Origin of the sequence: Variovorax sp. KBW07 (assembly GCF_003852515.1) — a bacterium.
In the GTDB taxonomy this organism is placed as follows: domain Bacteria; phylum Pseudomonadota; class Gammaproteobacteria; order Burkholderiales; family Burkholderiaceae_C; genus Variovorax.
Genome location: NZ_QAJK01000015.1, coordinates 365 through 51,011 on the forward strand (window position 1 = coordinate 365; position 50,647 = coordinate 51,011).

37 protein-coding genes are annotated in these 50,647 nt (G+C 68.4%); 20 read left to right on the forward strand and 17 right to left on the reverse strand.

From position 1 onward, the window contains the following. The coding region (locus DBV14_RS33735) for a redoxin family protein (RefSeq protein WP_260396784.1) at positions 1-294 on the reverse strand (294 nt) is incomplete at its 3' end. Between the two features lie 481 nt (positions 295-775). On the opposite strand from DBV14_RS33735, the gene DBV14_RS02840 reads away from it, so the two are divergent. The 9 genes from DBV14_RS02840 to DBV14_RS02880 all read left to right on the forward strand — a co-directional run bounded on the left by DBV14_RS02840 (position 776) and on the right by DBV14_RS02880 (position 9,976). Continuing rightward, on the forward strand, positions 776-2,458 hold the full coding sequence (locus DBV14_RS02840; protein WP_260396785.1) for a ShlB/FhaC/HecB family hemolysin secretion/activation protein: 1,683 nt from the start codon (positions 776-778) through the stop codon (positions 2,456-2,458). Positions 2,459-2,526: 68 nt separating this feature from the next. Beyond that, positions 2,527-4,329, forward strand: coding sequence for a DUF2341 domain-containing protein (locus tag DBV14_RS02845; RefSeq protein WP_124457687.1), 1,803 nt, complete (start codon positions 2,527-2,529; stop codon positions 4,327-4,329). 13 nt (positions 4,330-4,342) lie between these two features. Continuing rightward, a complete protein-coding gene (locus tag DBV14_RS02850) occupies positions 4,343-4,753 on the forward strand; it encodes a biopolymer transporter ExbD (protein WP_124457688.1) in 411 nt (136 codons plus the stop codon). A gap of 10 nt (positions 4,754-4,763) precedes the next feature. Further along, a complete protein-coding gene (locus DBV14_RS02855) occupies positions 4,764-5,483 on the forward strand; it encodes a hypothetical protein (RefSeq protein ID WP_260396786.1) in 720 nt (239 codons plus the stop codon). Positions 5,484-5,574: 91 nt separating this feature from the next. After that, positions 5,575-7,362 (forward strand): putative porin, encoded by a 1,788-nt coding sequence (locus DBV14_RS02860; RefSeq protein WP_124457689.1) that lies wholly within the window; start codon positions 5,575-5,577, stop codon positions 7,360-7,362. A gap of 10 nt (positions 7,363-7,372) precedes the next feature. Next, a complete protein-coding gene (locus tag DBV14_RS02865; RefSeq protein WP_185545903.1) occupies positions 7,373-8,143 on the forward strand; it encodes a hypothetical protein in 771 nt (256 codons plus the stop codon). Further along, complete coding sequence (locus DBV14_RS02870; protein WP_124457690.1) at positions 8,140-9,090, forward strand: peptidylprolyl isomerase; 951 nt, start codon at positions 8,140-8,142, stop codon at positions 9,088-9,090. Before DBV14_RS02865 ends, DBV14_RS02870 begins: the two co-directional genes overlap by 4 nt. A gap of 38 nt (positions 9,091-9,128) precedes the next feature. Next, positions 9,129-9,695 carry a YbjN domain-containing protein gene (locus tag DBV14_RS02875; RefSeq protein WP_124457691.1) on the forward strand — a complete coding sequence of 189 codons (567 nt, stop codon included), beginning with the start codon at positions 9,129-9,131 and terminating at the stop codon, positions 9,693-9,695. A 38-nt stretch (positions 9,696-9,733) separates the two neighbouring features. After that, positions 9,734-9,976, forward strand: a complete 243-nt coding sequence (locus DBV14_RS02880) for a hypothetical protein (RefSeq protein ID WP_124457692.1) — start codon at positions 9,734-9,736, stop codon at positions 9,974-9,976. Here DBV14_RS02880 and DBV14_RS02885 read toward each other — a convergent pair. From DBV14_RS02885 to arr, 3 genes are all read right to left on the reverse strand, one after another. Further along, positions 9,952-11,448, reverse strand: coding sequence for a beta-propeller fold lactonase family protein (locus DBV14_RS02885; protein ID WP_185545904.1), 1,497 nt, complete (start codon positions 11,446-11,448; stop codon positions 9,952-9,954). The two genes, DBV14_RS02880 and DBV14_RS02885, sit on opposite strands and share 25 nt — an antisense overlap. A gap of 124 nt (positions 11,449-11,572) precedes the next feature. After that, entirely contained in the window at positions 11,573-11,977 is a 405-nt protein-coding gene (locus tag DBV14_RS02890) for a hypothetical protein (RefSeq protein WP_124457694.1), read from the reverse strand. A gap of 150 nt (positions 11,978-12,127) precedes the next feature. Beyond that, positions 12,128-12,526: an NAD(+)--rifampin ADP-ribosyltransferase gene (gene arr, locus DBV14_RS02895; RefSeq protein ID WP_124457695.1), complete on the reverse strand. Its 399-nt coding sequence runs from the start codon at positions 12,524-12,526 to the stop codon at positions 12,128-12,130. A gap of 293 nt (positions 12,527-12,819) precedes the next feature. Here arr and DBV14_RS02900 point away from each other — a divergent pair, with 293 nt between their 5' ends. The 6 genes from DBV14_RS02900 to DBV14_RS02925 all read left to right on the forward strand — a co-directional run bounded on the left by DBV14_RS02900 (position 12,820) and on the right by DBV14_RS02925 (position 30,683). After that, positions 12,820-13,557 carry a TonB family protein gene (locus DBV14_RS02900; RefSeq protein ID WP_148092427.1) on the forward strand — a complete coding sequence of 246 codons (738 nt, stop codon included), beginning with the start codon at positions 12,820-12,822 and terminating at the stop codon, positions 13,555-13,557. Between the two features lie 2 nt (positions 13,558-13,559). Beyond that, on the forward strand, positions 13,560-14,075 hold the full coding sequence (locus DBV14_RS02905) for an RNA polymerase sigma factor (RefSeq protein ID WP_124457697.1): 516 nt from the start codon (positions 13,560-13,562) through the stop codon (positions 14,073-14,075). Positions 14,076-14,133: 58 nt separating this feature from the next. After that, positions 14,134-15,150, forward strand: coding sequence for a FecR domain-containing protein (locus tag DBV14_RS02910; protein WP_124457698.1), 1,017 nt, complete (start codon positions 14,134-14,136; stop codon positions 15,148-15,150). A 184-nt stretch (positions 15,151-15,334) separates the two neighbouring features. Beyond that, complete coding sequence (locus DBV14_RS02915; RefSeq protein WP_185545905.1) at positions 15,335-29,029, forward strand: filamentous haemagglutinin family protein; 13,695 nt, start codon at positions 15,335-15,337, stop codon at positions 29,027-29,029. Positions 29,030-29,038: 9 nt separating this feature from the next. After that, complete coding sequence (locus DBV14_RS02920) at positions 29,039-29,677, forward strand: RNA polymerase sigma factor (RefSeq protein ID WP_124457700.1); 639 nt, start codon at positions 29,039-29,041, stop codon at positions 29,675-29,677. Between the two features lie 121 nt (positions 29,678-29,798). After that, complete coding sequence (locus DBV14_RS02925) at positions 29,799-30,683, forward strand: DUF3883 domain-containing protein (RefSeq protein ID WP_260396787.1); 885 nt, start codon at positions 29,799-29,801, stop codon at positions 30,681-30,683. A gap of 60 nt (positions 30,684-30,743) precedes the next feature. On the opposite strand, the gene DBV14_RS02930 is transcribed toward DBV14_RS02925, so the two are convergent. Further along, positions 30,744-31,580: an alpha/beta fold hydrolase gene (locus DBV14_RS02930; RefSeq protein ID WP_124457702.1), complete on the reverse strand. Its 837-nt coding sequence runs from the start codon at positions 31,578-31,580 to the stop codon at positions 30,744-30,746. 246 nt (positions 31,581-31,826) lie between these two features. Between DBV14_RS02930 and DBV14_RS02935 the strand changes: the two genes are divergently transcribed. Both DBV14_RS02935 and DBV14_RS02940 read left to right on the forward strand, forming a co-directional pair. Continuing rightward, positions 31,827-33,131, forward strand: coding sequence for an MFS transporter (locus tag DBV14_RS02935; RefSeq protein WP_185545906.1), 1,305 nt, complete (start codon positions 31,827-31,829; stop codon positions 33,129-33,131). Positions 33,132-33,204: 73 nt separating this feature from the next. Beyond that, a complete protein-coding gene (locus DBV14_RS02940) occupies positions 33,205-33,591 on the forward strand; it encodes a DUF1090 domain-containing protein (RefSeq protein ID WP_124457704.1) in 387 nt (128 codons plus the stop codon). 21 nt (positions 33,592-33,612) lie between these two features. Here the strand turns inward: DBV14_RS02940 and DBV14_RS02945 are convergent, their stop codons facing one another. Beyond that, positions 33,613-35,802 (reverse strand): hypothetical protein, encoded by a 2,190-nt coding sequence (locus DBV14_RS02945; RefSeq protein WP_311732682.1) that lies wholly within the window; start codon positions 35,800-35,802, stop codon positions 33,613-33,615. A 318-nt stretch (positions 35,803-36,120) separates the two neighbouring features. On the opposite strand from DBV14_RS02945, the gene DBV14_RS02950 reads away from it, so the two are divergent. Further along, a complete protein-coding gene (locus DBV14_RS02950) occupies positions 36,121-36,309 on the forward strand; it encodes a hypothetical protein (RefSeq protein ID WP_260396788.1) in 189 nt (62 codons plus the stop codon). A 27-nt stretch (positions 36,310-36,336) separates the two neighbouring features. On the opposite strand, the gene DBV14_RS02955 is transcribed toward DBV14_RS02950, so the two are convergent. From DBV14_RS02955 to DBV14_RS02985, 8 genes are all read right to left on the reverse strand, one after another. Then, on the reverse strand, positions 36,337-37,965 hold the full coding sequence (locus DBV14_RS02955) for a hypothetical protein (protein ID WP_185545909.1): 1,629 nt from the start codon (positions 37,963-37,965) through the stop codon (positions 36,337-36,339). 224 nt (positions 37,966-38,189) lie between these two features. Then, positions 38,190-38,408, reverse strand: a complete 219-nt coding sequence (locus DBV14_RS02960; protein ID WP_124457706.1) for a hypothetical protein — start codon at positions 38,406-38,408, stop codon at positions 38,190-38,192. Between the two features lie 89 nt (positions 38,409-38,497). Next, entirely contained in the window at positions 38,498-39,865 is a 1,368-nt protein-coding gene (locus tag DBV14_RS02965; RefSeq protein WP_260396789.1) for an ABC transporter ATP-binding protein, read from the reverse strand. 78 nt (positions 39,866-39,943) lie between these two features. Beyond that, positions 39,944-40,354: a hypothetical protein gene (locus DBV14_RS33740; RefSeq protein ID WP_260396790.1), complete on the reverse strand. Its 411-nt coding sequence runs from the start codon at positions 40,352-40,354 to the stop codon at positions 39,944-39,946. 11 nt (positions 40,355-40,365) lie between these two features. Continuing rightward, complete coding sequence (gene alkB, locus DBV14_RS02970) at positions 40,366-41,022, reverse strand: DNA oxidative demethylase AlkB (protein WP_124457707.1); 657 nt, start codon at positions 41,020-41,022, stop codon at positions 40,366-40,368. A gap of 60 nt (positions 41,023-41,082) precedes the next feature. After that, positions 41,083-43,419, reverse strand: a complete 2,337-nt coding sequence (locus DBV14_RS02975) for a TonB-dependent receptor (protein WP_124457708.1) — start codon at positions 43,417-43,419, stop codon at positions 41,083-41,085. Between the two features lie 118 nt (positions 43,420-43,537). Next, positions 43,538-44,791, reverse strand: coding sequence for a FecR domain-containing protein (locus tag DBV14_RS02980; RefSeq protein WP_260396791.1), 1,254 nt, complete (start codon positions 44,789-44,791; stop codon positions 43,538-43,540). An 85-nt stretch (positions 44,792-44,876) separates the two neighbouring features. After that, complete coding sequence (locus tag DBV14_RS02985) at positions 44,877-45,395, reverse strand: sigma-70 family RNA polymerase sigma factor (RefSeq protein ID WP_124457709.1); 519 nt, start codon at positions 45,393-45,395, stop codon at positions 44,877-44,879. A gap of 201 nt (positions 45,396-45,596) precedes the next feature. On the opposite strand from DBV14_RS02985, the gene DBV14_RS02990 reads away from it, so the two are divergent. Continuing rightward, positions 45,597-46,250: a hypothetical protein gene (locus tag DBV14_RS02990; protein ID WP_124457710.1), complete on the forward strand. Its 654-nt coding sequence runs from the start codon at positions 45,597-45,599 to the stop codon at positions 46,248-46,250. A 42-nt stretch (positions 46,251-46,292) separates the two neighbouring features. Here the strand turns inward: DBV14_RS02990 and DBV14_RS02995 are convergent, their stop codons facing one another. Beyond that, positions 46,293-47,735, reverse strand: coding sequence for a beta-propeller fold lactonase family protein (locus DBV14_RS02995; RefSeq protein ID WP_124457711.1), 1,443 nt, complete (start codon positions 47,733-47,735; stop codon positions 46,293-46,295). 127 nt (positions 47,736-47,862) lie between these two features. After that, positions 47,863-49,155, reverse strand: coding sequence for an acyl-CoA thioesterase/bile acid-CoA:amino acid N-acyltransferase family protein (locus tag DBV14_RS03000; protein WP_124457712.1), 1,293 nt, complete (start codon positions 49,153-49,155; stop codon positions 47,863-47,865). A 102-nt stretch (positions 49,156-49,257) separates the two neighbouring features. Here DBV14_RS03000 and DBV14_RS03005 point away from each other — a divergent pair, with 102 nt between their 5' ends. Next, positions 49,258-49,626, forward strand: coding sequence for a FlxA-like family protein (locus DBV14_RS03005; protein WP_124457713.1), 369 nt, complete (start codon positions 49,258-49,260; stop codon positions 49,624-49,626). A 2-nt stretch (positions 49,627-49,628) separates the two neighbouring features. Here the strand turns inward: DBV14_RS03005 and DBV14_RS03010 are convergent, their stop codons facing one another. Continuing rightward, the gene (locus DBV14_RS03010; RefSeq protein WP_124457714.1) at positions 49,629-50,516 is read right to left on the reverse strand and encodes an alpha/beta fold hydrolase; all 888 of its coding nucleotides are present in this window, start codon (positions 50,514-50,516) and stop codon (positions 49,629-49,631) included. Positions 50,517-50,647: the final 131 nt, after the last annotated feature.

Here is a 50,647-nt window from a genome sequence, read left to right on the forward strand (position 1 = left end):
GCCCTGGTCCTTGTACTTCTCGTTCCAGTCTTTCACGTATGGCAGGTGGTTCAGGCAATTGATGCATGTGTAGGTCCAGAAATCGACCAGCACCACCTTGCCGCGCAACTCGCCCAGTTTCAGCGGTTGCGAGTTGAGCCATGTGTCGATGTTCTGGAACTCGGGAGCGGGCGACGCCTGGGCGGCGGGTATGTCGCCGCCGGACAGCGGCGGCGCGGCAAAGGTCAGCGTGAGGGCCGCGGCGGAGGCTGCGGCGACCACGGCGAGGAAGGCGGCGGGGGAGCGGAAGCGCATGGGATTCCTTTGTGAGCAAGAAAGAGAAGAGGGCGTGAGCGGCGGATGAATCGGTGAACGGAGCCGATTCTTCGTCGCCGTCGACCCCGTCGGCGCGGAAGGCGTATGCCTCTGTATCTGTCGCGGGCGATCAACACACTACGTTTCACGACCGCGCGGCAAAGCAACCGCTCGTCCGCGTGCAAATGGCGCGCGCTCGCGCATGAGTGGACCGCGTTCACATCGAACGCAAGAAGCCGCCAATTTCATCGCCGTGTCACAAAGAAGAGCCTCTTACATCGAGGCCCTTCTTCTTACGCGCACGAAAACCCGTCGCGGCGGACCGAGTGCCAATTTCTTGATGAAGTTTTCGTGACAAACGACAGTCGCCGCGCACGCCGCGCGTCTAGATATCCGTACGCAACAGCGACATGAAGGCTCTCCCTCATGAGCCGTTGCCAAGCGAGCTTCATCTTTGAGAACCGAGCTGTAAATGCATGACATGAAGAAGAACGCCCCACCGACATGCTGGAGAGCGGTGTGGCTGGCAGTGATGGCGATGGGCGCCCAAGGGGCGGCCTTCGCCCAGGCGTCCGAGCCCGCCACACCATCCGCAAACCCACCCGCCGCGGCGGCCAATAGTCCATCGACTCCCACGCCGGCCGCCGCGCCGGTGGCCACGCCCGAATCGACCCGCAAGGTCGACATTGCCGAATACATCGTGCGCGGCAACACCGTGCTCGACGCCCGCGCGATCGAGAAGGCGGTCACGCCTTTCCTCGGCCCGGACCGCACGCTGAAAGACGTGGAGGGCGCGCGCGACGCGCTGCTCGCGGCCTACCAGGCAGCCGGCTACCAGTCGGTGTATGTCGACCTGCCCGAACAGCAGGTCACGCAGGGCATCGTGTTCCTGCAGGTCAACGAAACACGCGTGGGCCGCGTGCGCGTGGTGGGTGCCGAATACAACTCGCCGGTCGACGTGCGCGACCAGGTGCCCGCGCTGAAAGAAGGCGGCGTGCCCGACTTCAACAAGGCGCAGGCCGAGCTGACCGCGCTCAACCGCAGCCCCAAGCGCCAGGTGATGCCGCTGGTGCGCCAGGGCGCGATGCCCGGCACCATGGACGTGGACCTGAAGGTCGACGACAGCAGCCCGTGGCGCGCCAGCGCCGGCCTGAACAACGACTACAGCGCCGACACGCGCAAGCTGCGCAGCACGCTCTCGCTGGGGCACGACAACCTCTGGCAACTGGGCCACAGCGCATCGATCAGCTTCTTCGGCGCGCCGCAGGACCTGAGCCAGACCAAGGTGTTCTCGGCCTCCTACACGGCGCCGCTGCAGGGCACCAACTGGAGCCTGGAAGCCAGCGCCTACAAGTCGGACAGCAACGTGGCCACGGTCGGCGGCACCAGCGTGCTGGGCAAGGGCCACTCCTTCGGCCTGAAGGCGACCTACACCGTGCCCAATGCGGGCAACTGGTGGCACGCGTTCAGCGTGGGCGTCGATTTCAAGAACAACAAGGAAGCGCTGCGCCTGAAGGACACCGGCGACACGGTGCCGCTGAAGTACGCGCCCATCACGCTGTCGTACTCGGGCTTCCGCCAGTCGGACAAGAGCCAGTACGGCGTGGGCATCTCGCTGGTGGTGGGCACCAGCAGCTCCTTCGGCTACACCAGCGACTGGGCCGCGTTCGACTACAAGCGCTACAAGTCTTCGCCCAGCTTCATGGTGCTGAAGACCGACCTGAACGGCACGCACACCTTCGACGGCGGCCAGCAGCTGGCCTTCCGCTTCAACGGGCAAATGACCGATGCGCCGCTGGTGTCCAGCGAGCAGATTGCCGGCGGCGGCATGAACTCGGTGCGCGGCTACCTGTCGGCGGAAGCCACCGGCGACTACGGCGTGGTCGGCTCGGTCGAAGTGCGCAGCCAGCCGCTGACCTTCCTGGGGCCGCTGGTCGAGAACTGGCGCGTGTATGCCTTCGCCGATGCGGCGCGGCTGCGCCTGAAGAGCCCGCTGCCCGAACAGAACGACCGCTTCTCGCTGTACTCGGTCGGCCTGGGCACCACTTTCAAGATCGGCCAGTACCTCTCGGGCCGTGTCGATTTCGGCTACCCGCTCACGGACGGTGCGCGCACCAAGAAGCACGACCCGCGCGTGAACTTCAGTCTCACCGCGAACTACTGATCCGCGCGGACGCCACTTTTTCTTCTTTCAATTTTTTTCTCTCTACGAGTTTTCCGGAGAACCCTGTCATGCGACGAATTCTTTTTATCGTGCTCACGCTGCTGAGCACGCTCTTGCCCGGCATGGCCCACGCCTGGTGGCAAGCCGAGTGGTCCTACCGCAAGCCCGTCACCATCGACGGCGGCCCGCAAGCCGGTGCCATCGGCAGCGATGCCGGCCGCGTGCCGGTGCTGGTGCGCCTGCACACCGGCAACTTCAAGTTCGAAGGCGTGAGCGAGACCGGCGCCGACCTGCGCTTCGTCGCGGCCGATGACAAGACGGTGCTGAACCACCAGATCGAACAGTTCGATCCGCTGCTGGGCATCGCGCTGGTGTGGGTCGACGTGCCCAACGTGTCGGCCGGCACGCCGCAAAAGCTGTGGATGTACTACGGCAACCCGAAGGCCCCGGCCTCGGGCAACGGCCAGCGCAGCTTCGACCCCGACTACACGCTGGTCTACCACTTCGCCGAAGGCGGCGTGCCGCCGCGCGACACCACGGCCTACGCCAACAACGGCCAGACCTCGGCCGTGCCGGTCGAAGGCACCGTCATCGGCAAGGGCGCCCAGCTCGGCAACGGCCCGCTGATGCTGCCCGCCACGCCTTCGCTGGCCGTGCAGGCCGGCGGCGCGCTGACGTTCTCCGCCTGGGTCAAGCCCGACCAGCTCGGTGCGCGCCAGGCCATCTATGCCCGCCGCGACGGCGCCGGCGAACTGGTGGTCGGCATCGACCAGGGCGTGCCTTTCGTGCAGGTCAATGGCCAGCGCAGCACGCCCGGCCAGCCGATCCAGGCCGGCCAGTGGTCGCACCTTGCCGTGAAGGCCGAGGGCGACAGCGTGGCGCTGTACGTGGGTGGCCGTCCCACCGTGTCGCTGGCGGCCAAGCTGCCCGCGCTGAACACCGCGGCCGCCATCGGCGCCGACGCACCGGGCAGCCTGCCCGCAGCTCAAGGTGCTCAGCCCGCCGCCGCCTTCGCCGCATTCACCGGCGCCATCGACGAAGTGCGCCTGTCGAAGGTGGCTCGCGCCGACGCGCTGCTGCTGGCCGATGCCGTGTCGCAAGGTGCTGAATCGCGCCTCACCGTGTTCGGTGCCGACGAGCAGCAGGCCGGCAAGAGCCACTTCGGCTTCATCCTGGCCGCGATGCCGCTGGACGCATGGATCGTGGTCGGCCTGCTGGGCCTGATGATGGCCGTCTCGTGGGCCATCATGATCGCCAAGGGCCGCCACTATGGCGCCACCTCGCGCGCCAACAGCACCTTCATCGAGCACTTCCGCGAAGCCGCCGGCGCGCCGCTCGACCGCCTGGCCGTGAACAACACCGTGCCGCAAGACGTGCGTACCGATTCGTCGCTGTGGCGCCTGTATGAAGTGGCCGTGGACGAAATGCGTCGCCGCCATGACCGCGGCTACGACCTGAGCGCGGTGTCCAGCGCCACCATCGGCGCCATCCGTGCCGCGATGGACGGCGTGATGGTGCGCGAGATCGAGCGCATGTCCAAGCGCATGAACTGGCTCTCGACCACCATCGAAGGCGCGCCTTACGTGGGCCTGTTCGGCACCGTGATCGGCATCATGCTGGTGTTCGTCGTGGCGGCCATGGCCGGCGCGGTGGACATCAACTCGGTGGCGCCGGGCATGGCGGCCGCGCTGCTGTGTACCGCCGCAGGCCTGGGCGTCGCGATTCCCGCGCTGTTCGGCTACAACTGGCTCGCCTCGCGCTCCGACGCCATCACCGCCGACATGGCCGTGTTCGTCGACGAGTTCGTCACGCGCCTGGCCGAAGAGCAGGGCGAAGGCCGCTCGGTTCCCGTGGCATCGGCACGGGCCTGAGGAGCGCACGACCATGGCAACCCCAGCCAAGTTCGCGCCGCGCAGGCGCACGGGCGGCATCAACATCACGCCCTTCGTCGACGTGCTGCTGGTGGTGCTTGTGATCTTCATCCTGACCAGCAATGCCAGCATTCCCGGCATCAAGGTCGACCTGCCGAAGGCCAGCGCCTCGGTGGCGCTGGAGAAGCCCAAGACCAAGGCCATCACGATCGACAACGCGGGCAACGTGTTCCTCGATGCCTACCCGGTCACGCTGCCGGAGCTCGAAGAGCGCCTGCGCACCGAGAAGGCCCTGTCGCCCGACTTCCCCGTGATCGTGCGCGGCGACTCCAGCGTGCAATACGCCAAGGTGGTCGACGTGCTCGACCTGCTGCGCCGCATCGAGCTGAACCAGATCGGCCTCGTGACCGGCAAGCAGAAGTGAGGAACGCAGAGTGAAACCTCGCGATCCGACGTCTCCTCCCGCGCGCCGAGCCGGCGGGCTGTGGCGCCGCTGGGGTGGTGCGGTCATCGGCGCGGTGATCGTCGCCGCGCTGGTGGCCCTGGTGTGGCACCTGCTGTCCGACACCGCGAGCAAGAAGCGCGTGGTGGCCGATGCGCCGATGCTGATGCTGCCACCCCCTCCGCCGCCACCGCCCGAGCCCGAGAAGCTGCCCGAGCCCGAGCCGGAAAAGGTCAAGCCCGAAGTGGTCGAGAAAGAGCCCAAGCCGGTCGAGCCGCTGGAGCCGCCCAAGGACGACTCGCCGCCCAGCCCGTCGAAAGACCTGGGCGACCCGGTGACCATGGACAGCGCCGGCCAGGCCGGCAACGACGCCTTCGGCATCCAGGCCGGCAGCGGCGGCGGCATGAGCGGCACCGGTGCCGGCGGCGGCCTGGGCAGCGGCTCGTATGCGCGCTATGTGTCGAGCATGCTGCAGCAGGCGCTCTCGCGCGACCCGCGCACCCGCCAGCTGGTGTTCGACGACATCCAGATCGACCTGTGGCTCGGTGCCGACGGCAAGACCGCGCGGGCCCAGCTGGTGCGCAGCACCGGCACGCCCGAGTCCGACGAAGCCGTGCTCGCCATGGTGCGCGGCCTCGACCGCATCGACGAAAAGCCACCGGCCTCGCTGCGCTTTCCGATGCGCGTGTCCATGAAGGGGCGCCGGCCATGAAACCAGTGACCCCAGTGACCCGAGTGACCACCACCGCGGCCACCACCGCCGACGCCCCCAGCCTGTCCCATTCAATCCTGTGAACGAAGCGATGAACCATCTCAACAACATCCATAGCCGGGGCGCCTTGCCGACCCTGCGCAAATGCGCGCTCGCGGCGGCCGTGGCCTCCGTGTTCGTCTTCGCGGCCGGCAGCGCCACCGCGCAAACCGCCGCGGCACCCGCCGAATCGGCCATGGTCAAGCTGATCCGCGGCCTGATCCAGAGCGGCACGCTCGCCAAGGACGTGGGCGAAGCGCTGCTGGCCCAGGCCCAGACCGAAGCCATGGCCGCGCAGCAGGCGCAGCGCATGTCGGCCGCCACCACCGCCGCATCGGCCAGCGTGGCCGGCGGCGTGCGGCTCGAAGCCGGCGACGTGCGCGTGCCTTACATCTCGCAGACCGTGCGCGACCAGATCCGCGACGAGATCAAGAGCCAGGTCATGGCCCAGGCCCAGACCGAAGGCTGGGCCTCGCCCAACGAAACGCCCGAGTGGAGCAAGCGCATCCGCCTCGAAGGCGACGTGCGCGTGCGCAACGAGTCGCGCAACTACGCGGGCAACAACAGCAACATCGAGATCAACTGGTCCGACCTGAACAAGGGCAGCGGCTACGACGTCAACCCGAACACCAACCTGTCGTTGCCGTCGATCCTGAACACTCGCCAGGACCGCAAGAACCTGTTCCGCGCGCGCGCACGGCTGGGCGTGTATGCCGACCTGACCGAGAACACCAAGGCCGGCGTTCGCCTGGCTTCGGGCAGCGACGAGAGCCCGGTGTCGACCACCCAGACGCTGGGTGGCGGCCTGAGCAAGAAGAGCGTGTGGCTCGACCAGATGTGGATTTCGCACAAGCCGGTCGACTGGCTCACCGTGACGGCGGGCCGCTTCGGCAACCCCTTCATGTCGAGCGACGTGGTGTATTCGAGCGACCTGAACTTCGACGGCATTGCCGCGCAGTTCGAGAAAAAGCTCGCCTCCAACCGCGACCTCACGCTGTTCGGCACGCTGGGCCTGATTCCGCTGGAATATTCGTCGGACAGCTCGCCCAGCCGCAGCCAGACCAAGATGAAGAGCGAGAACAAGTGGCTCTTCGGTGCGCAGGCCGGCGCCGAGTGGAAGATCAACGACGAGAACCGCCTGCGCGGCGCATTGGCGTACTACAACTTCAACAACATCAGCGGCAAGGTCTCGCAGCCCTGCGCGCTGTATGCCGGCGCCGATGGCTGCAGCACCGACTGGTCGCGCCCGGCCTTCATGCAGAAGGGCAACACGCTCATGCTGCTGCGCGACATCTCGCTCGACCCGCTCAACCCGGCCGGCACGCCGCAGCCGCAGTACGTGGGCCTGGCCTCGAAGTTCCGCCTGATCGACCTGAACCTTCGCTGGGACACGGCCGTTGCGGGCAACAACCTGCGCCTGGATGCCAACTTCGTGAAGAACACCGCGTTCGACGCCAACGACATCTGGAACCGTGCCGGCACGCGCGGCGCCATCGTCAACAACTTCGGCGCCACCGGCGGCACCTCGAAGGCCGACTACAAGAGCGGCGGCAACGCCTACCAGCTGCAGGCCACCTATGGCAAGCCGTCGCCGTCGGCGCGCGGCGACTGGAACGTGCTGGCGGGCTACAAGCGCATCGAACCCGATGCCGTGCCAGATGGCTACAACGACTCGACCTTCCATGGCGGCGGCACCAATGCGCGCGGCTACTTCCTGGGCGGCTCCTACGCGATCGACAAGAACATGTGGTTCACCGGCCGCTGGATCTCGACCAAGGAAGTCTATGGACCGCCGCTGTCCATCGACACCCTGCAGATCGAATTCAATGCGCGTTTCTAAGGAGCTTGCAGTGTCCAGAAAAATCTTCCCGGCGCTGGTGCTGGCAACGCTTGCCGCCACGGCGGGCGTGGCCCACGCACAGCAACAGCCGCAGGGCCAGAGCATGGAAGAGCGGCTTCGCGCGCAGTTGCGCGTGACGACCTCGCAACTCCAGCAGGCGCAGAACGAGCTGGCCGCGCTCAAGGCGGGGCAGCCCGCGGGCGCGCCTGTCGCGAGCGGTGCATCTGGCGCCGCACCGGCCGCCAAGTCCGACATCGAGGCGCTCAGGAAAGAGCTTGCGCAGAGCCAGTCGCAACTGGCGGCCGAGCGCCACGCCCGCGAGCAGGCGAGTGCCGGCAGCCAGCAGTTGCGCCAGCAGGCGCAGGCCACCACCGACAAAGCCACTGCGCAGATCGCGCAGTACCGCGGCGCCTACGACGACCTGCTGAAGATGGCGCGCGCCTCCGAGGCCGAGCGCCAGCGCCTGGCTGGCGAGGCCGCGACGCACCGCACCGCCATCACGCAGTGCGAGGCCAAGAACACGCAGCTCTATGCCGTGGGGCAAGAGATTCTGCGGGCCTACGAAACCGTGGACCTGGGCAGCGTGCTGGCATCGCGCCAGCCCTTTGCCGCGCAGAGCCGCGTCAAGTTCGAGCAGATCGCGCAGCAGTACGGCGACAAGCTGTACGAAGGCAAGTTCGACGCGCGCGCCGTCAACGCGCCCGCACCGGCTGCCGCTGCCTCGCCCGCTGCCGCCACCCCGGCGGCGGCCCCCGCAGCCACAGGAGAGACCAAGCAATGAAGCGGAACATCAAGACATCGCCAGCCGCCACGCTGGCCAAGCGACTGCGCGCCGCCGCCGGCGTGCTGCTGGTGTCGTCGGTCGGCATGGCCGGCGCGCAGACGCCGGCACCTTCCAGCGGTGCCGTGGTGGCCCGCCTGGGCGAAGTCACCGTGGGCCAGGACGAGGTCGAGAAGCTGCTGCAGAACCTGCCCGAAGCCGAACGCGCGGCCGTCAAGGCCGACCGCGCCCCGCTCGACGGCTGGCTGCGCCAGCGCCTGCTGAGCGAAGCCGTGCTGCGCGACGCGCGCGCCAAGGGCTGGGCCGACCGGCCCGACGTGAAGGCGAAGATCGATGCGGCCACCCGCGAGATCAGCGCGCGCATCGTCAGCACCAGCTACCTTGAATCGGTGAGCCAGGTGCCCGCGGGCTTTCCGTCGGACGCCGAAGTCAAGGCCGCCTACGACCAGGGCAAGACCAACTTCAACCTGCCCGCCGCCTACCGCGTGGCGCAGATCTTCTTGGCCACGCCCGACCGCGAAGCGGCTGCCGTCGCCAAGGTGCGCGAGGAGGCGGGCAAGCTCGCGCGCCAGGCCCGTGCCGGCGACTTCGCCGCCGTGGCGCGCGCCAGCTCGCAAGACAAGCGCAGCGCCGAACGCGGTGGCGAGGTCGACACCTTGCCGCTGGCGCGCATGCTGCCCGAACTGCGCGACACCATCGCCAAGCTCAAGCCTGGCCAGGTCAGCGAACCCGTGCAGGCCGAGGCCGGCTTTCATGTCGTGAAGCTGCTCGACATCCAGCCCGCGCGCACCGCCACGCTCGACGAAATGAAGCCGCAGCTGCAGGCCGCCTTGCGCCAGCAGCGCCAGCAGCAACTGGTGCAGGCTTACCTGGCACAGGTGGCGCCCGCCACCAACCTGAGCATCGATGCCGCCGCGCTCGACGCCGCCATCAAGAAAACAAACTGACCGAATCAATCATTCAATCAATCCAACAGGGATCGCACATGAACACCACAAACACCACCCATAACGCCGACGCCGCCGCCGACATCGCTGCCGCTGCTGCAGTTCCCGCCCTCGACCTGCTCGACGCCGTCACGCCCGAACAGGTGTCCGACGCCATCAAGGCCGCCGGCGGCGCCGTCACCAGCATCGAGCAAGACGGCGTGGTCCGCCTGCACAGCGCCAGCCACGGCATCGGCTTCCAGGTGATGTGGGGCAACCCCGTCACCACCACCCAGTACACCGACTTCACCCTGAGCTGCCCGCTGCATGTGCAGGGCGGCACGCTGCCCGAGGCCGTGCTGGCTTCGTGGCACCGCACCAAGCGCTTTGCGCGCGTGGCGCAGCACGGCGACTTCGTCGTGCTCGAGATGGACGTCGTGGTGGCCGGCGGCGTGAGCCACGCCTACCTGGCGTTCGCCGTGCGCCTGTGGATGCAGATGATGGGCGAGTTCTTCCTGCACCTGCGCAACTACGGCCCGGCCGCGGAAACCCGTGGCGACGCCGCGAACGCGGAAGCCGGCGGTGCTGCCGGTGCGCTCGCCCAGGGTGTGTCCGCCGCTGCGTGATCCAGGTGATGCCAGCCAGCGCCGCATCCAGTCCGTCGGTGGACCTTCACGATTCGCCGACGAGCCGCGCCATCCAGGCCGCCGCGCGACAGGCGCAGCGCGCGCGCCGCGCCGAGACCGTGCGCCTGCGCCAGCGCGCCGCGCTGCTGGAGCTGCTTGCGCAGACCATGGCGGAGCTGCATATCTCGATGGCGGAGTTGAATGCGGCGCGGCGGGCGTTGGCGTCTTCTCCTGCCGCTGCTGCTGCCACGGACGACTACCTGGACAAGACCAGGGACTGATTCAGGGTCCCCGCCGCCACCGGCAGTGTGGCCATCAGACTCAAGACACCGGTACTGGCATCAATGGTGCAGGCCGACACGTCTCTGGTGCCGCCATTCATCACGTAGGCAACCCGGCCTGTGGGGTCCACTGTGACGTAACCGGGGTTACCCCCCGCCGTAAACGTCGGCGTGGCCATCGGGCTCAAGGCGCCGGTTCTGGCATCGATGGTGTAGGTCGACACGTTGTCGGAGACGTAGTTCGTCACGTAGGCAAACCGGCCTGTGGGGTCCACCGAGATGGAGGTGGGCAAGCTCCCTGCAGGCACCGTCGGCTTGGCCATCGGGATCAAGGCGCCGGTGATGGCATCGATGGTGTAGCCCGACACGTTGTCGGAGGCCCAGTTCGTCACGTAGGCAAACCGGCCTGTGGGGTCTACTGTGATGAAGGCGGGGTAGTCTCCCGACGCCACCGTCGGCGTGGCCATCGGGCTCAAGGCGCCGGTTTTGGCATCGATGGTGTAGGCCGACACGTTGTTGTCGCCGCTGTTCGCCACGTAGGCAAACCGGCCCGTGGGGTCCACCGCGATGGAGAAGGGAGAGTTCCCTGTAGCCACCGTCGGCGTGGTCATCGGGCTCAAGGCGCCGGTTCTGGCATCGATGTTGTAGGCCGACACGTTGTTGTCGTCGCCATTCGCCACGTAGGCAAACCGGCCTGTGGGGTCCACCGCGATGGAGGTGGGCAATTTCCCTGTAGACACCGTCAGAACGGCCATTGGACTCAAAGCGCCGGTGCTGGCGTCGATGGTGTAGCCCGACACATTGTTGGCGCCGGTATGGGCCACGTAGACAAACCGGCCTGAGGGGTCCACCGTGATGAAGGTGGGGGTAATCGCCATCGCTACCGTCGGAATGGCCATCGGGCTGAAGGCGCCGGTCTTGGCATCGATGGTGTAGCCCGACAGGCTGTTGCCGAAGTCATTTGCCGCATAGGCAAAGCGGGCCGCGGGCGCTGCGCAAGTCACCGCCACGTTGGTGACGGCGGCATCGGCGACAGTGCCTGCGCCGTTGCTGATGGTGCAGACCCGGGTCAGGATCTTGGACTGGCTCTTGACGGTGACCGCGTAGTTCGCGCCGCTGGGGAGCGCGGCGCCGAAGCTGAAGCTGCCGTTGGCCGCGATGGCCAAGTCGTCACCGGCGTTGTTCTGCAGCACCAGCCCGGTGCCGATCAGGCCGGTGACGCTGCCGCCCACGGTGTAGGTGGGGGCGGGAGGCGGGGGTGCTGCTGGGACCGCTGGCAGGGGAGAAAAAAAGCCGTCGCTGCCGCCCCCGCCGCAGGCTGCAATCGCAAGCGTCGCGCTGGCGATAAGAGACCAGCCGATGCGTCTTGGACGCCCAGACGAAAGAAGCGCGACAGCGGCGCGGTGCCTGAAAAGCTTGGGCATGAGATTCGGCACCGGGGAGCAGGCGCAACAAGATGTGGACTTGTCCAAGCCTAGTCTCCTCATGACGAGGCGTCACTCACCGAAACGTGTGAGTGCGCACTGGGAACCTCGGAGCCCGACCCGCAGGGATTCGCATGCGCCTCAATTGCGTCGTGTCCCAATCCGAATAGAGCTAGCGCGTTACTGGAGTACGCGACGAGTACCAGGCTCCAGCCCTGTCGCCGAATAGCAGGACCAATGCCAAAAGCTCCATGACGACCAGCGTGCCCGTCAACAACCATCCCCAGCCAGCGTAGGCATCGAATCGCTGGGGGTAAATGAACCAGAGCATCCAAGAGGCAACAGTCCAAAGCAGCAGAGCGATGCGCGCCCAGTGTCGGCGTTGAGACAGTTGGAAGATGAAGAATGCCGTGAGCGCGTTGACTCCAAGCGTCACAACAATCCAAACGATAGCGAATGTCATGTTTTCGCGAACCTCGCTGTCTGTTGCTATGCGCCAGAAGCTCGCCGAAGCTTCGGCCAGAAGCACTGCCAGCGACAGAAAAACCGCAATCTGAACTTCCTTCGGAGCTTTCATGGTGGGGCGTGACCAGGAGGTTTTTGTGGAGGGCTCATTGGCCGAATTTGCCCGTCGGCGCAAACGGTTGTTTGTGGCCATCATGAGCCCAAGGCGTTCGACAACCCAGTCCCTTTCCGCCCCCCCCCGATGCGGCATTGCAGGCGAGCTTCAGTTGATGATCTCTCCCATCCCAACGCGCACGCGCTCCCTCAACTGCCGTATGTACTCCGCATCAAATAGCTCCCAGGTCTCCAACTCACCGACGATCCGAAGCGGCTCCCGGCTGCGGTACGAGCGTGTGGGATTGCCCGGAAATTTCTTGTCGGTGACGTTGGGATCATCCTCGAAAACACCCGTGGGTTCGACGATGTAGACGCGGCCACGGCCGTCGCCCTTCGCCATTTCGGCAGCCAGGCCGGCGCCCTTGGGCCATGCGGTGAAGTAGATGTGGTTCATGACGACGCGGCCGTCGTAGTTCGAGCGGAAGCCCGCGATGAGCAGGTCGCCCACCTGAAGGTCCGCCCGCGTGCCGTGGAAGTAGGGGCCGGTGTCCAGGACAGTCGTCATCGCGCATCGCTCCTCTGCGGAAAGGAAAGGCCGCGGAGTCTACCCGTGTCGATCTTCGCGGAAGCATCTCGCGTACGCACGCACGCATGCACCCCCGTGTGTAACGAAGGGGTCACGCGGCACTGCGACCATCCCGTGCTTCAAACCAGTGCTTAAGTTTTGCTACGCCGCTCCAGTCTTTTGCGATTCGCCCTCCGGCATGTCCGCGGGAGCGATGCCGTCCATGGCGATGCCGGCCAGACAGATGGCGATAGCGTTGGGGGTGGCTCCGGGTGCGCCTGCAAGCCGTCCTCTTGAGCCGGCACGGCGTGGTGCTGTTGAGCGCGTGCATGTTGTTTGCGGCCTCGGCGTGGGCCGCGAACGGTGCGGCCATGCCGCCGTCGGGCAACGCACAGCACCAGGCGCCCGCACCGGAAACGACGGGCCGGTTTTTCGGCTTCGACATCCCGGCGCAGCCTCTGTCGGCCGCGCTCAATCACTACGCTTCCATCACCGAGCGCGCCGCGTTGTTCCGCAGTGAAGTCGTTGCCGGGCGCACGTCGTCAGCGGTTCGAGGTCGCTACACGCCGGAAGCGGCCCTGGCGATGCTCCTGGAAGGCACTGGCCTGGTGGCGGAGCGGACGCGGACCGGACCGGTGGAGGCTTTCGCATTGAAGGTGATCGAGCAGTCGGCACCGTCCACGCCGGCCGCATGGGCCAGTGCGGGTGACTATCCCGGCCTGGTGCAAGCCCGCCTTTGGCAGGCGCTGTGCAGTGGTGGCGTCCGTACGGCACCAGGTCGCTATCGCGCCTTGCTGCGCTTTCGGGTGGATGCGGTGGGCGGGGTTCAGCGGGTCCAACTGCTTGGATCGACCGGTGACGCAGGCCGCGACACGGCCATGCTCGAAGCCCTGGGCCATGTGCGCATGGATGCGCCCCCGCCCACGGGAATGCCCCAGCCAATGACGATGCTCATCCTGCCGAGCGAGCGCGACGGCCCCGATGCCGCATCGGGCAGCGCTTGCGCGGCACGCAATGGCGCGGTGTCCTGAGCATGTCGGACAAGGCACAGCCGGTCCTGCTGGACTACCTGACCCGAGGCTACGGCGAGCTGAAGCGACGGCTCACGCGGGTGCTCGGCAACTCCGACCTGGCGGGCGATGCGCTGCAAGACACCTGGCTGCGCCTGAAGAGCCGGGAGGACGAGGAAGGCCCCATACAGAGCCCGCGTGCGTACCTGATGCGCATGGCCGCCAATGCCGCGGTGGACATCCAGCGCAGGCACGGCCAGTCTTTGCCCCACGACGACGTTGCCGCATTGCTCGATCTGGCCGACACGGCACCGGGGCCGGCGCAGGTGGCAGAGGCGCGCTCCAACCTCGGCGCGTTGATGCGGCACCTCGACCGCCTGCCCAAGCGCCAGCGCGAGGTGATCGTGCTGGTGCGATGGGAGGGCATGGCGCAGAAAGAAGTGGCCAGGCAGTTGGGCGTGTCGCTTCGCACGGTGGAGCTGGACCTGAAGCGCGCCCATGACTATCTCGACACGCGGATGGCAGATGAAAAAAATTGATTGCGGTTTTGGGGTGCGTCAAAACGTCATGACCCATGGACCTCGCTGAACCGCGCCGATGAACATGCAGAAATCTCCCGACGACCGTGACGCCGCATCCGACCTGTCGCGCAGGCAGGCGCGGGTGTGGCTGCGCACGCTCTCCTCGGGCGACGTGAAGCCATGGGACGCGGAGGCGTTCAAGCGCTGGCTCGACGCCAGTCCAGCGCACAAGGAGGCCTTTCGCGAAGTGAAGGCACGGTGGACCGCGCTGAAGCCCGCGGTGGGCGAAATGCTGCGCACCAACCCGCAGGCCGCCGAGTTCCATGCGCGCACGCTGGAGGGGCCGGGGCTGATGAAGCGCCGTGCCTTCCTGGGTGCAACACTGGGCACGGCAGCCGCCGTGGCCGGCGTCGCGGTGTTCCAGCCGCCGGCGCGGCTGCTGTACTCGCCCGGCGAATGGCGAGCGGATTTCCGCACGGCGGTGGGTGAGCAACAGGCCCTGACGCTGGCCGGCAGCGTCGGCATTACCCTGAACACGCAGACCAGCATTCGCCGCCAGGTGGTGGACGGCAACACCGTGGGCATCGACCTGCTCGCGGGCGAGGCGGCAGTCGACATGCCGCCAGCGCGGCGCGCGGGGAGCCCTGCGTTCAGCGTGGTGGCCGGCGTGGGCCGCAGCCTGGCCGAGGCCGGGCGCTTCGAGGTGCGGCACCTGGCGGGCAAGGTCTGCGTGACCTGCATCGAGGGCTCGGTGCGGGTGGAGCATCCGGCCGGCGCGCACGCGCTCGGGGCCGGGCAGCAGGCGGTGTACGACGCCGCCGCGCTGAGCGGCATCGGCCGCGTCGACGTGGCCGATGCGGCGGCATGGCGCCGGGGCGAACTGGTGTTCAGCAACACACGGCTGGCCGAGGTGATCGACGAGATCAACCGCTACCGCGCCGGCCGCGTGGTGCTGATGAACACGCGTGTGCAAGACAACCGCGTGAGCGGCCGTTTCGTCATCAAGGCACTGGACTCGGCGCTCGCGCAGCTCCAGCACAACTTCGACCTGAGCGCGCGCACGCTGCCCGGCGGGCTGCTCATCCTCGCCTGACGCGTCGGTCCAAAAAAAGTTTGCGGTTTTGCAGAGGCTGGCTCCGTCTTAGCGCATCGGGGGCGGGACAGGCATGGCAGGCGACGGGTTCGCGGGCCATGCACGCCACCCCACGGACGTGGCTGTGCCGGCATGTGCCGGGCAGCCGGATGGCATCGCTCAAAACCTATCGGCAAGACCTCACATGAACACACGCGCACGCAGCCATCAAGGGCAAGCGACAACGACCCACGGCGGTCTCTTCAGGATGGCGCCGGTCGCACGCGCCGTCGCGCTGACCCTGGTGGCCAGCGGCGTGGTCGGCACGGCGCAGGCGCAGCAGCGCGCTTTCAGTCCGGCCTGGTTCAACGACAAGGGCGCGATCCAGAACATGGCCGTGGCCACGGGCCGGCTGCCCAACGGCATGCCCGCGTCGATGCTCACCAGCCCGCAGGCGCAGCAGCAGCGCGCGGCCGAACAATTGCAGCGCTCCATCGGCAACCTGAACCTGGCCGCGCGCGGCATTGCAGCGCAGCAGGCGGCGCAAGAAGCGGCGCGGCGCGCGGCACTCGAGAGCGGGCAGGGCGTGCCCGACGGCCTGGCCGAAGGCGGCCTGAAGGTCGACACCGCGAGCCTCACCGCCGGCTGGGCCAACGCCAATGCGCCGGTGCAAACACAGGGCGGCAGCCAGACCCAGGTCACCATTGCGCAGACCGGCGCGCAGGCGACGCTGAACTGGGAGACCTTCAACGTCGGCAAGAACACCACGGTGAAGTTCGAGCAGCAGCCGAGCTGGGCCGTGCTCAACCGTGTGAACGACCCGAAGGCGCGGCCCTCGCAGATCCAGGGGCAGATCCAGGCCGATGGCACGGTGCTGGTGGTCAACCGCAACGGCATCGTGTTCAGCGGCAGCAGCCAGGTGAACACGCGCAACCTCGTGGCCTCCGCCGTCGGCCTCAGCGACGCGCAGTTCAAGAAAGGCCTGTACAGCGACCCGCAGGCCGCGGCCTTCATTCCGACGCTGGCCAACGACCTTGCGACGACGGCCACCGGCTTCACCCACGGCGCGGCCACGGCCGACGTGACGGTCGAGGCGGGGGCGCGCATTGCCACGCACAAGCCCACCAGCGTGACGGAGGGCGGTGGCTACGTGCTGCTTGCGGGCCGCGAGGCGGTCAACCGCGGGCGCATCGAAACGCCTTCGGGCCAGGCCGTGCTGGCCGCCGGCGATGCCTTCGTGATCCGCAAGGGCATGGGCACCGACGCCAACCAGACCTCCAGCACGCGCGGCAACGTGGTCACGCCGCTCTACCTGGCCGACTCGGCCGCCGGCCGCGTGGTCAACAGCGGTCTGGTGCAGGCGCCCACCGGCGACATCACGCTGGTTGGCCGACAGGTGCGGCAAGAGGGCGTGCTGGAAGCTACCACCTCCGTGCACACGCGCGGCACCATTCACCTGGTGGCCGACGAGAAGCAGGCCGCGGCCACGGTCACGCTCGCGCCCGGCAGCGTCACCGCGATCCGGCTCGACACCGACCCCGCCACCGCACTCGACGTGCAGCGCGAGTCGCTCCTGATGGACAGCGACAAGACCGGCGGCGACGGGTTCAACCGCCGCGACCAGTCGCTGGTGCGCATCGCGAGCGGCGGTAATGTCGACTTCCAGGGCGAATCGCTCACGCTCGCCACCGGCGGGCAGGTGATGGTCGACGCGGTGCGTCGCAGCCATGTGGCCAGCGGCGCGCGCATCGACGTGTCGGGGGCGGTGGGCGTCAACGTGGCCATGGAAGCCAACAACGTGCAGGTCGACGTGCAGGGCAACGAGCAGCGCGACGCACCGGGCAACCGCGACAGCAAGCGGCTGAACAACAGCAAGCTGTGGATCGACCGGCGCACGCTGGTGCGCGTGCCCAAGGGCACGCAGGGCAACGACAGCGACCGCTGGTACACGGCCGGCGGCCTGCTCGAAGTGGGCGGCTACCTGGGCACCAGTGGCCACGGCATCGGCGAATGGGCGGCGCAGGGCGGCACGGTGCAGTTCGGCGGCGGCGAGCTGGTGACGCAGGGTGGCTCGAACATCAACCTCTCGGGCGGCACGATCGACGTGCAGACCGGCAACATCCGCCAGAGCTACCTGAAGGGCCGCGACGGCCGCCTCTACGAAACATCGAGGGCACCGGGCGACCTGCTGTACGACGGCGTGTACAAGGGCTTCGAGTCGGCGCACAAGCGCTGGGGCGACTCGGCCATCGACTTCTTCTACAACCCGCTGATCGCGCCGCAGCAGCGGCTCGAAAGCGGCTACACCGTGGGCCGCGACGCCGGCCGGCTGGTGGTGTCTACCCGCGCCGCGGTGCTCGAAGGCGAACTCACGACCACCGCCTTCCAGGGCCCGCGCCAGCAACGCGCACGCGACGCCGGCATCGACGGCTACCTGCAGGCGCAGACCGCCGTGGCAAAGCAGGGCCAGCTCGTCATCGGCGCGCTGACGCCGTACTACGACAAGGCCCTGCAGAACCTGCGCAACAGCCCCGACGCGGTGGCCGAGAAGGTCGAGATCGGCACGCACGCGCGCCATCAGGCTGACGACTTGGCACTCGCGCAGCCGCTGCCCGAAGCAGCCACGAAGAGCCTGCTGCTCGACGCCGGCTGGCTCAGCAGCCTGGGGCTGGGCGAACTGCGCGTGTACGCGGCGGGCGGCATCCAGGTGGACGGCGCGGTGAGCATCTCGCACGGCGGCACGCTCGCGCTGCATGCGACCGAGGTGAAGGTCAATGCCGACCTCACGGCGCGCGGCGGCAGCATCCTGCTGGGCAACATGATCGAGCGCCACACGACTTCGGCCCAGCCCTGGCTGGAGTTGCCGATCGAGAAGATGCCACCTGGCGGCTACGTCAACCGGACGCTGGTGGCCGACGGCGTGACGCTCGACGCGCGCGGCCTCTGGACCAACCTGAAGCTCGACCGCAGCGACATTGCCGGCCTGCCTTACGTGGACGGCGGCAGCGTGTCGGTGCGCAGCACCGGCAGCGTGGCGCTGGGCAAGGGCAGCCTGGTCGACGTGTCTTCGGGCGCGGCGCTGATGGAAGACGGTTCGCTGCGCGGCGGCAAGGGCGGCAACGTCACGCTGGGCGCCAGCCAGAACCTGGGCACCGGTGCGTTGGCGCTGGACGGCGAGCTGCGCGGCTATGGCGTGCGCGGCGGCGGCAAGCTGAGCGTGGAGCACGGCACCACCATCCGCATCGGCGGTGTTCTGACCGATGCCGACAAGGTGCTGCAGGGCGGGCTGGCCAGCACGCAGCCGCTGCGCCTGGCGAATGACTACCTGATTGGCGCGGGCGCGCTGATCCCGATGGATTTCTCCGTCACCAGCGACAGGCTGGCGCCGGGACAGGTGGTGCGGCAAGACGCGCAGCCGCGGCTGAGCGACCAGAATCCCGTGGTCACTGCCGCCCCGTGGGTGAGCACATCGACCGTGCAACTGGCTTCGGGCAAGCTCATCGGCGCCAACCAGCTGGTGCCGGCGGGCAGCACGCTGATCGTCATCTCCAACATTCCCGCGGGCTATGTGCTGCCGGCCGACGTGTTCCCCAAAGGCCTGCCGACCTTCGAGCTGACCACCGTCTACAAAGCCGGCACCGCGGCCAAATTTCCGACCACGGTGCCCGCGGGCACGCGCATTGCCGCCGGCACTGTGTGGCCCGACACGGTCGCGGTGGCGCCTTTTCTGGCGCTGGACCCCGGCCTGTTCCAGCGCGGCTTCAGCCGCTACGCGGTGAGCTCGCCAGACGGCATATCGGTGGTCGATGGCACGCAGTTGCAGGTCGCCATGCCGGTGCTGCGATTCGACCCGGCAACGGGCCGCATGCTGGCCACCGGGGGCGACACCTCGCAGGCGCTGCGCACCTGGCTGCCGCCGCTGCAGCAAGAGAACGCGGTGCGCCGCACGCTCACGATGCGCGACGGCGCCGACCTGTCGCTGAAGGCGGGCACGCTGGAAGCGGAAGGGGCACTGACCATCGGAGCCGGTGCGCGCATCCAGGTCGATCCGGGCCGCACCATTGCACTCGAAGGCAATGCGCAAACCACCATCGATGGGCTGCTGCAGGCCGCGGGCGGGCGCATCTCGGTCTTGCGCGGGGCCTACATCGACGGCGGCTTGCCGGTGGACGTCACCAACGGCCGCAGCGACAGCCGATCGATCTGGATCGGCGAGCACGCCGAGCTCGACGTGTCCGGGCGCGCCTTCACCGCCACCGATTCGCTCGGCCACGCCTACGGCAAGGTCAGCGCCGGCGGCACCATCGAGATCGGCGTGCCCTTCGACCTGGACACCCGCAAGTGGGCACAGGCCGACACCTTCGTGGTGGTGCGCCCCGGTGCGCGGCTCGACGCTTCGGGCGCCACGGCCACGCTGTACCAGCCGGGCGCGGGGCCCGTCGAAGCGCCCAGCCAGGGCGGCGTGATCTCGCTGACCTCTTCGCGCGGCCTGTTCCTGGACGGCCAGATGCGTGCCGCCTCGGGCGGCGCGGGCGCGGCCGGCGGTACGCTGGCCCTGACGCTGGAGACGCCCAACTACGGCCCCGTCGACAGATTCACCTACCTGGCCCCGAACGTGACCGACGCGGTGCGCAAGACGCGTGAACTCGTGGTGGCGCAAACGCAGGGCGACAGCGCGCTGGGCGCCGGGCTGCAGGCCGGCGCGGCCGACCCCGCGCTGGTCTATGGCCGCGCGCGCGTTGGCGTGGACCGCATCCACGCAGGCGGCTTCGACAACCTGGCACTGGGCGTCAACGGCGTGCTGAGCTTCGACGGCCCGGTGACCCTGCGAATGGGCCAGAGCCTGCGCCTGACCGCCAGCAGCCTGGGCCTGGGCGAGAACGCGCCCATCGACAGCCGCATCGTGCTGGCCGCTCCTTATGTGCGCCTGGGCGGTTCGGCCAACCGCCAGGGCGACAACACGCTCATGCCCAACCCGGTGACCGGCGTGCGCAATTCCGGCCAGGGCGGCGGGGAACTGGGCATTCCGAAGGTGGCGGCAGGCAGCAGCCTGCAGTTGGACGCCGACCACATCGACATCGCCGGCGACTTGTCCGTCGGCACCCGCGGGCTGATCTACCTCACTGGCGGAAAGAGGACGCCTGTCGAGCGCTTTGCCTTCGACGAGATGCGCCTGGCCAGCCGCGGCGACATCCGCTTCCACGACAGCGGCACGCTCTATGTGCCCGGCAATCTCACGCTCGCGGCGGCGCAGATCTATCCGGCCAGCAACGATGCCGGCACGGTGGTGGTCGGTTCGTACAGCTTTCTGGACCCTCAGTACGGCTTGAAGCAGGTTGCGTTCGATACGAACCGCACCCTCACCATCGAGCGCACCGGCGACGCATTGCCGGACATGCCGCAAAGCGCGTTCGGCCGGCTCAAGCTGCTGGCGGCCAAGGTGGTGCAGGCCGGCGTGCTGCGCGCGCCGCTGGGCAGCATCACGCTGGGCAGCGCGACGGGCAGCGGCTACACCGGGCTTGTCGAGCTGATGCCGGGCAGCGTCACGTCGGTCAGCGCGGCCGGCCTGCGCATGCCCTATGGCGGCACGTCGGACGGGCTGAACTACGTCTTCAACGGCAAGGACGTGGTGTACCAGGGCGTGGGCTGGGACCCGTCGATCAACTTCGTGGGCCACGCGGTGGAGGTGCATGCGGGCGCGGTGCTCGACCTTTCCGGCGGCGGCGAACTCACGGGCACGGCCTTCCTGCCGGGCCGTGGCGGCTCGGTCGATGCGCGCATGAACCCGCTGATGCAGCGCGGCGCCGACGGCCGCGGCTTCGTGCTGCCGGGCCTTGCGACCAACCCGGTGTACGCCATCGTGCCGGGCATGCCCGCCGCCTATGCGCCGGTGAACGGGGAGAAGGGCGCGAGCAACGCCGCCGTGGGCCGCCAGATCACCATCGGCGCGGGCGTGCCCGGTCTGCCCGCGGGCACCTACACCTTGCTGCCTTCCACCTACGCGCTGATGCCGGGCGCATTCCGCGTCGAGCTGAACGGCCTGGCGCCCAGCGTGGGTGCCATGGGCACCGCCAACGCCATGCGCAACGGGTCGTGGGCGGCCTCGGGGCAGCTCGGCACAGCCGGCACCGCGTTTCGCGATGCGATGCCCACGCAGGTGATCCTGACGCCGGCCGACACGCTGCGCACTTACTCGCAATACAACGAGATGGGCTACAGCGCCTTCGCACAAGCGCAGGCCCTGCGCGAAGGCGTGCCGCGCGCGGTGCTGGAGCGCGACGCCAAGTCGATGCGCCTGGACCTGCTGGTGCCCACGCAAACCGGCTCGCTCGGACGGCCGCAGCAACTGCGCTTTGCCGGCACGGTGCTGGCGGCGCCGGCCGAGGACGGGCGCGGCAGCACGGTGTCGGTCGGCGGAGGCAGCGCCTTCGAGATCCTGCCCGACGGCGCGTCGCGCACGCCGGGCTTCACCGGCGTGTCGATCAACGCGCCGGAGCTGAACGCCATCGGTGCCGCGCGCCTGGTCATCGGCGGCCAGCTCACGGCGTCCTACCTCGACAGCAAGGGCAGCCTGCAGCAGGCGAACATGGTCAATGCCACGGCGCAGTCGGGCTCGATCGTGCTGCGCGCCGGCAGCGAGTTGCGCGCGGCGGAGGTCTTTCTAGTGACCACTTCGCGCGCCGGCGGCATCACCGTGGAGCAGGGCGCGAGCATCAACACGCTGGGCCGCGGCAAGGCCGCCTACGACTCGACGGACGGCTTCGTCTTCGCGCCCGGCCCCAACAGCCTGGTGGCCGTGTCCAACGGCTGGCTCGACATGCTGGCGCCCACCGTGCCGACCGAAGGCGACGGCAAGGGCGCGGGCGCGATCCGCATCGGCGCCTGCATGCTCACGCCGTGCGCCGGGGTCACGCGCCTGTACTCCGAAGGCACCATCACGGCCGCGACCGACAACACCTTCAACCTCGGTGAAGCGGTGCGCTACGGCACGCGCAACCTGGTGCTGGCCGTGGGCGGCGTGAACGTGGGCAGCGAGCAGTCGCTGGCCGACGCCACCACCCGCGGCGTGCTGCCACCGGGCCTCACGCTCAACCAGGGCGTGCTCGACCGCCTGCTGCGCGGCGACACCGAGGCCGGCGCGCCCGCGCTGGAGAACCTGGTTCTCACGGTGCGCGATTCGCTCAACTTCTACGACACGGCCACGCTGTCCACCATCGACCCCGCCACCGGCCGCTCGTCCGTCGAGCGGCTGGTGCTGGGCACGCCCGCCATCTATGGCCATGGCGGTGCCGACGCGCTCGCGCGCATCCAGACCGACACGCTGGTGTGGAACGGCGCGGCCACGCCGGCCGGCAGCGTGGTGGCCGGCGGCGCGGGCACCGGCAGCGGGCGCCTGGCCATCGACGCGCGCCGCATCGAGTTCGGCTTCGGCCCCGGTGCGCGTGTCGACTCCGTTCACACCTTCGATCGCATGGCGCTCGGCTTTGCCGACGTGAGCCTGAACGCGAGCGAGCGCATCACGGCCAACCGCAGCGGCTCGCTGTCGGTCTACCAGAGCCGTGGTGCGTGGGACGACACGCTGAACGACTTCAGCTACAGCGGCGGCACGCTGCACCTGCGCACGCCGCTGCTTACCGGCCGCGCGGGGTCGGTCAACAAGCTGGTGGCGGGCGGCGACATCGAAGCCGTGGCCTTCCCCGGCGCCCGTGCAGGCGCGCCCGACAACGCGGCGCTGGCCGATGCGCTCGGCGCCGAGCTGTCGCTCGACAGTCGCAAGGGCAACCTGCGCCTGGACACCTCGGTGCTGCTGCCCAGCGGCAAGCTCAGCCTTGCCGCGCAGGGCGACCTGCTGCTGGGAGCGGGCGCGCAGATCGACATGGCGGGCCGGCGCATCGACTTCTTCGACAGTGCCAAGCACAGCTGGGGCGGCGACGTGCTGCTCGAAAGCCGCGCGGGCAACGTCGTGCAGGCGGCGGGCTCGGCCATCGACGTGTCGGCGGTGGAGAACCGTGCTGGCAAGATCGTGGCGATGGCGCTCGGCGACACCGCGGGCACCGTGTCCCTGGCGGGCGCCCTGCGCGGTGCCGGCAGCGGCCACTACGACGCGGGCGGCACCGATGTGCCCTACGCAGCGGGCCGCGCCGACATTCGCGCGCAGCACATCGACGATTTCACCGGCCTCAACCAGCGCCTGAACGACGGCGGCGTGGTCGGTGGCCGCAGCTTCCAGCTCAAGCAGGGCGACCTGCGGGTGGGCAACGAACTGCGCGCACGCGAGATCAACGTGTCGGTGGACAACGGCCAGCTCACCGTGGCCGGCACCATCAACGCCAGCGGCGAGCAGGTGGGCAGCATCCGCCTTGCCGCGAAGAACGGCGTCACGCTGGCCGGCAACGCCGTGCTCGACGCGCACGGCAGCGTGCTGCGCGTGGACAGCTACGGCCAGGCCATCGACGCACCGAACCGCGCGGTGATCGAGATCGACGCGGGCAGCGGACGCCTGCGCATCGAGCCCGGCGTGCGCATGGACCTGCGCGCGGGGAGCGCGGGCCGCGCGTTCGGCACCGTCGCGCTCAACGCGCCGCGCCTGGGCGGCGCGACCGGCAACGACGTTGGCATCGATGCCGCCGGCGGCATCGCCATCGACGGTGCGCGGTCGATCATGCTCAACGCCTTCTGGCGCTACGACGATGCGCCGGTGGGCACCGATGTCGGCGTGGACGGCCGCAGCTACCAGTCGGTCACGCAGGCCTACCTGGATGCCAAGCATGCCGACAGCACGGCCTTCATGGCCAACGCGCTGGCCAACGGCAACCTGATGAACACCCGGCTGCAGGGCCTGCGCGCGTACAGCGATGCCTTCCACCTGCGCCCGGGCATCGAGATCGCGAGCCGCACGGCCGATGGCGACCTGCACCTGGACGGCGACATCGACCTGTCGCGCTACCGCTACCAGGGCATCAACCCCCACACGCCGCGCACCGGCGTCGCGGGTTCGGGCGAGGCCGGCGCGCTGGTGTTGCGCGCCAAGGGCAGGCTGGACGTCTTCGGCAGCCTGAGCGACGGCTTCGACGGCGCGCGCCTGCCGGTCACGCCCGACGACAAGGGCTGGGTGCTCCCCAGCGGCCGCATCCCCCAGGGCGGCGACGTGGTGCTGCCGCAAGGCGGGCGCGTGACGCTGGACACCGGCACCTTCTTCCAGTCGGGCCGCGTGCTGAACTTCGACTTGCCCATGCAGCCCATGAGCCTGGCGCGCGGCACCTTGCTGCCCGTCACAGCCACGCTGAGCCAGCCGCTGGCGCTGGCCAAGGGCGCGGTGCTCGGCGGCCCGGTGCTGGACGCGGCCGGCAACGTGCTGTATGCCGCGGGCACGGTGCTCCCGTCGGACGTGACCCTGCCGGCCGGCACCCGCCTGGGCGCGGGCTTCCGCCTGAACAGCGTGGCCAACGTGGCCGCCATGAACTGGCCGCGTGGCGTGGCGCTGCCTTTTCCCGAAGGCGAAGTCAACGACCAGGCATACCCGGGAGCGCCTGTGAACGGCGTGCAGCTCGCGCGGCCGCTCGCGCTGGCCAAGGGCGCGGTCATTCCGAGCGAAACCCGCGTGCGCCTGCCCGGCGGCATCGACCTCGTCGACCTGCGCGAGCGCGACGCCGACGGCAACCAGGGTCGTACCTGGGCGCTGGCGCCGCTGCTGGCGCAGGGCTCGCAGTCGTGGGACCTGCGCCTGGTCGGCGGGGCGGACCTGTCGGCCGCCGACACGCGCCTCACGCAGCCGCATGCCAAGGCCGGCATTCGCCTGGCCGACACGCACTACGGCAGCAACTTCAACAAGGTGGAAATTCCCGGCACCGCCACGCCCGGCGAGTTCGTCTGGGCGATCGACGCCGACGTGGCGCTCTGGGAGGAGCAAGGCCTGGGTTTCGACATTCGCCCCGGACAGCCGCTGACGCTCGAGCAGGCCTGGGAGATCGTCGGCTGGGGCGGGCTGGAGCTGAACACCTGGGGCATCGGCCCGCTGATCGTGCAGACCGCGCCGCCCAAGCCGCCGGAAACCCGGCTGGAAGAAAAGTCGCTGCGCGAGCCGATCTTCAGCGTGCTGCGCACCGGCACCGGCGACCTCGACCTGCTCTCCGGCGCCGACATCCTGATGACCTCGCCCTATGGCGTCTACACCGCCGGCACGCCCTCGGCCTCGCTGGCCGCGCCGGGCAAGGCCGACCCGTACAACCTGCCCCGCAGCCGGCAACCCGACGGCAGCACGCTCGGCTCGCTGGGCGGCACCCTCGCACCCTTCGTCGATGGCAGCGGCCAGAGCCTCTACCAGGCCTGGTACCCCGAGCGTGGCGGCAACCTGCTGCTGCGCGCGGAGGGCGACGTCATGGGCGACCAGATCGGCACCCGCAACGGTTGGGTGCGCGCGGACCCGCTGGGCATGCGCGGGGCGATGACGAGCACCGCGTCCGTCGGGCAATGGCTGTGGCGCCAGGGTGGCGGCACCGCGGCCCAGGACGTACCCACCGCCTGGTGGATCAACTACGGCACCTATGTGGCCAGCAGTACCAATACCAGCGACGGCGCGCCCTACCTGATGGGCTTCACCGGCTTCGGCACGCTGGGCGGCGGCAATGTCGTCTTCGAAGCGGGCCGCGATGCCGGCATGCTGAACCTGCGCAGCGACTGGAATGCCGTCTACGTCTCGCGCAGCCAGGGCCTGAACCTGGCCGTGGGCAGCACCGGCCGCGTGACCTCCACGGGCGAGCTGGTGCTTACCGGCGGTGGCGACCTCGACATCCGCATCGGTGGCGGCCTCAACCCCGTGGCCGAGACGCGCAGCTTTGCCCCCAACGGCAACCGCCAGTTCGCGGCCGACCTTCGCCGCACCGAACAGCTGCTGGGCCTGAACGGCAGCTTCACCAACTTGCGCGGTGCGCTGCGCGTGGACGCGGGTTCGGTGGGCGGCATCGAACTGCGCTACGACCGCGCCGACCCGGCGGAGTCGCGTGCGTTGCGCGTCGACGTGTCCAGCTCCGGCATTGCCGGCGGCGGACCGGTGCTGGTGCTGGGCGACAGTGGCCTGCGCATGGAAACGCGCGGTGACCTGGTGATCGGCACGGTGACCGATGCCGGGCGTGTCCCGCAGTTCAACAGCGGCGTGCCGTTCACTTCCAACGGCACGCATTTCGCGGGCGGAGGCTTCGGCTGGTTCTCGCTGTGGACGCCGTCGACCGCGGTCGACCTGTTCTCGGCTGGCGGCAACCTGACGCCGGGCATGGCCTGGACCGACAACCGTGCGATGAGCGACCATGTCGCGAGCGGCGACCGCTTCATCTACCCCTCGGTGCTGCGCGCGGCGGCGGCCAACGGCAGCCTCTACTACGGCAATGCCGCGACCGGCAGTTTCAACAAGGCCGGCCTGGCGGACAAGTCGAGCACCGGCATCCTGCTCGCGCCGGCGCCGGCCGGTGCGCAGTTTGCGCGCAAGGGCACGCCGCAACTCGAACTGCTGGCCGGCGATTCGATCTATGCGAGCGGCTACGCCGTCACGCTTTCGGGTGTCGATCCGGCCATGCTGCCCACGCCGTTCAACCCGGGCTTCGTCGGAATGGGCGAGGCCGTCTGGTACGGGCCGCTTCGCATCACCAACGTCCACCCCGATGCGATCGCGCCTTCGGTGCTGGTGTCGGGCGAATCGCCGGCCAACCTCACCAGCCAGAGCTATCCGCTGTTCAGCTTCGTGTCGCCCACGGCCTCGGGCTACAGCGTCACGGGCCAGGCGCCGTTGCGCTTCTATGCGGTGCAGGGAGACATCGTCGGCCTGCGTACCGGTTCCCTCATCACGCGCTCGAACGGGTTCGGGCCGATGGACACCTGGTACGAGGGCAGCGGCCCGGTCGCGATCCGCGCCGGACGCGACATCGTGAACGCCGGCACGCCGCTGGGCGGTGCCGAGAGCGTGCCGAACGATGCCCTGGGCTGGACGAGCATCATGAGCCGTGCCGATGGCAACGCGCCGTACAAGCCGGCGCCCTCCCAGGCGACCGGACTCGCCACGGGCAACCTGATCGTGCACAACAACATCGACGACGTGTCGGTGGTGGAAGCGGGCCGCGACATCCGCTACAGCAGCTTCTACGTGGCGGGCCCCGGCCAGCTCGAACTCACGGCGGGCCGCGACGTGTACATGGCCGACAAGGCCGAGTTGCGCAGCATCGGCTCGGTGGCGCGCGGGCCCGGCGTGGTGCCGGGCGATCGCCGCAGCGGTGCCGGCATTGCGGTGACCGCGGGCGCGGGCCGCGAAGGCGCCGACTGGGCGGCCTTTGCCGCGCGATACCTCGATCCGAAGAACCTGGCGAACGCTGCGCAGTCCTTCGCCGAGCAGCCCGGCAAGGCGCTGCGCACCTACGAGGGCGCGCTGTCGCTGTCGCAATGGCTGGCGCGCGAGTTCGGCTACAGCGGCGACGAGGCGGGCGCCCCCGCGTACCTGGCGAGCAAGCAGGCCGAGCTCGACAGTGCGCGCCAGGGAAATGGAACCGGCAACGCCGGCAGCGGCAGCGGCGCGGCCATCCGCACGCTGGAGCGCGAGTACCGCCTGGAAAGCGGCCTGCACCTGGTCAACTGGCTCACCGAACGCTTCGGCGGCGCCAACGGCCTGGGCCTGCACTTCGATGCGAAGACGATGGATGCGCGGGCCTTCTTCGACGCCTTGCCGCCACCGCAGCAACGCGCCTTCCTGCGCAACGTGTACTACGCCGAGCTGAAGGCCGGCGGTCGCGAGTACAACGACCCGAAGAGCCGCCGCAGCGGCAGCTACTTGCGCGGGCGCGAAGCCATCGCCACGCTGCTGCCGTCGCACGATGCGCAAGGCAACCCCCGCGGCTACACCGGCGACCTGACCATGTTCAGCAGCGCGTTGTACTACGAGCAGGCCAGCGCGGAGCCGACCAAGCGGGCCTTGCCGGGCAAGAACTACCTGCGCTACGACGAATGGCTGGCCATGGGCAGCGCGGGTTCCGGCCTGCCGTTCTACAGGGTGCTCGATGCCGGCATGCACACCGACTTCGGCGGCGACATCAGCCTGCTGGTGCCGGGCGGGCGCGCGGTCGTGGGCGTGGACGGCGGCTTCACGCCGGGCGAGGGCTCGGGCCTGCTCACGCAGGGCGAGGGCGACATCAACGTCTACACGCGCGGCAGCCTGCTGTTGGGGCAGAGCCGCATCTTCACCACCTTCGGCGGCAACGTGCTGGCGTGGTCGGCGCAGGGCGACATCAACGCGGGCCGCGGCGCCAAGACCACCATCGTCTATACGCCGCAGCGGCGCGTCTACGACAACGTGGGCAATGTGGCGCTGTCGCCCAACACGCCGAACACCGGCGCCGGCATTGCCACGCTGAACCCGATCCCGGAGATTCCGCCGGGCGACGTCGACCTGATCGCGCCGCTGGGCACCATCGACGCGGGGGAGGCCGGCATCCGCGTGTCCGGCAACGTGAACCTGGCGGCACTGCGCGTGGTGAACGCCGAGAACATCCAAGTCAAGGGGCAGTCGGTGGGCATTCCGGTGGTCGGGGCGGTGAACGTGGGAGCGCTCACCAACGCGAGCGCTGCCGCATCGCAGGCCGCCTCCGCCGCGCAGGACGTGCTGCAGCGCGAACGCGCCGCGGCCCGGCAAAGCCTGCCATCCGTGTTCACGGTGCGGGTGCTGGGCTTCGGCGACGACACGGCCCCGAGGAACGGCGCCGAAGCTTCTCCGCCACCGGAGTCGGGCCGGCAGGCAGGCAGGAAGCATCCGTACGATCCGTCGTCTCCGATGCAGCTCGTGGGCCTTGGAGACAGCTTCGATCCCAAGCAACTGGCCCGCCTGACGGACGAAGAGCGCCGTCGCCTGCAACAGGCCCGGTAGGACAACGGCATGGTTTCCCTCGCGCTGGGTTCGCCTGGTTCGCCTGCTTCGCCCGGCCAGGCGCCGCATGGCTTTGCGTTGCAGGATTTTCTTGTCGCGAACTACGAGCGTTTGCGCCAACGCCTGTTGCACCGCATCGGCTGCGCGCACCTGGCCAGCGATTGCCTGCATGACACCTGGCTGCGCCTGGGCGAGATGGACGTTGGCGAGCCGGTGCACAGCCCCGAGCGCTACATCTATCGCGTGGCATGCAACGTGGCCATCGACTACCTGCGCACCGATCGGCCGTGGCAGTACAGCGGCGACGCCGAGGCCCTGCTCGAGCAGCTCGAAGACCATTCGCCCGGCCCGGAGACGATTGCGCAAGCCCGCTCGGAATTGCATGCGGTCGATCGCGCGATCGAGCGCATGCCGCGGCGCCACCGTGCCGTGCTCATTTCCTTGCGCGTCGACGAGATGACGCGCGATGAGGTCGCAACGCGCTATGGCCTGTCGCTGCGAGGCGTGGACACCGCGCTGCGCCAAGCCCTGGACCACTGTGCGAAGGGCTCTGGGCAGCAGGTGTTCGCAGGCATCAGCGCCGGGAGGCGCCAGCTTCGGGGGGGCGAGGTCTGCGCTCTAGGCGTTGCGGCTTTCGGGGCTCCCTGAAAACCCCGCCGCCCTGGGGCGTGCCACCGATGCGGCATACTCCCCACCCCCTCAAACTCGCCAGAGAACCCGCTGAATGGACAAGGAAGTCGACCCCCACGTACTCGCTGTGATCGATGAGATGCGACTGTCAGGACCACGGCTCACGCCGGTCGAAATCGTCGCCAAGATGGGGGTGTTCGATGCGCGGGACAAGCCTTTCGACCATGCCTGGCTGGCCACGGGCGACAACGTCATCGCCACCATCTGGGCCGAGCACGTGAACGTCGGCAGCGGCGGTCGCTGGTTCTACCTGGAGTCGATGGACGTGCAGCACCGCGCCGGTGGCGGCACGCGCGCCCCCAACCAGGTGCAGCGCGCCAAGGACCGCCTGGCACTGCTCAAGCGCACCTTCGACGCGGGCCAGGGTTTCCGCACCGTGCTGCAGACCAACCGCGTGGCCATCGCCGAGCTGGAAAGCAACAAGAGCGCGAAGGTGTCGACGCGGGTGCGCGACGATGCCGAATGGCACGTCGCCAGCTGGGAACCCGATCAACTGCTCGCGGTGCTGGTTCGCGGACCGCGCGGCTGGGAGCCGTCGGAAGAAGAAATCAAGGCCGCCAGGGCCCGTACCAGCGTTGCGAAGGCAGACGAGCCGGAGGCGGCCGAGCCCGTGGTCGTTGTCGCGGATGCTTCGCCCGAAGAAGCGCAGGCCGCCGCGACGGACTACGTCATGCGTCACTTCAAGGGCTACGGCTACAAGGCCGAGGACGTGAGCGGCCAGAAGCTGGGCTACGACATCGAGGTGTCGAACGCGAAGGGCGCGACGCTGCTCAGGGTCGTGGTGAAGGGCACCGCCACCGGGGTGCCCACCTTCAAGCTCACGAGCGAAGAAAACGCGTGCTCGGTGCGCGAGCCGCTGTGGCGCCTCCTGGTGGTCTCCGAGGCCACCAGCCCCGCGGCGCAACACAAGATCTTCAAGCCCTCCGAGGTGTCGCAGGCGCCGGGGTTCGAGCCGTCGGCGTAACGCCGTAGCGCTGTTAGCTGTAGCGCGGCAGTGGCAGCCGCCCGTGAGGCGGCGCTACCGCTACTGCTCGCTGCTTTCGATGAACGCCAGCAGGTCGGCGTTGAACTGGTCCGCATGCGTGCTGCCCAGCCCGTGCGGCGCACCGGGGTACACCTTCAGCGTCGCGCCTTTCACCAGCTTGGCTGACAGCATGGCCGAGGCGCCGATCGGCACGATCTGGTCGTCGTCGCCATGCACGATCAGCGTGGGCACGTCGAACTTCTTCAGGTCTTCGCTGAAGTCCGTTTCCGAAAACTGCCTGATGCAATCGAACAGTCCCTTGTGGCCGCCCGCCATGCCCTGCAGCCAGAACGAATCGCGCAGGCCCTGCGAGACCTTCGCGCCTTCGCGGTTGGCGCCGTAGAAAGGCGTGGTCAGGTCCTTGAAGAACTGCGAGCGGTCGGCCGCAACGCCGGCACGAATGCCGTCGAACACGTCGATCGGCAGGCCGCCGGGGTTGGCTTCGGTCTTGAGCATCAGCGGCGGCACGGCACCCAGCAGCACGGCCTTGCTCACACGCTTGGTGCCGTGGCGGCCGATGTAGCGCGCCACCTCGCCACCGCCGGTCGAGTGGCCGACCATGACCACGTTTTCCAAATGCAGCGAGGCCATCAGCGCGGCCAGGTCGTCGGCATAGGTGTCCATGTCGTTGCCGTGCCATGGCTGGCTGGAGCGGCCGTGGCCGCGGCGGTCGTGCGCGATCACGCGGAAACCGCGCTCGCCCAGGAACACCATCTGCGCGTCCCATGCATCGGCCGTGAGCGGCCAGCCATGCGAGAAGGTGACGGGGCGCCCGCTCTTGTCGCCCCAGTCCTTGTAGTAGATCTCTGTACCGTCCTTCGTCGTGAAAGTGCTCATGGTGTCTTTCCGTTGGGTTGGGGTGGGTTGGGGTGACTGGGAGCGTGATGCTCCGCGGCACGTTACTGCGGGGCACGGGGCTTGGCAATCGGCGCGGAGCTTGCGCGCGCATCGCTAACATCCGGTAGCAAGAGCCACTTCGGGTCACGCCTGCGATGCACCTGCACACGACCACTCGCGCGATGGATGACTTCTGCGAACCTTCGTTTTCTGCGGAGACGTGGGGGCGACCATGAAGGCTTCGTGATGGCGCACCCTTTCATCGACCTGCTGCGCGAACGCAAGACCGCCTGCCTCTGGGCCGGCCTAGCTTTCTCGGGCCTCGGCAGCGAGCTGAACCGTATCGCGGTGCTGTGGCTCGCCATCGGCCTCGCAGGCCCGAGCGCAAGCCTGTTGCCGATGGCGCAAAGCGCCGTGGTGCTGGCCGTGAGCCTGGGCGCGGGCCTGTTCGCCGACAGGTTCTCGCCACGCGCCACGATGATCGGCACCGACCTCGTGTCGGCGGTCGTCGCCATCTTTCCCGTGCTGCTTGCCGTCACGTACGGACTCACTCTCTGGAGCCTCGTGGTGTGCGCCATGGGCCTGGCCGCGCTGAGCGCGCTGTTCCAGCCGGCACTGCTGTCGAGCATTCCGCAGGTTGCGCAGACGCGGGACCGCATCCGGGGCGTGAACGCGCTCTTCGACGCCACCACGCGGCTGGCGCGGCTGACGGGTCCCTTCGCTGCGGGGCTGCTGGTCCCCGTGCTGCCGGTGCTTCATTTCCTGACGGTGAATGCGGTGAGCTTTCTCGTGTCGGCATGGGCCATCGCCGCGATGGGGCGGATGGGACGAATAGGCCATCGGCCGCCATCACCCGCCGAGGCGGCCGAGCCGACTTCGGTGTCCACGCGGCTGATGCGTGGCTTCACGCTCATGTCGGCGCATTCGGATGTGCGCCTTCTGCTGGTGGTCAACACCGCCGTGCTGGCCGCGTGGACTGTCGGCGTCAGCCTCGGCCTGCCATTTCTCGTGGCGCAGACGGGGCTGTCGGGCTTCGGCCTGACGGGGCTTGGTGCGGTGGCAGCCCTTGTCGCGGCCTATGGCGCGGGCGATTTTTTGTCGAACTTCTGGGTGGCCAGCCGCCGGCCGTCGCGGCTGGGCCGCTTCATGTTCAATGGCTATGTGCTGCTGGGCGGAGCGCTTGCGCTGGTGCCGCTTCCGTTCTGGTGGTTGCCGCAAGTCGCCTGGTTGCCGGCCATGATGGTGGCCGCATTCGCGTCGGGCCTGGGCGGGCCGATGTTCTTCATTCCGATGATGACGTTCCTGCAGACGCGCCTCGAAGGCACCGACCTCGTGAGCGTCATCCGCTTGCGCCTGGCCCTGACCGCCGCGGGAATGATGGCGGGCGCGGGGCTGGGCACGTTGCTGTTCGACGTGCTGGGTGCCGCCATGGCCGTGGTGCTGTCGGGCCTTGCGATCGCGTTGATCGGTGCGTGGGGAAGCCTGCGGCGCCCGGACCTCGGGCGTGTCGGCGCGGAAACCACGGACCCGGCCGACCGGCTTGCCGCGTAGCGCGCATCGCAACGAGAATTCAACAGCACACCGTTCAACACACACCGCAACAACAAACAAGGAAACAGCCGACATGAAGACAGCCTACCTCTCTTTGATCTTCGCCCTGGCAACAGGCTCGGCGTCGGTGTTCGCCCAGCCCGCGGCCGGCCCCTGCGAGGTGAAGCGCCAGGAGATCAGCAACGATCTCGCCATCGCCCGCGAAAAGGGCCAGGCGCAACGCGTGCGCGGACTGGAACGCGCGCTGGCGGAGAACAAGCGCAACTGCAGCGAAGAAAAGCTTTCGGCCGCTCACGCGAAGCGCGTGCAGGCTGAAGAAAAGAAAGTGGCGCAGCGCCAGCGCGACCTCGACGCGGCGCAGCGCAATGGCGATACGAAGAAGATCGAACGCCGCCAGGCCAAGCTCGATGAAGCGAAGGCCGAACTCGAGCGCGCCAAGGCGCAGCCACTGGTGCACTGACGGCCAAACTGCAAGGCCACGTCAGCCGTTGCGCGGCAGAGGCACTGAAGAAGAAGCCGCAGCCGCTGGTGAATGCTGCAGCGCCGCCGGCAACCGGTGGTCGAGCCAGTCCATGCGCCAGGCCAGCACCACCATCGCAAGGGCCAGCACAGCCACTGCCGCGACACCGGTCTTGCCGTGGCGGTCGCGGTAAGGGTCGCGCGCGATGCGCCGCGCACCGGGTGGCACATGCGCCATCTGCGACAGCATGCCGCCCAGCCGCACGTTGACCTTCATGCGCCCGTTGATGGCCCAGCCGCTCGCATCGAGGATCGGGCCCAGGCTGCGCTGCCGCAGCTTGAGCCACGCGATCAGCATGCTCGGCCCGGAGATGGCGAGCACGATGCCGAGCAGGGCCACCGGTATCCATTGGCCCAGGTCGATGAACTTGCCGAACACGGCGACCAGCACGGCGCTGATGCTGCCCAGTGCCACGCCGATGGCGGCCACGGTGCCGACATCCACGCGGCCGGCGGGGCGTGGCGTGGCGGTCGGTATCTTTGCCGCGCCAGCACCTGCACCACCCGCACCTCCAGTTGTCCCAGCAGCCTGGTCGGCGGTCGTGAGCCGCGTCGCCAGGCCGGTCAGGCTGCCTTGCCCGGCCGCCTCGCTGGCCGCGGCGCGCTTGGCGACCTGCTCCTCGATCACGCGCACGAACTTCTTGTAGGGCGCGAAGAAGGCCTGTGCCACGCTGGTCGGGTTCTCGATGAGCTTGGTGATGGTCGCGTCCCAGTCGCGGCCCTGGCGGTCGTAGAACACGCCGTTGCGGCCGACGAACAGGAAGTCGATGTCGCCGGCGGTGAAAGCCGCGACGATGCTCATCTTCGCGCCCTGGCGCGTGCAGTCGCAGTACGCAAGGCAGGTCTTCGCAAGCCCGGCCAGCACGGCATGCCGGGCCGTGTCCTGCACCTGCACCGTGAGCTCGCAACTGCGGCCGTCCAGGTACAGCGTGCCGGCCTGGAAGATGGCGCCCTCGCGGCGGTAGAAGGCCTTGAACGACACGAAGTTGTTGAGCAGCACCACAAGGTCGCGCTGCAGGCGGATGAGCTTTTCCAGATCGATCAGCAGCGCGTTGTGCTCTTCGGCGGCCTCGTCGTCGCGCAGCAATGAAAGCAGCGTCTCGCGGGTCTGCAGGAAGGCATCGAGCGTGTCGAGCGGCAGCGCGGCCGCAGCGTTGTCGGGGCGCTTGGCCATCAGGGCCTGCAGCGGGGCCAGCTTTTCCTTGATGGCCAGCCAGTCGGCTTGCGAGAGTTCTTCGCGCGCACCCAGCAGCGGTGCCACCGTGTGCAGCGCAAATGTCGCGATGGCTTCGGACCACGCGGGGTTGACGCGGGTGCCGTGCAGCGGCAGCACGCAGCGCGGCGTGACGGGGGCCAGCGGCAGGTCGGCGATGGGCTCGGCGCCCAGGTCGAGCCTTGCCGCACCGAGCGCGTCGTAGGCCTCGGCCGATGGGTTGAGCGCCGTCACGGCCTGCGCGTCGAAGGCGGCGACGCGACAGCGCGCGAAGTAATCGTCGAGCTTGGCTTGCACCTTGTTGGCCGCATCGGCGGCGGCCAACGTGGGCTCGCCGAGCGGCATCAGCGCGGTGTCGTTCACGTCGGCCTGCGCGTGCCAGTCGCGTGCCGTTTGCACTTCGGCAAAGAAGGCTTCCACGCGCGGGCGGTCGACGCCGGGCGCGTCCTTGTGGCGGTCGGGCACGCTGCCGTGGGTGCGCATGATCTCGGCGAGCGTGGCGCGCGCGGCATCGTCGCCGTGCGCGGTGTCGGGCGTGATCACGCCGTCGCCGTTGAAGCGCATGGCGGCGAGCAACTCGCCGCGGTCGGCAATGTCCGCGAGGGTGAGGGTGGCGGCATCGGGCCTGCCCTGGATCTGCAGTAGCCGGCGCGCTTCTTCCCGCAGCCGCGCACCGGCGGGGTTGCCGGTGTCGAGGTCGTCCAGCGTGAGCACGTCGCTGCCCTGCAGCAGCACGTCGGGGTTGCGCAGCCGGGCGCAGACCCACTCGCAGGCTGCGACCACTTCGGGTGGCCGCACGCGGCCGTCGCCGTCGGTGTCGATCAGGTCGAGCGTGCGCGCATCGAAGTCGATGCCGCGCGTGGGGCAGGCCAGCGCGACCCAGAGCTTCTGGTCGAGTTCGCCGAGGCGGGCGATGTCTTCGCCCGTGCGGAAGATCACCTGGTCGGCACCGCCTGCGCGAATGAACTGCCAGCGGTGCGGAGGGCGGGCTGGGGTCTGGGTATCGATGGGTCTCTCCGGAAAAGCGAAATGAAGGCTTTACCGTAAGGGACCGCGTGACTTCGGCTTGAGGACACAGGGCGCACAGCCGTGTCGTCCCACGCCGACACCATGCCGACACCACACGCGATGTGCGAGCGAGCGCGCGCGCGTGCGTGCCGGATTTCAGAATCTCTTCAGGATGCGCTAAGCGATCCTTTAGGCGCCAAACCGAAACTGGCGTACCCCAACGACACCAGAACATCGGGAGTATTGCTTTTGAAAACCCTTGCCATCCTGTTTGCCGCCACCATCCTGCTGGTCGGCTGCGGCCACGACCGTCACCGCCATGACCGCGACCGCGATCACAACGGCATCCCCGACCGCTACGAAAGAAACCGCGACAGCGATGGCGATGGCGTGCCCGACCGCTACGACCGCCGGCCGGACAACCCCAGGAAGTACTGACCGGCGCTCAGCACCCGGCCACGCTCATCAGGGCGTGGCTGCTGCTGCATCAGCAGCCTTCGGCCGCGACGACGGCTCCCACGAATCGGGCGTGGTGGCCACCAGCGACTTGAAATCTTTCCACGGCCTGGCGCCCGACAGGCTGCGCCCACCGACGATGACCGTCTTTGCGTACGCGACCATGCGCTCGCGCAGGTAGCCGCGGTCTGACACGGGCCAGGTCTCTATGGAGTGCGGGCCGCGCGCCAGCACGATCTCTTTCACGCCGCGGATGCGGTTGTAGGCGGCCACGGTGCCTTCGAGCGATTCGGCCCGGTCCCACAGGCCCTTGCCGAAGAAGGCCGAAGGCCACCGGTCCATGCCGGCCAGCGTCGACGAGTTCGGATAGAACACGATGTGATGGTCGGCCGCCATGCCACCCAGGAAGAGGTTGCGGTCGGCCAGGTCGGGCGAGTCGCCCACGTAGCCGGCGCCGCTCGCGAATGACGACAGCAAGATGGCGCCGCGAATGTTCTTCAGGCCCTTGGGCGGCGTGCAACTGGGCTCGGGCATGTCGAAACTGCATTCGGCCACGAAGTTCTTCGTCATGGCCCAGGCGGTCGACATCGAGCCGCGCGAGTAGCCGCCGAGCACCAACGGAATGTCTTGCGCCTTCATGCCCGCCAGCAGCTTGCCCTTGGCCGCGTCGCCTTCGAGCAGCTGTCCCGAAGGCGTGAGCACGCGCAGGCCGCGCCCGCCTTCGAGTGCCGAGAGCGCACGGAACACGTCTTCGCCTTGCTCCAGCGTGTTGGTGTCGCTGAAGCCGCCCGACAGGCCTTCGCCGCGCCGGTCGTAGGCCAGCACGTCGAAGCCCGCCTGGTTCAGCGCATGCAGGTTCTCGCGCCACCAGCGCTGGCCCATGGTCTCGGTGGTGGCATTGGGAAAGGCGATGGGGATGGTCTTGCCGGTTTTCTCGTCGATGCGGTACGAGGCTTCGTCGGGGTGCTGGATGGCCGTGAGCTGCCCGCCGCCGCCCGGCGCCATGATGGCCAGCGCGCGCACCTTCTTGCCCTTGCCGTCGTCCACGCCGGCGCCTTCGATGTACCAGCCGCGCAGCTTGATCTCGTCGGTCATCTTCAGGTCGATGCGTTCGAAGGCGTCGCGCGGCACGGTGAACTCGACCATGTACGTGCGGCCATCGGCCTCGGCGATGCCTTCGTTGTAAGGCGCTTTCGCGAAGAACGCCGGGCGCCGGATCTGCTTCAGGTCGACCTGGCCTTCGGGATCGATCTTGCCCGACGGATCGACCACGCCGGTCGAGCGCGTGGCCCGTTCCTTGTTGGGCGGCAGCCAGCGCTGCATCTGCGCATTGATGCGCGCGAAGCAGGCCGGCTCTTCCTTGCAGGCGCGCCAGCGGGCCTTGAGCTTGTCGTCGGTGAATTCGCTGACGTGATAGTCGCCGCCGGTGTAGTCGGCGGGCTTGCGATTGGCGGTCATCAGCACCGGCACGCACACCGTGTTGCCCATGCCCCGCGCACCTTGCGGCAGCCGGTAGCCGCCCATCATCGCGTTGCGGTCGGTGCCCACCCACGCGGTGCAATCGGTGGGCGGCGTTTCGGCGGCGGTGGCGCGCCGCTGCGCGTCGCTGGTGCCTGTGCAGCCGGCCACGAGCAGCATGAGCGCGCCGAGGCCCGGAAGGGCCCAGCGCGCGGAAAGACGGAGCGGGTGAAGGGGGCGAAGGGCGGTGAATTCGCGTGTGCGCGTTGCCGTGTGTGTCATGGATCGGTGCATGTGTGTTCCGGCCCGCATGGTAAGTCGTGCGGTGCCGGGTGGGCGCGCAAAAACCGGTGCGCCGCGTGGCACACCGGCAGGGGAAGTCAGCGCAGTGTCAGGCCGCGGCGTCAGGCGTTGGCCTTCACGGACTTCACGGATGTGCGCTGGCGAATTTCGCTTTGCAGTGCGCGCTGTCCGGCGGACAACGCGGTCTCGTAGTTCTCGGACGCGTCGTAGGCGCTGCGCAAGATTCTGGGACTCGCGCCTTGCGCGTCGGTCTCGAGCAGCCGCCAGACGAAGGCGCCCGGCAGCGGCTCTTCAATGGTGAGTTCGATGGGCTGTGTCATGCTGCCCACCTTGGCCTCTTTGGCGCCGCCTGTCTGTAGGCGAGGTTCGACGGAAGGCTTCAAATCGTTCAGGTGGCCGCGCAACTTGTTCAGGTGGCTGCGCCCTGTGCCGGCGCCACCATGCGCTGCAGCAATGGCTGGCGCGCCAGCACCGCATCGCGCGGGCCCGCGTCGAGCACGTGGCCGGCTTCCATCACGATCACCGTGTCGAAGCGCTCCAGCAGGCTCAGGCGATGGATCGACGCGATGACGCAGGCATCGGGAAACGCATCGGCAATGCGCTCCAGCACGCGTGCCTCGGTGGCGGCGTCGAGCGCGCTGGTCGGCTCGTCGAGCAGCAGCAGCGAACTGCCCCGTGCCGCGAGCACGCCGCGTGCAAGGCACAGGCGCTGGCGTTGTCCGCCCGACAGGTTGAAGCCGCGCTCCGACACCGCCGTGTCGAGGTTGCCGTGCGTGGCCTTCAACACCTCGTCGAAGGTGCTGGTGTGCAGGGCCGCGAGCAGCGCGTCGTCGCTGGCCGGCTGGCCGAAGGCGAGGTTCTCGCGCACGCTGGCCTCGAAGAGCTCCGTCTCCTGCGGGATCAGCGTGGCCAGCTGGCGCAGCCGGGGCCATTCGACCGGTTCGCCATCGAGCGACAGCGTGCCGCCTTGCGGCGCATAGAGGCCGGCGAGCACGCGCAGCAGCGTGCTCTTGCCGCCGCCACTGGGGCCTACCAGTGCGACGCGCTCGCCGCGGCGCAGGGCCAGTGTCACGTCGTGCAGGCCATTGCGCGCGGGTGCGGCTTCGGTCGATCCGTCCGTTGCGCTGGTTGTGTCGGTTGCTTGTGCGCCGCGCGCCGCGTAGTTCCATTGCAGCGCTCGAACATCGAGCCGCGTCCACGCGGCATCGGCATCGATGCGTTCGTGCGCCGGCACCTGCTCGGGCGCGGTGGACAAGGGCTCGTCCGCCGGCGCCTGCCAGATCGGTTGCGCGCTGCTGTAGTCGGTGTGCATGCGCGCGAAGAACTGGAAGTTGGCGGCCACCGAGGTCACCACGCCGGCCGCCTGCTGCGCGTACTGGTAGATCATGAACACTGCGCCCAGCATCACGGCCTGGCCCGGCGTGCGAGCCTGCCACACGTAGATGACCACCAGCCCCCAGGTCAGCGCCAGGCCCATCAGGTCGACCGCGAACCACTTGCCTTCGTTCAGCACCACGGTGCGCTTCAGCGGCAGCGAAATCGCCGCCATGCGCCGCCGCAGCAACAGTCGCGAGGCACCCTGCAGCCGCAGGCCGATCACCGTCGATGCATTGCCCAGAAAGTCGAGCAGCGCGGCCACGTAGCGCCGGTCCGCGTCGTTCTCGGCGCGCGCCAGCTTCATCAGCGCGCGGTCGATGCGCACGATGACAAGGCCGATCAGCACGTAGCCCGCCAGCGCTGTCGCACCGCTGGTGCGCGACAGCAGCGCCAGCGCCACCAGCGGCCCGACGAAGTTGACCGCATTGGTGAGCCAGATGAACTGGTTCTGCGCAAAGTCCGCAAGTGCCCGGCTGGCCTAGTGCACGCGGTGCTGCAGCTCGCCCGAGTGGTGGCCGTCGTGCCAGGCCAGCGGCGCGGCGGCAATGCGCGCGTAGAGTTCGTCGGCCAGCGTCTCGCGCACCTTCATGCCCACGTTGCGCTCGAGAATGCGGCCCGGCCCGTGCAGCACCCACGCGCCCACGTACACCGCGGCCAGCGTGCCGATCCAGCGGCCGGCCGCGGCCAGGTCGCTGCGCTGCAGCGCGTTGATGGCCTGCCCGGCAAGGTAGGGCAGCGTGAGGCGGATCAGCTGCGACGTGGCCAGCAACGCCGTGGCCCCGAGCAACTGCCCGCGCGCACCCGCCGCGAAGTGCCACAGCGCGGCATACAGCTCGAGCATCGCGTTGCGCGGATCGTCGCCCCTGGTCTTCTGCGTCTGCGTCTGCATCTGCTTGCCTGTCAGCCCGCCTTGCGGAATGTGAGGTTGATGCGCTGCGCGCCCAGCAGCGGGTGCGGTTCTTCCTTCAGCGGCAACACGCCGTGGTAGCGCAGCCGGTCTTCGCCGCCCCACACCACCACGTCGCCGTGGCGCAGCGGAACGCGCACCGCCTTGTCGCCGCGTGCGAGCCCGCCGAACAAAAAGATGGCGGGCATGCCGAGCGACACCGAGACGATGGGCGCGCCGTAGTCGCGCTCGTCCTTGTCCTGGTGCAGCGAAAGGCGCGCGCCGGGCGCGTAGCGGTTGACGAGGCAGGCGTCGGGCACGAAGCCGTCGAAGCCGGCGGCCGACGCGGCCTCGCGGGCAAGGCGCAAGAACGCATCGGACATGGCCGGCCAGGGCTGTCCGGTGTCGGGGTCGGTGGGGCTGTAGCGGTAGCCGCGGCGGTCGCTGGTCCAGCCCAGCGCGCCGCAGTTGGTGAGCGCCACCGACATGGTGAAGCCGCCCGGCGTGACCAGGTGGCGGAACGGCGCGCGCTGCTGCAGCGCATCGATGGCGGGCAGCAGTTCATCGACGAAGGGCAGGGCGAAGCCGGGCAGCACGAAGGCGCCGGGGCCGAGCGGCTCGCGCGCTTCACGTGTTTCGCGGGGGAGGTCGTCGAACAGGTCGAGCGTCATGGCGACCATTGTCGCCAATGGCACCAATGGCACCAACGCCGCAGCGGGAGGGCGCGGTAGTCAGTATTCCATGCGCAGGGAAGCCAGCAGAGTGCGCGGCTTTCCTACCGCGACCTCGTCGCGCGATCCGCTCGGCAGGTAGTACTTCTTGTCCCCCGTATTCAGGATATTGACTTGTGCGGTCCATCGCGCGGCGCCTGCGCGCCACTTGTAGGCGGCCATCAGGTCGATGCGGCCGTAGCCGGGGAGCTGAAAACTGTTGGCCGTGTCTCCCTGCTGCTTGCTCAAGGCGACCATGCCGACCCCGAAGCTCCAGCCTTGAACGCCACCCGCCTGAAGGTCGTAGCGCAAGAACAACTTGCCCATGTGGCGCGGGACCCCATAGAGAGCGTTGCCTTCGTTGCCGGTCGTGTCCCGCAAGACCTTTGCGGCGGTGTAGCTGTACGAGGCCGTCAGGTTGAGGTGTCGGGTCAGGCGCCCGCCGACATCCCATTCAAGTCCACGGCTTCTGGCCGTGCCGATCTGGACAGAGTTCGTGCTGTCATCTGGATCGGGCACGACGATGTTCTGCTTCTTCAAGTCATAGATTGCCAGCGTGGTGAAGAAGTCCTTGTTCTCCGATTCGGCCTTGAATCCGATCTCGTACTGCTTGGCCTCGATCGGCTTGAACGACTGCCCTTTCGAACTGGCGGTGCTGTTGGCGTCGCTGAACGATTCGGTATAGCTCGCGTAAACGGAGGCTCCCGGCGCCAGCGTGTAGACCACACCGAGGCGTGGGCTGAATTTGGTGTCGTCGGCGCGGCTTGCCTCCGTGCCGACCGGATTTTCCGTACGCACGCTTGCCCTGTCGTAGCGGCCGGCCAGAAGGAGATTGATTTTTTCGCTCAGCGCAATCTGGTCCTGCACGTAGAAGCCGGTGCCGTGCCCTCGGTTGAAGATGGTGTCTTGCGTCGCAGTGGCTGGGGGCACATGGGACGTGACAGGAAGGAACAGGTTCGGAATTGTTTCGAGCTCGCCGTAGCGGAAGTCGAATCTGCCTTCGTATCGGTTGTGATCGAAGCCGGCGGAAAAGTCGTGCTTCATGCCAAGCCATGCAGGCGTGCCGGCGAATTCCAGCGAATAGAACTGGTTGTCGATGTCGCGCTGCTGGATGCGGCGGGCCATGCGAACCATGCCGACGCTGTCCGGCGATTCGGTCTGCTGCAGGTATTCCAGGCCTTTGCCTCGTCCTTGTTGCACGAAGTACTTCTGGCGAATCGTCCAGGTCGGCGCGATTCGATAAGAGGCGTCGATGGAAAGGAGCGTTTCGTTGTTCCGGTAGTGGGTGAAGTCTTCTCCGAAATTTCTATTGAGTGGTACGTCTGCGGGGCGGTTTGCATAGGCGACGATGCCACGGTCGATGGGGGATTTGTCGCGCGACACTTCCAGGTCGATGTTCACTTGTGTGTCGGCATTGGGCCTCCAGCTCAGCGAAGGCGCGATGAACTTGCGAGAGTTGCCTGCGTAGTCCCGGAACGACCTTGCGTCTTCGAGCGATCCGTTCAGGCGATAGAACAGGCCGTTGTCCTTGCCGAGCGGGCCCGTGGCATCGAGCGTGGTCTGGAAAAAACCATGGCTGCCCACCTGCTGCTGCAACGACAGATACCGCTCTTCCAGCGGCTTCTTGGTCACGACGTTGAACATGCCGCTCATGTCGCCCCGCCCGAACTGGGTTGACGACGGTCCCTTGAGAATGTCCACGCGCTCCGCGTTGGCCAGTTCCGTCACGCCGATGCGGCGGGTACGCACACCGTTGCGGTACGTGTCGTACAAAGGAAAGCCGCGCACGATGATGTCTTCGTGCAACGAGGTGCTGCCGGCATTCACCCCGCTCACTGTCTCGAGTGCATCGCGCAGGGTGTTGGCCTGCCGGTCGTCGATCAGGGCCTGTGGCACTACTTGCACCGACATCGGTGTCTTGATAAGGGGCGTGATGCCTTTGGTCGTCATGGGCGCATCGTCAGCCCGCAGGCCGATGTCCCGGTCTTCGCTGACAGTGATGGTGGACAGCGAGACTGTTCCAGCCACGGCCCTCACGACGACCGCATTGCCTTCGTGGGTGGCCACCAATCCGCTGCCGGCCAGCAGGCGGTCGAGCGCCTGCTGCGGCGTCAACCGGCCCGACACGGCGGGCGCCGTCCGGCCGGCCACCAGGGCGGGCGGCACCATCAGCGTGAGCCTGGCCTGGCGCGCCAGTTCGGTCAGTGCCTGGGCCAGCGGCTGTGCGGTGATCGCGATGTCGATCTGCGCGGCGGGCGCCGTCTGGGCCTGCACGGCGAAGGCGCCGAGGCCGAGAGCGGCCGCCAGCGCAAGGGGCGCGAGGTCGAATCGGGCGAGTGAGGGGCGCGAACGGTGCATGCGGGAGATCTCCAGAAGATACGAACAGGGAAGCGGTATCTCCAGAAGACGGATCACCTCGCGGAAACCTGATGCCGGCAAAAAAAGAAAATTTGCGCGCGGGTTGCGAGCCGGCCTGCTACGGACGCCTGGCCACCACCTCGACGGCGCCCTCGCGCGGCACCAGCCGCACCGGCAAGACCTCCGGCAGGCTGCGCGTGAAGTCGCCTACGCGCCTCAGGTCCACGCTGCCGGTCACGCGCAATGCCGCCACCGTGGGGTCGCGCACCAGCAGGCCGGTGCTTGCGTAGCGCTCCAGTTCGGCCACGGCCAGCGACAGCGGCGTGTCGTCGAAGTTGACGCGGTTGCCGCGCCAGGCCGCAATGCTTTCAGTGGCGATCTGGCCGACCGGCCCGAGCCGGCCTTCGGCGTCGGCGGCAACGGTCTGGCCCGCTTCGAGATCGATGGCGTCGCTCATCTGCGCGGCCGTGGGGGGGCCGTCGCTGCGTTTCAAGGCATCTGCGCGCGCGACCCGCACGTGGCCTTCTTCCACGGCCACCTGCACCTGGTCGTTGCCCATCGATGGCGTGTAGCGCACCGAGAAACGCGTGCCCACCACGGTGATGCGCATGGCGCCCGCCAGCACGTCGAAGGGCCGGGTCTTGTCGCCCTGCACCGTGAACATGACCTGGCCCTCGGGCAGGCGCACTTCGCGGCGCTGCCGGTACAGCGTGACGTCGGCCTGCGATGCGGTGTCCAGCCGCAGCGTGCTGCCATCGGGCAAGCGGGCTTCGATCTGCTGCCCGCGTGCGGTGGCGTAGTGCTGGCTGAAGACGGGTTGCTGCTGCCAATGGTCCCATGCGAACCAGCCGCCGCCGAGGGTCGCGAAGGCCACGCATGCGGCCAGGGCCTGGGGCAGCCATTGGCCACCGATGAGGCTGCGGAGCCAACCGCCTGGACCGGCGAGCCGCGTGGGCTTTCGCTGTCGAGGTGTCTGCGGCGCGGGAGAGGGCGGGACAGCGCTCGCCGGCTCCGTCGAGTGAGTCGATCCGGCCGGTGCAGCCGGCCTCGCAGTTGCCACGCCGGCCCTGAGTTGGGCCACGCCGTCGGCGGGAATGTCGTCGAACGCCCGCCACGTGCCGGCCATGTCGTCGAATGCTGCCTGGTGCGCGGCGTCGGCCTGCAGCCAGGCCTGGAACTCGGCCTCGGCCGAGGCATCGAGCCCGTCTTCCCTGCGCACCAGCCAGTGAAGCGCCTGCACCTCGGCCGCATCCAGGTCCGCCAGCGCGGCATCGAGCATGCCGTCGTCGCCCGACGCGCTCGCGCCGTCCCACACCTGCTCCTTGCCGGAGGGGCGCTGCGTGGGGTCGTCGATGACGGGGCGTGAAGTCATTGCGCGGGAATTTCTGCTTGCTTCTTCGTAGACGGATGAAGGCGCCGGAACCTGATGTCCGGACGCGAAAAAAGTGTCGCCGATCTCAAGGTTGCACCTCGCGCTTGTCCGGCGGCGTGGTGGCGGCGCCAGGGCCGTCGCGGTGTTTGCGGCAGGCCAGCACCGCCAGCATCACATGGCGCTCGACCATGTTGCGCGAGATGCCCATGCGCTCGGCCACTTCGGCATGCGACAGGCCATCGAACTTGTGCAGCACGAAGGCTTCGCGGCAGCGCGGCGGCAAGGCTTCGATCACCGCGACCAGCCGGTGCACGCCCTGCATCGCGGCATAGGCTTCCTCGGGCTGCTGTGCGGCGGGCGCGGGCATTTCTTCCATTGCCTGCGGGTCTTCGGCGCCGCGAACCGCGCTGCGCCGCTGCTCGTCGATCAGCACGTTGCGCGCGGTGCGGTAGAGCAGCGCGCGCGGTTCGTGGATGGGCTGGCCGGCCTGCTGCACCGCAAGCACGCGTGCATACGCCTCCTGGACGATGTCGGCCGCGCCATCGCGGTCTTTCACCTGCCGGGAGAAGTGGTTCAGCAGTTCTCGGTAGTAGCGTGTGACCACGGATCGTTGAAGTAGGAAGACGGCGCGGGCGCTCCGTCGATGGGCTGGCTTCAAGATGTGGCGTTGGCTGATCCGGCCTGCAATTCCCCGATAGGAATTGTTCGCATTATTGCCGAAGCCACGTTCGCTCCCGCTGCAGGAGGCATTGCGATGGCCTTCGGCTCAGGTAGGCTTCGCGCCGAACATGCCCCGCCAAGCACCATGAAGAACCGATCCGCCACGCCCTGGAAGAAGAGCCGAACGTATGGCGACATCCATGGCGGGCGCATGCGCCGCCGGATGACCGACAACATCTTTGCCCGTGCGCATTCGCTGCAGCGGCCGGTGCCGGGCCAGGCGCTGCCCATCCTGATCCAGGACAACCCGTCGCGCGAGTTCGTCTTTCCCGTGTCGGTGGAGGAGTGCGCGGCGGCGCTGCGTGCCTTGCCCGCCGGCCATGCAGAGGGCGTGACGCACATCTGGCTGCGGCGCAGGCCGGCACGCATGAGCCATTCGGCCGCCGCGTTGGCGGAGTTCATCTGCGGCAGCGGTGTGCGCGTCGTCATCCTGTATCCGTGGCGGGCGGACGGGCGGCTCTATGTGGGGCGCAGCAAGCCGCCGGCGCAGTCGATGGCTTCGTACCAGCGCTTCGGAGCCCAGGTGAGTTGCGACCGTGGCCGGTGGTACGTGAGCTTCACGCCGGCCGACCTCAAGCGCTTCTACATCGAACACCTCTTCTGCCACGAGGTGGGCCACCACGTGGACTGGTACGGGCGGCGCTGGAGCCGGGCGAGTGTTCGCCAGGCTGAAGAGTTCGCCGACCAGTACGCCGTGCAATGGGGGCCCGATGCCATGGCCCTCGTTTCGCGGGACTGATCGACCATCGGCGGCGCGGCGCGCGCACCGGCCGCTGCCCAGCTATCTCGCGAAAGCAATCGACTGCGGCCCCGAACCCGCAGGCACGGTCGGCGCGGCCATGGGGCTCAAGGCGCCGGTGCCGCTATCGATGGAGTAGGCCGATACGTTGCTGGACATCGCGTTCGCCGCGTACGCGAACCGGCCCGTGGGGTCCACGACGACGGCAGCGGGCTGGTTGTCCGTGGGAACCGTCGGCACGGCCATTGGACTCAGCATGCCGCTGACGGCGTCGATGGTGAAGGCCGCCAGGTTGTTGACGTCCAGGTTGGCCGCATAGGCGAACCGCCCGGTGGGGTCCACGGCGATGGAGTAGGGCGTTTTGCCCGACGTGACCGTCGGCGTTGCCAATGGGCGGAGGGCGCCGGTGGTGGTGTCTATGGCATAGGCCGACAGGGTGTAGTCACCGGTATCGGCCACGTACGCAAACCGGCCCGTCGGATCGACGGTCACGCCATAGGGGTTCGGTCCCGAGGACACGGCAGGCCCCGGTACGGCGGTGAGCGCGCCGGTGGCCGCGTCGATGGTGTAGGCCGACACATTGCTGCTGACGGCGTTCACCGCGTAGGCGAAACGGCCCGTCGGGTCCACCGTGATGAACGACGGTGACCTGCCGGTAGCGACCGGCGAGCCCGGCACTGGACTGAGGGTGCCCGTCGCGGCATCGATGGCGTAGGCCGACACGGTGTCGAGCGCGGCGTCGGTCATGTAGGCGAAGCGGCCCGTGGGGTGCACGGCAACGCTGGTGGGCTCGGTGCCCGTCGCGACCGTCGGCACGGCCATCGGGGTCAGGGCACCGGTGGCCGCGTCGATGGTGTAGCCCGAAACGGAGTGGGCGTTCGGATGAGGCACGTAGGCAAAGCGGCCCGTGGGATCGACGGTGATGGCGTTGGGTTCGGCCCCCACGGAATAGGTCGGTACCGCCATCGGCACGAGGGTGCCCGTGGCGGCATCGAGCGTGTAGCCCGACACGTCCATCGACAGGAAATTCGCGACGTAGGCAAAGCGGGCCGGCGGCGCGGCGCAGTGCACCGCCACGTTGCCGATGGCCGCGCCGGCGATCTTGCCGCTGCCGTTGCTGACGGTGCAGACCAGGGTTCGCAGCTGGGGCTGCGACTTGACCGTGACCGCGTAGCTGGCGCCATCGGCAAGCTGCGTGGCAAAGCTGAAGCTGCCGTTGGCCGCAACGGCCAGGTCGTCACCCGCATTGTTCTGCAGCACGAGGCCCGTGCCGAGCAGTCCGCTGACCGTGCCGCCGACCGCATGGAGCTTGGCGGCGGGCGCGGGCGCGGCGGGTGGAGGCAAAGGAAGAAAACCGCCACCGGAGCCGCCGCCACCGCCGCAGGACGCCAGCATGAAGAGCATCGCGCTCATGGCTGCACGGCGCGAAGTGGCCTGTGCATCGAAGCTGGAAAAGAGGGCGCGGGCGTGCGGAATCGACGGCATGGGAAACGCTTTCTGACAGGGCCTGGAAGGCCGGGCCGCGCGATTCTAGGAAGCCGATATGCCGTCGCTTGTCGCTCGAATGCGCTACATCGCGCAGTGCCGATGCGCGGTAAAAGGCCGCGCGATTTCAGCCGCTTTTCAGCGCCGTTTGCAGGAAGGCGAGCATGCGCGGCCACGAGTCCTGCCGTGCGCGCGCGGTGCCCTGCGGTGTGCCGCCCATGTCGATGTCCTCGCCGGACACGGGGTGCTTCGACTTCAGCTGGGTCGTCAGCACATGGGGCCACGCAATGTTGTGTCCCGCCTCCGGGTAGATCAGGTGCTCGACAGGGTGAGGAAAGTGGTTTGCCCTGAAGCGCTGCACGGCGATTTCCGTCAACTCCGTGGAGGGCCACAGCCGGTCGTCGGCGCCCGAGATCATCAGCACGGGGCCGCCGATTCTTTCCACGGGAATGGACGCCCTGGCCGTGTAGCCGGCATCTCGGAGCGGTATCAGGTACCAGTCGAAGCTGTCTTTTCTTGCAGTGCCATCGGCGAGCGCCTTGTCCCACTCTTCGTAGGTGAGCGTGCTCGCATGGGCGATCTCCTTGCCCTCGAGGGTCCAGGCGCCATGGCCGCTCGCCGGAAAGGCAGGCCATGCGACGCCGCTGGGAACGTAGGCGACGACTGCTCGAACGGTGGGGAAGGTCGCTCCGATCAGCAGTGCCAGTTCTCCGCCCCGCGATGCACCCACCACCGCGATGCGGTTGCCGTCCACGCCGGGCTGGGCCGCCAGCCATTCCAGCGCGGTGCCGAAATATTCGAGTGGAATCCGGTCGAGCGTCGCGGGCAGGCCTTCGGCGCCGAAGTACGCCAGTGCGAGCGCGGCGTGGCCGTGCGAGGCAAGCAGGGCCGCCATCTCCTGCGACCAGGCCAACCCCCCGCCCGAGCCACCGACGACGAGCTCGGCGCTGCGAGGGCCGGGTTGCGCCGGCTCGAACATGCGGCCGACCATGCCGTGCTCGCGCACGTCGCGCGAGCTGACGTCCGATGCAGCGAAGGTTCTCTTGAGGGTGTGCGACAAGGGTTCGCTGCTGTTGCCGCTGCCGTCGTCGCTCGAAAGCTTCAGCGTCAGGGTGAACGGGTCTTTGCTGGCGTCGCCGCAGGCTGCCGCTTCGGGCCCGGCCACAGGCGCGCGCGACCAGAAAAGCCCCATCGCGTCGATACCCTGGTACGAGCCCGAGACCGGTGCCTGCAGCGCAAGGTCGACCACGCCATCGGCGTCGGCCACGAACGTGGCGTGCGACAGGAACATGCTGTCGTTGGGCCCCGCGTTGTAGAGCCGTGCCGTCAGCCGGGCGCCGGCGGAAAGACCGCGAACGCGAATGGCCAGCGCGTGGTCGACAAGGCATTCGGAGGGAAGCGGATCGAGTTGCATGGGCATCGGAAGTTGGCGACGGAATCTTGCAAATCTTGCAGTATCGGCCCTTCATTTTTCCGCGGAAGTGCCGATAGAACTCTTTTACCGTCACAACGAAGGAACAAGATGCTGACTGGAATCGGGGCCACGAGCAGCGCGGCGAGCGGGAGAAACATCAACGCGGAAATCGCGAAGATCCAGCGCCAGATCACCAACCTGCAGGAGCAGATGCAGGAAAAGCAGGGCCTGCTGCTCGCGACGCCGGCGGGCGAACTGCGCACCGCGCTTCAACAGCAACTGGTCGCCATCGCCAACCAGATCGCGATGCTGCAGGCGCAGATGAATGCGCTGCGCACGGCTGGCGTCCAGCAGAGCGCGATGGCGCAGCTCGACGAACTGGGCGGCCAGCCGGCTGCGAAGGAGGCGAAGGCCGACAAGGCGCGCGTGAACGCCGGCGGCGTAACGATCGGCTCCGTGCTGAACGTGGAGGCCTGACCTCAGTTCTTGCCGGCGCCCACCACCACCACCACCCGCGCAATCCAGGCCAGCAGCACGGCCACGACTTCGTCGCGGTTGGTTTCGTTGAGCGTCTCGTGGCGCGCGCCGCCGAACACATGGCATGACACATCGTGCAGCCCGGCTTCGCGGTAGCGCTGCACCAGCGGATAGAACCATTCGGCCTTATTGCTGACCGGGTCCTGGTCGCCGACGAACAGGTACAGCGGCAGATCGGCCCGGATGCGCGTGCGCAGCGCATCGGGCGCCAGGTCGGCAAGGTTCGCGAACATCGAGCCCAGGCCCTCTGCCGAGACGGTGAACCCGCACAGCGGATCTGCAATGTAGGCATCGACCTGGGCCGGGTCGCGGCTGAGCCAGTCGAACGGCGTGCGCACATCGGGCAGCGCGGCGTTCATGTCTTCGAGCTTGAAGCCGGCCTGCAATGCGGCGCCGAGCAGGTCGAGTGCGGTGGTGCCCGAGAGCACGGCGCCGGAGAGCAGCGCGCTGTGCCGCGCCAGGTAGTACTGCGTGGCGAACGAGCCCATGCTGTGGCCGAGAAGAATGAGCGGCAGGCCGGGGTGCACACCGCGAACGTGGTGGCTCAGCAGCGCCATGTCGTCCACCAGCCCTGCAAAGCCGCGCGGACCGAATTCACCAAGCTCATTGCGCGCAGCGGCGCCCTTGCCATGGCCGCGATGTTCGTTCGCATAGACCACATAACCTGCCTGGGTCAGCGCGTCGGCGAGCGGCCGGTAGCGCAGCGAATGCTCGCCCATGCCATGTGCCAGCTGGACGATGGCCCGCTGCGTGGGCCCTTGCCAACGATGGGCTTCGACGGTGTGACCGTCGTTGGCGGTGAGGTCGAAGTGTGTCTCTGTGCTTGGCATGCGGTGTCCCTTTTGTCTCGATGAAGAAGGTGCGGTGATCGTAAATGCTCCGATACGCTTCGGGGCTTGTGCGGATGACGCATCGGGGACGTGTTCTTGGTGCTGCTGTATGGGAGCGGGGTCATTCTTTG

What these genes read in the sequence shown, in the direction of transcription:
- DBV14_RS02840 (WP_260396785.1), top strand. Translation starts at nt 776, where the DNA reads ATGAAGAAGAACGCCCCACCGACATGCTGGAGAGCGGTGTGGCTGGCA.
- DBV14_RS02845 (WP_124457687.1), top strand. Translation starts at nt 2,527, where the DNA reads ATGCGACGAATTCTTTTTATCGTGCTCACGCTGCTGAGCACGCTCTTG.
- DBV14_RS02850 (WP_124457688.1), top strand. Translation starts at nt 4,343, where the DNA reads ATGGCAACCCCAGCCAAGTTCGCGCCGCGCAGGCGCACGGGCGGCATC.
- DBV14_RS02860 (WP_124457689.1), top strand. Translation starts at nt 5,575, where the DNA reads ATGAACCATCTCAACAACATCCATAGCCGGGGCGCCTTGCCGACCCTG.
- DBV14_RS02870 (WP_124457690.1), top strand. Translation starts at nt 8,140, where the DNA reads ATGAAGCGGAACATCAAGACATCGCCAGCCGCCACGCTGGCCAAGCGA.
- DBV14_RS02875 (WP_124457691.1), top strand. Translation starts at nt 9,129, where the DNA reads ATGAACACCACAAACACCACCCATAACGCCGACGCCGCCGCCGACATC.
- DBV14_RS02890 (WP_124457694.1), bottom strand. Translation starts at nt 11,977, where the DNA reads ATGAAAGCTCCGAAGGAAGTTCAGATTGCGGTTTTTCTGTCGCTGGCA.
- arr (WP_124457695.1), bottom strand. Translation starts at nt 12,526, where the DNA reads ATGACGACTGTCCTGGACACCGGCCCCTACTTCCACGGCACGCGGGCG.
- DBV14_RS02905 (WP_124457697.1), top strand. Translation starts at nt 13,560, where the DNA reads ATGTCGGACAAGGCACAGCCGGTCCTGCTGGACTACCTGACCCGAGGC.
- DBV14_RS02910 (WP_124457698.1), top strand. Translation starts at nt 14,134, where the DNA reads ATGAACATGCAGAAATCTCCCGACGACCGTGACGCCGCATCCGACCTG.
- DBV14_RS02915 (WP_185545905.1), top strand. Translation starts at nt 15,335, where the DNA reads ATGAACACACGCGCACGCAGCCATCAAGGGCAAGCGACAACGACCCAC.
- DBV14_RS02920 (WP_124457700.1), top strand. Translation starts at nt 29,039, where the DNA reads ATGGTTTCCCTCGCGCTGGGTTCGCCTGGTTCGCCTGCTTCGCCCGGC.
- DBV14_RS02925 (WP_260396787.1), top strand. Translation starts at nt 29,799, where the DNA reads ATGCGACTGTCAGGACCACGGCTCACGCCGGTCGAAATCGTCGCCAAG.
- DBV14_RS02930 (WP_124457702.1), bottom strand. Translation starts at nt 31,580, where the DNA reads ATGAGCACTTTCACGACGAAGGACGGTACAGAGATCTACTACAAGGAC.
- DBV14_RS02935 (WP_185545906.1), top strand. Translation starts at nt 31,827, where the DNA reads ATGGCGCACCCTTTCATCGACCTGCTGCGCGAACGCAAGACCGCCTGC.
- DBV14_RS02940 (WP_124457704.1), top strand. Translation starts at nt 33,205, where the DNA reads ATGAAGACAGCCTACCTCTCTTTGATCTTCGCCCTGGCAACAGGCTCG.
- DBV14_RS02955 (WP_185545909.1), bottom strand. Translation starts at nt 37,965, where the DNA reads ATGCTGCTCGTGGCCGGCTGCACAGGCACCAGCGACGCGCAGCGGCGC.
- DBV14_RS02960 (WP_124457706.1), bottom strand. Translation starts at nt 38,408, where the DNA reads ATGACACAGCCCATCGAACTCACCATTGAAGAGCCGCTGCCGGGCGCC.
- DBV14_RS33740 (WP_260396790.1), bottom strand. Translation starts at nt 40,354, where the DNA reads ATGCAGACGCAGACGCAGAAGACCAGGGGCGACGATCCGCGCAACGCG.
- alkB (WP_124457707.1), bottom strand. Translation starts at nt 41,022, where the DNA reads ATGACGCTCGACCTGTTCGACGACCTCCCCCGCGAAACACGTGAAGCG.
- DBV14_RS02975 (WP_124457708.1), bottom strand. Translation starts at nt 43,419, where the DNA reads ATGCACCGTTCGCGCCCCTCACTCGCCCGATTCGACCTCGCGCCCCTT.
- DBV14_RS02980 (WP_260396791.1), bottom strand. Translation starts at nt 44,791, where the DNA reads ATGACTTCACGCCCCGTCATCGACGACCCCACGCAGCGCCCCTCCGGC.
- DBV14_RS02990 (WP_124457710.1), top strand. Translation starts at nt 45,597, where the DNA reads ATGAAGAACCGATCCGCCACGCCCTGGAAGAAGAGCCGAACGTATGGC.
- DBV14_RS02995 (WP_124457711.1), bottom strand. Translation starts at nt 47,735, where the DNA reads ATGCCGTCGATTCCGCACGCCCGCGCCCTCTTTTCCAGCTTCGATGCA.
- DBV14_RS03000 (WP_124457712.1), bottom strand. Translation starts at nt 49,155, where the DNA reads ATGCCCATGCAACTCGATCCGCTTCCCTCCGAATGCCTTGTCGACCAC.
- DBV14_RS03005 (WP_124457713.1), top strand. Translation starts at nt 49,258, where the DNA reads ATGCTGACTGGAATCGGGGCCACGAGCAGCGCGGCGAGCGGGAGAAAC.
- DBV14_RS03010 (WP_124457714.1), bottom strand. Translation starts at nt 50,516, where the DNA reads ATGCCAAGCACAGAGACACACTTCGACCTCACCGCCAACGACGGTCAC.